Below are 57,185 nucleotides of genomic sequence, written 5' to 3' on the forward strand. Positions count from 1 at the left end.
GACCGATTACATTCAACCTTGAATTACGTCAGTCCAATGCAGTTTGAAAGAAATTGGCTAGCCAGTCAGTCCCGGCAGGCAGCATAATGTGCCCGGCTAAGGGATACGTTAGTTAGGGGCAAGCTCATAAAGCCCAACAGGAAACTCAAGGAATATTCCACCTCTCAAGGCTTCAGGCTCTAATCCATCACTGCTCACTTCTTCGGCAGCACCAAAAAACACTCGTCCAGAACTGAACTTCAAATTTACGCATGCATCTGGCGCATCTACAGCATCGATGATAGAGACAGAGTATTTCCCATCATTTCCTAAATTTATAAAAGCCGCGTTGCCCTTATTCACTTCCCGAATTTCAGCACTTGGAATACTCCACCAATCCGCATCTTCTTCAAGGCGATGTTTTAAACATGCCAAGTCAAATACGCACATGGTCGCGGTGTCCGTCACAAATTCAAAAGTATTCATAGAAAGTTCTTCAACTCAGTTTTTTTTGACAGTCCACTAGCCGGGATATATACAAATTCTAGCGCAGTAATCAGTTGACCAAATAATTATCACACCTAACACAAGCCCCCTCCCCCACTATTCCCCCAAACCCATATCCAATATTACCCTCAACCCTCTGAAAAAATACAATTTCCCTCCAAGATAAAACCTCATGCTGACCCCGAAGCCAGCAGTAAAAATACCCGGAGGACGACCATGCAAACCCACATCCGCAATAACAAAATCATTAGAGCAGCACTACTGATCATGAGCCTCATGATCAGCATGACAAGCAATACAGCCCACGCCGCAGAAGCACAAAAAATCTTCTACGTACGCCCAGTCCCCGACAACGATGACCCTTACCTGCAACAAGGCAGCGATGGCATCAAACAGGCAGCGCAGATGTACCAGATGCAGGCAACTACCCTGGCCAGCCAGGCCGACCGTGCAGGCAGACAAAAGCAGCTGGAAAATGCCATCAGGCTGGGGGCAAATATTATTGTGATGATAGGGTATGAATTCAGGGAATTGCTCGATACCATGCCGCGCGCTGCGCCCCATGTGCGTTTCGTGATGCTGGAACAATGCATACCTAATCCACCACCGAATCTGCTTTGCATCAGCTTTCGCGAAAGCGAAGCCAGCTATCTGGCAGGCATGGAAGCGGCACTGGTATCAGCCAGCGGCAAGATAGGTGTCATAGGTGCAGTGAAAACGCCATTGAAACAAAAACCTGTCGATGTCTTCATCGCCGGTGCGAAGTCAATCAGGCCGGATGCTGACCTGAACCATGTTGTCTGGATAGAAGGCAGCCAGCCCTTCAATGACACAGTGCGTGCCGAGATGCTGGCGAAGAGCATGCTGGCTGATGGTGTGGATATGATCTATGCCATTGCTGGCAGCAGCAATAATGGGGTGTTCAAAGCACTTGCTGGCAGCAACAAGGCGCGGGCCATAGGTAGTTATGTCAACCAGTGCCCGAAGACTGCGGGCAAGGTTATCGACAATATGCAGGTGCATGGCGATACGGCCATCAGCCTGGCAGTTGCGGCCATTTTGGGCGGATCAACTGCGACCAGAATTGAATATGGTTTGAAAGAAGGCGCAGTATCTTTGACCGGTATCAGCACCGATGCAGCATATTCCGATTGCGATATCCTGCGCCAGCGGCCTGTGCTGCAAAAACTGCGTGAAGCCAGTCAGGCCATTATCAAGGGCAAGCTGAAAGTTGAATGAGACGTTTATTTTCAACTTTCTCTGGCTTTACTTTAGCCTTTAGTTTTCTCTGACCACAACACACCACCAGTCGCCCAGTTATCACGGCTGATATCTTGCAAAATGATGCTGACGCTTTCGGGCGCTGCGCCCAGTGTCTGACAGGTTGCTTCGGTGAGTGCTTTGACAAAAGCGCGTTTTTGTTCCGGTGTACGGCCTTCAAACATCTGTACCTGAATAGTTGGCATATGGCTTCCTTAGAATAAGTGATTGGTGGTCTGCTGCAAGAACAAATCAGACCATCATCATATGCCAGTCCGCATTTATTTTCAGGTTACGCGCTGATGCACAAGACATCCAGCAGCATACGTTGCCGCCACCGTTCTGTCATCCCCCAGCATCGCCAGTGCAAACAGCAATTCATCGAGGCTCTCAGTATGCCCGGTACGGCGTGCCAGCAAAGGCGTGGCTTGCGGGTCGAGCACGATGAAATCGGCTTCGGCATCCTTGACGAAATTGCCTATCGTGCCTTCAAGCTGCATGCTGCGTGCACCACCCAGCGTCGCCAGGTAAAACATGCGCAATGCTGGCAGGTAAGTGCCACCAAGGCGTGCCATTTTGTAGGCTTCATTCATGGTGCGCAACATAGAGAATGAAGTGCCGCCACCAACATCGGTAGCCAGTGACAGGCTGACTTGCTGGGCGTCGGCACGTTCAAAATTGAACAGGCCGCTGCCGAGGAAGAGATTGGACGTCGGGCACATCGCCACTGCTGATTGCGTTTCTGCCATGCGCGCACGGTCGGCATCATCAAGCCATATGCAATGGCCGTACATGGCACGCGGGCGCAGCATGCCGTACTGGTCATACACATCGAGATAACTGCGTGCCTTGGGATACAGTGATTTGACCCAGGCCACTTCGTCGGTATTTTCTGCGACATGGGTCTGCAGGAAGGTATCGGGATAAGCCTGCGCCAGTTCACCCGCCAGCTGCATTTGTGCGTCGCTGGAGGTAGGTGCAAAGCGCGGTGTTATGGCATATGACTGGCGGCCACGCTTATGCCATTTCTTGATCAGGGTTTCGCTGTCGCGTATGCCTCCCTCGGCAGTATCGCGTAGGAATTCAGGGCAATTCCTGTCCATCAGGACCTTGCCGGCCACCATGCGCAGATTGCGTGCTTCACTCTCGGCAAAAAAAGCTTCGACGGATTCAGGATGGACGGTGCAATACACCATCGCTGTCGTCGTGCCTGAACGCAGCAACTCATCAATGAAAAAATGCGCAACCTGGGCACTGTGGTTGATATCTGCAAACTGGCGTTCAGTCGGGAAGGTATAAGTCTCCAGCCAGGGCAGCAAACCGGGCGCTGGCGAGGCGATCATGTCAGTCTGGGGGTAATGGATGTGGGTGTCGATAAAACCCGGCACAATGAGTTTGCCGCGGTAATCGATGACTTCTGTCCCTTCGGGCAGGCCCGCATGCAATTGCGCATACTCGCCGGCGGCGACGATCTTGCCACCATCAACGATCAACAGGCCATCTTCATGCCAGGCGTAAGCCTGCGCATGAAAAGCCGGGTCTTGCTGGAAATGCAGCACACTGGCGCGGTAGGCTTGCAGCGTGTTTTTACTTGAAATATTGCTCATCGTGGTCTTTCTGAATTCTGTCTTGCAGGCGCAATCAAGCCAGACCACGACTTGTTCATCAAGTCTGCCGGTCTGGCATCACATTCGCATTGATCTGGTGGGTGCTAAGCGCTAACAGCGAGAGTTTAACGCTTAGCCAGCGAGTGACACTCATATAGTGAACTGTAATAGTAAAAAACAGAGTGCCTTCCACTTGCGCGACTATCATGGCTGCGTTGCAAATGCTCGCGATAGTTCACTATCGCTGTGCTTTGCGCCTTGCCCTGATCGCCGGGCAAGCGTCTTTCACTTCCGTTTTTACTATTACAGTCCACTGGCCTGTCTTTCTGTATTTGACTTGGAAACATCAGCACCTATGCGCGCAAGCACGCGGCTGAGTTCTTTTTGCTGGTGAATTTCACGCTCTTCCCAGACCTGCAAAAGCTGAGCAACGACAGAGGCGGCAATCACTGCCGGTTGTTTGCCGTGTATGCCGGGCAAACCTATGGGGCAGACCATGTCATTGAGACGGGTAGCCGGTATGCCACGTTCACGCAGGCGGCGTTCAAACTGCACGCGCTTGGTTTGCGAGCCTATGAGGCCAAACCAGCCCACATCTGGCAGGCGCAGGATATGTTCAGACAGTTTCTGGTCCAGTGCATGGCTATGCGTGAGCACCAGGAAGGATGTACCAGGAGCAGCTTTAGCTATCAAAGCTTCTGGTGTATCAGTCGCTTCTACCGTGACATTGGCTGCTAGTCTGGTCGGAAACATGTCTTCGCGTTCATCGACCCAGGTGATACGGCAAGGCAGGTCAGCCATGGCACGCACGATGGCGGCACCGACATGGCCTGCGCCAAACAGCATCAGGTGGGCACGGTAAGCAAGGCAGGAATCCAGCAGCCAGCGCTGGCCTGCTGCATCAGTCAAGACCTGACAAGGATTGCTGGTATCGATTTGCACTGGCAAACCCGTGGGCCAGGCCGGACCTGTCAAGTGGGTGCCATTGGCATCGCACAGGCTTTGTTCTTGCGCACTGTCCAGCGCCAGCAAGCGCCAGCTATCCTGCCCCAGACGCCAGCGCTGGTTCAGGCAATTCAAGTAGGCCAGGCTGTCAGCCTGCACACGTTCAAAGGCCAGGTGTACGACACCGCCGCAGCATTGACCCAGGCTGGGGCCTAGCGGGAAACGTTCAAAGCGGCGCTGGGCGGCAAGCTGGCTTTCTGACATGGCCAGCATGCTGCGGGCAATTTCTGTTGCCTTCATTTCCAGATGACCGCCACCTATGGTGTCGAATAATTCATCGGCCGTGACCAGCATCTTGGCACCCGGTTCACGCGGGCCAGAACCCAATACCGTAGCAACCGTCACCAATATCTTGGGTGCGGATTGTGTGGCAATTGCATTTAACCATAGCTTCATGATGAGCTCGCCTTTTTAGCTGGCAGCAGCCATGGCTTCTACGCCATTGATGGCCGACAAGATCGCTTCACTGGTCGCCGGTGCATTCAGTGGCGGGTTGTAGCGGTAATCTGCCACGCTGGCGATCGCATCACGTATTGCAAAGAAAACAGAAAACGGCAACAGCAGAGGTGGCTCACCCACAGCCTTGGATCTGTGTATGCTGTCTTGCACATTGCGGTTCTTGTAGAGACAGACGCGGAAGTCTTCAGGACAATCAGAAATCGCCGGTATCTTGTAAGTCGAAGGCGCATGCGTCATCAGCTTGCCGCCCTTGTTCCACCACAATTCTTCTGTCGTCAGCCAGCCCATGCCTTGTATGAAGGCACCTTCTACCTGGCCGATATCGATAGCGGGGTTCAAAGAATTACCGGCATCGTAGAGCGCATCGGCACGCAAGAGTTTCCATTCACCGGTCAGGGTATCGACGATGACTTCGGATACCGAAGCACCGTAAGCATAGTAAGAGAAAGGATTGCCGCTCATGGTCTTGGGGTCCCAGTGCAAACCCGGTGTCGCATAAAAACCGTCAGACCACAATTGCACGCGCGCCAGATAGGCTTTTTGCACCAGGGCTTCAAACGGGATATCCAGGCCATTGACACTGACCAGGCCTGCCGCAAAGCGGATGTCTGCCGGTTCGCCGCCGTAAGTCTTCACTGCAAATTCAGCGAGGCGCTGGCGCAGGGTATGCGCGGCATTTTGCGCGGCCTTGCCGTTCAGGTCAGCCCCAGTCGAAGCGGCAGTGGCCGAGGTATTGGCAACCTTGCTGGTGTCGGTGGCGGTAGCGCGTACCTTATCCAGGTTAAGGCCCAGCTCATGCGCGACGACCTGGCAGACCTTGGTATTGACGCCCTGCCCCATTTCACAACCACCGTGATTGACCAGTACCGAGCCATCGGTATAGATGTGCACCAAAGCACCAGCCTGATTCAGATGAGTGACGTTAAAGGCGATACCAAATTTAACTGGCGTCAGTGCCAGGCCTTTTTTGAGCACAGGGCTGCTGGCATTGAATGCCTTGATATCAGCACGGCGTTGTTGATATTCACTACTGGTTTCGAGTTCTGCCACCAGTTCATGGATGACGTTATCAACAACCTTCTGGCCATACTGGGTAACGTTGCGTCCCTCTTCGTCATTGCGGCCATAGAAATTGATCTTGCGTATCTCCAGCGCATCCTTGTTCAGGTCGCGGGCGATGTTATCGACAATGTATTCAATCGCAATCGCCCCTTGCGGGCCACCAAAGCCACGGAAGGCCGTATTCGACTGGGTATTGGTTTTACCACACATGGCACGGATATCGACATCGCCAAGATAGTAAGTATTATCAAAATGGCAGACGGCGCGGGTTGCCACCGGTGCTGACAAATCGGCAGAGAAACCGGCACGCGAGACCATCTCAACCCTGGCGGCAATGATGCGGCCTTCATCGTCATAACCGACTTCATAATCATAATGGAAGCAATGGCGTTTGCCTGTCACCATCATGTCGTCATCACGATCAGCACGCAGCTTGACTGGGCGTTTCAGGTGGACGGCAGAAATTGCTGCCGCTGCTGCCCACAAGGCAGATTGCGATTCCTTGCCACCAAAGCCACCACCCATACGGCGGCATTCAACCACGATGTTGTGGCTGTGCACACCGAGCGCGTGGGCGACCACATGCTGCATTTCGCTGGGGTGCTGGGTCGAGCACAAGACCAGCATGCCGCGGTCTTCTTTAGGGATGGCGTAAGAAATCTGGCCTTCGAGGTAGAACTGTTCTTGCCCGCCTACATACAATTCACCCTTGACGCGGCGAGGTGAGCGCTCGAATGCGGCCTGCGCATCGCCGCGCTGCAAGCGCATGGGTGGCAAGACAAAGGACTGGGCTTTTTTAGCTTCTTGCGGTGTCAGTATCGCGGGTAATTCTTCATAGACAATCTCGGCCTTGCGCACGGCACGGCGCGCATTGTCATGCGTATCAGCGACGACGATGAAGATGGGCTGGCCTACATATTCAACCAGGCCTTCTGACAGGATGGGGTCATCATGGATGATGGGGCCGCAATCATTGGTGCCGGGAATATCCTTGGCGGTATACACCGCCACGACGCCACGTGCGCTTTTGACTGCATCAAAATTCATGGACACAATATTTGCATGCGCCTTGGACGACAAGCCAAGTGCTGCATGCAAGGTGCCCTGTACTTCGGGGATATCGTCGGTATAACGCGCCTCACCCAGCACATGCAGCACTGCTGATTCATGCGGATGGGATTTGCCTACCTCTGCCCAGTCTGCATTATCTTTGGCAAGGTTTTTGTCGGTCAGGAAAGCGTCAGTTTGGGTATTCATGTTTTCTCCTGAGCTTGATTAAGCAGTGACTGTAGCTGTGGCAAAGACATTGATGGCTTGCAGTTTCAGCGGCGCATCAGTACGTGTCTCCAGCCAGAAACGGCGCAAGAGATTTTGTGCTGTCTGCATGCGGTACGTATTGCTGGCACGCATATCGGTCAGTGGTGTGTAATCCTGTGCCAGCAAGGCCATGGCATTTTTCACTGTCGCTTCATTCCATGGCTGGCCGTTCAAGGCTGCTTCTGCCAGAGGTGCGCGGCGTGAAGTAGCGGCCATGCCACCAAAAGCGATATACGCATCACGCACGATGTCTCCATCCAGGTTAATTGCAAAAGCGGCGCAGACGGCAGAGATGTCCTGGTCATAACGCTTCGCCAATTTATAAGTGCGGAATTGTTGCCCGGCTTTGGGCAGGGGTATGCGCACGGCGGCGACAAATTCGCCGGGCTGCATATCCTTTTTCATATAGTCGAGGTAAAAACTCTCCAGCAATAGCACGCGCTGGCCGCGCACGCTATGCAAAACTATCTCCGCACCCAGAGCGATCATCCACGGTGCCGAATCACCAATCGGTGAACCATTGGCGACACTGCCCCCGAGCGTGCCGGTATTGCGTATAGGTTGCGAAGCAAAGCGCTGCCACATCTCGGTCAGTTCATCCGGGTAATGCTGGCAGACTGCACCATAAGCATCATTCAATGACACGGCTGCACCTATTTCCAGCATGCCATTCACAGTCTTGATATGTTTTAGCTCATCGACTTCACGCACATAAATGATATTGCCCAGGTCACGCATTTGCTTGGTGACCCACAGGCCAACATCGGTAGAACCTGCCAGTATGGTGGCCTTTGGATGGTCTTCACGCACCTGCGCCAGTTGCTGCAAAGTGCGCGGCGCATAAAATGTCTGGTTATCTGCCGTATAGCTGAACATCTCGCCACGCTGCAAACCTTGCAAGCCACTGATGACAGCTGTGCGGTCAAACTCAGCCGCAGGCAATTCACCCATGCGCTTTGCGGCATCAATGATGGGGCGGTAACCTGTGCAACGGCAGAGGTTGCCGGACAGGGTTTCGTCTATCTCTTTGCGGCACGGAGGAACGGAATCCCCTTCTTTTTTCAGGTACAGACTCCACAGGGACATGGCAAACCCCGGCGTGCAAAAGCCGCATTGCGAACCATGGCATTCCACCAGTGCCTGTTGCACAGGATGCAATTCACCATTCTTTTGTTGCAAATCTTCTACCGTAAACACCGCCTTGCCATCCAGGGTGGGCAGGAACTGTATGCAGGAATTAACTGACTGCAATTCCAGCTGACCATGTTTCATTTCACCAACGACGACCGTACATGCCCCGCAATCGCCCTCTGCACAACCCTCCTTGGTGCCGGTGCAATGCAGGTCTTCACGCAGATGCTGCAACAGCGTGCGCGTAGGCGCAGCATTGCTGACTTGCTGGATTTGGCCTTGGTAATAGAAACGTATAGGGTCAGACATGAATGCTCCGGTATGAAATTCTTATGGGGCGAGGTTAGCATCCACGGCGCTGACATCTATATACATAAAATGATGTAGCTTATCTGCGGCTCAAAATATAAAACACCAGACAAACACCCTCGCAGGCTGGAAAGCCTTGTCAGCATTCAGTATAGACAGTACAGCGGAAAACGCAGGCCAGGGTGTAAATGGGGAATATCACGGTTTTTATATACCGGCTTGAGCAAACAATATGCTTTGCTCTGCGCTTAAGTTCCGACGTCTGGCATAGGCCCCAGCCTTACCCGGAGCCAAGGTCAATATCCAGACTATGATCAACCATGAATTAAAAAGCTCAAAAAAGCTACAAATTTATGTATGATTTGCAACTCATTTAATCAGCCGGGCTTGCACATGTACACCTCTACGTTCACTTTCAAGAAAAAACAGTACGACGATGTTTTTTATGCGCTGGATGAACAAATTGCCTCTCTGGCGAAAGCCACGCCCGGTTATCTCGGTGAAGAGACTTGGGAAAATGCGGCTACGGGCCAGATTTCCAATGTGTATTACTGGGACAGCCTGGAAGCCTTGCAGGTCCTGATTGCCAATCCGATACACCAGCAGGCCAAGGCAGCCCAGGCCAACTGGCTGGATGGTTACCAGGTCGTCGTGGCAGAAGTCTTGCGTACCTATGGTGATGGCAAGCTGGAACATCCCTGTGTTTCCGTGCATGCTGGCTAATGAATAAACCCGCCTGCCTGATCTTTGATTGCGATGGCACCTTGGTGGATAGTGAGGGTCTGTGCAACCTGGGCTTGCAGATAGAGTTGCAGCGTTATGGAGTAGAAGAAGATCTCGCTGAACTGACGCAGCGTTTTCGTGGCGGCAAACTGGCAGATATCTGCAAGGCCTTGTCGCTGCAGCATGGCTTGCATCTGGATGAGAATTTTATCCACAGCTACCGGCGCACGGTGGATAAGCTGTTCGACGAATCCCTGCAGGCTTTTCCTGGTGTCATCGAAGTTTTGCAGCAACTGGATTTACCCATTTGCATTGCATCCGCCGGGCCACAGCAAAAAATCAGGAGAGCATTAGGTCTGACCGGATTGAGCAAGTTTTTTGGTGAACACATTTTCAGCTCATATGACATTTCTTCATGGAAGCCAGAGCCAGATTTGTTTTTACACGTTGCCAGGCAAATGGGTGTTGCACCAGCAGACTGTATCGTGATTGAAGACAGCGAGGTGGGCATACAGGCTGCCATCGCGGCAGGCATGCAAGCCTGCTGGTTTGGCGATGCGGGACAAGTGGCGACTTATCCACAGGTGCCACGATTTTCCAACATGAATGAGTTACCATTCTTATTGTCGAATCTGCAAACCTACCTCTGAAAGCTGCAAATATGAAAACCGGTCTCAGCATAGTTCTGGTTGTCGCGTTATTGAGCAATGCACCAATGGGCAAGGCAAGCAGCCAGGATGAACAGGCATTGATGGCTGGCGTGCAGGGTTTTTATGGCTGGGTGCTGAAAAATGGCAAGCAGGTTTCAGCCCTGCAACCACAAATCAAGGATATTGCGGGCAGCAAAAATTTCCAGCTTGATACCAAAAACCTCAAGGCTTTCAGTGGCAAGTTCATGGCTTCCGGCTATTTTGCACCAGACTTTCCGGCAGCGCTGGAACGTTACTATGGCAAGTACCAGCAGCAATTCAAGGCTTATACCGATGCCGAGTTTGCCCAGATGGCCAAGGATGGCCGTGGGCCGCTGATGGAAACAGAAGACATGGACATCTTCTTTTGTGCCCAGGAATATGAGTACAAGACGTCTTTCATCAAGAAAATCAAGGCCAAGACCATCAAGATCGATGGTGACAAAGCCAGTGTTACAGTGGTCTCGCCTTATCAGTGGGAAGAAGAATTCAAGTTCGTCAAAGTCGATCAGCGCTGGTTGATTGCTGGCTATTGCGTGTTCCAGTAAGCCAATAAGCCAGTAAGGCACCCGCATGAGTCTGTGGCCTATGGCTGGGGTCTTCTTGTGCATGCTATATTATGTTTTCTTGCAACTACCTGAACAGGGCTTATGAGCGGTCCTACCACCGTTTTGACCAGAGCCGATGCGATGCGGGTTTTGCTGTCGGCAGCAGGCATACGTGCTGCCATGGCTGTCAAGCAGGCGCATCAGGATGCCGGGCTCTTGCGCACGCAACAGAATGAGCAGCAAGCCATTCTGCAAGAACGCCTGCGTGCTGCAACTGGCTTGAGTCAACAGGCTTTGCAGCAGCAATTGCAAACGACAGAGCAAGACTATGCCGATTTATTGCTATTGGCTGAAAAAATAGGCTGCAGTGATCAAGTACAGGCTATTCGTCCGCCGTCTCCACCAGGAGTGGATGAGCAGGAAATCATTACTTACCTGCGTCACTTGCAGGCACTGGTGTATGAGCTCAGACCTGTGCTTTTGCAAGAGTCTGCCAGACGGGCCGATGCCCTCTTTGATCAGACAGATTTTGATGTAGCAACGGCCAGCAGTGCAACTCTGCCGCAAGACCGGCTGGCGCGCCTGCTGAAACGCGTTTCCCACCTGCCACAATTACCAGAAGATATCGCAGGGCTGGCAAGAGAGCTGGAAATATCCCTGCCCGGCGAGCGGGCTGATCTGCTTGCCAGCGATTTGCGCCTGCACATCCAGAACCTGCTGGAAGCCGAGAAAAAACGCCAGGTAGATGAAGCCCAGGCCCTGATACTAGAGCAGACTTTGAAAGACCTTGGTTACCAGGTCGAAGAAATATCCCATACCCTGTTTGTAGAAGGTGGCATAGTTCATTTTCGCCGCAACAGCTGGGACAAGTACATGGTGCGCATGCGCATGGATGCCAAGACTGGACAAGCCAATTTCAATGTCATCCGTGCCGTCAAACAGGGTGAAAATGAACGCAGCGTGCTTGACCATCTGGCAGAAGACCGATGGTGCAGTGAGTTCCCGACTCTGATGGCAGCACTGGAAGCGCGTGGCATACACGTGCAGGTGACACGGCTATTGCAGGCAGGTGAACTGCCAGTGCAACTGGTCGTGGAAGACAAACTGCCGCGATTTGCAGAAGAAGAGCAAATCGAAAGCCACACACAACAACGTAGCAATAAATTGCCATGAATGTACCTGACATACGCTGGCTGCAAGACTTGCAGCGCCTGCTGCCTATACGATCTCAATATGTAGTTTCTGGCAGCATACGCGACAGTTTTCTATTGCAGCTTGATGCTGCTTCTGGCAGTGCCACCCTGGTACCTTTCAACCGTGCCTTGTGGGAGTTTTTAAAAAACCAGGACTACAGCCTTTTACTTGCGTATGACCCGGTTGATGGCTTGCGCGTCTATCCTGACGAAGCAGCGCAGCGTGATCTGGCCGCCCGCCTGTTCGATGTGAAGCTGGCAGATGGTTGTCAGCAAATGAGCCTCGAAAGCCTGAGCAAGCTGATGAAAAAAATCAGTGCTGAACGCGAAGTACGTTGCGCTCTGGCGCTGGACTTTGCCTCACGCATCAGCCGCAAACCTGAGCAGTTGAATGAGGCTGAACACCGCTTCTTTGTCGCCGCAGAAAAAATCTCGCTGAATGCCTCTGCCATAGTCCCGCGTCAGAATGGTGGACCACCGCTATACAATCCCATACTGTGGCTGGTGAACCGGGCGCAGGATTTACCATCCTGGTTCACGCTTGATAGCGAGCGGATTGCGACCCTGCATATCGGCAAACCCGACTTTGAAATGCGCCAGGCTGCGGCACAACAACTGGCACCCTTGTTTGCCGGGTTTGCTGATGCGAAAGCCAATGTCCGCACCCAATTCGTCAAAGCTTTTACTGAAGGAACGGATGGCATGTCCCTGTCTGCCCTGGCAGATATCACCGAACTGGCGGACCGGCAAAAACTCGCTATCAGTGATATAGATGATGCAGTACGCTGCTATAAAGTTGGGGTGCTGGATAATCCCTGGCGCAAGGAATACCTGCGCGACAAGATACGCGATGCTGAAAATTTTATCGAAGACCGTGTCAAGGGCCAACGCCCTGCGGTCATCAAGACCCTCGATATTCTGAAGCGTTCAGTCATGAGTTTAACTGGGGCGCAGACACGCTCGGTCGGTAGCCGGCCACGCGGGGTGCTGTTTTTTGCTGGCCCTACCGGTGTCGGTAAGACCGAACTGGCCAAGACCCTGACAAAACTGGTGTTTGGCGATGAAGCGGCTTATTCACGTTTTGACATGAGTGAATTTGCAGAAGAGCATACCAGCGCCAGGTTGCTCGGTGCCCAGCTGGGTTTCGTCGATTCTGAAGCTGGTGGCGAACTCACCAACGCCGTCAGGCAAAAACCTTTTTCTGTCGTGCTGTTTGATGAAATTGAAAAAGCCCATCCGCGCATACTCGATAAATTCTTGCAAATACTGGAAGATGGCCGCCTGACCGATGGCCGTGGTGACACTGCGTATTTTTCTGAAACCATTTTGATCTTCACTTCCAACCTCGGTATCTATGTAGAAGACAGCCATGGGCAACGTCATGAAAATGTCAAACCAGGTGACAGCTATGAAACCGTGGAATTCAAGGTGCGTGCAGCCATAGGTAATTATTTCAAATTCAATTTATCACGGCCAGAATTATTGAACCGCATCGGTGACAATATCGTGGTTTTTGATTTTATTTCTGCTGAAGTCGCCGCCAAGATTTTTGATGGCATGCTACGCAATGTGGCACGCCGTTTGCAGGAAGAACTCAAGCTGCAACTGGCCATGCCAGCGGCAGTGCGCGATGAATTGCTGGCACGTTGCATACGTGACCTCAGTAATGGTGGCCGTGGCATAGGCAACCAGCTCGAATCGAATTTCATCAACCCTCTGTCGCGCGCTCTGTTTGAGCAAGAGCTGGAAGGCAAGCAACGTCTCACCGTAACGGCAATTACCGAAACCGATAAAGTCATCAGCCTGAGCCTGCAATTAGCATGAAGATAGCGATCAATAAAGCGCATTTCCCGGTCACTGTACTCGGGCCGGGGAGGCGCATAGGTATATGGGTACAGGGTTGCAGCATAGCTTGCAAGGGCTGTGTCTCGCAAGATACCTGGGCCAGGGATGGCAGCAAGGAAATGACAGTGGCGGGTTTAGTGAGCTGGTGCCGCGAAGTCAGCGCCGGGGAATTTGATGGCATCACCATTTCAGGTGGTGAACCATTCGAGCAACCCAAGGCACTGCATGCCCTGCTCGATGGTTTGCATTACTGGCGCAATAGTGCAGGTATGGATTTCGACATCCTTTGCTATAGCGGTTATCCACTCGCAACTCTGCAAAAAAAGCATGCAGGTTTGCTGCAAAAACTTGATGCCCTGATCCCCGAACCTTTTATCGCCAGCAAGCCCTTGACCCAGGCCTGGCGCGGCTCAGCCAATCAACCGCTGGTACTCCTGTCAGACCGCGCCAGGACGCGTATGCAGGCTTATGTTGATGCTCCTATAGATGAACAGGACAAGCGCATACAAACCATGATAGACGGCCAGCGTGTCTGGTATGTAGGCATACCGGCGCGTGGTGACATGCAGGCACTCGAGCAATTATGTGCCAGTCGTGGTCTGAGCTTTGATAGCGTCAGCTGGAGACCCTGAGTGAGTCAGATTTACATACGCCGCTGCCCCGCCTGTGAAACCGACAACGCGCCAGAAGTCATGCGTTGTGTTTGCGGCACCTTGCTGTCCGGTGTGGACTTGATGGAAAAGCGCGAACAGACAGAACCATCCAATGAGATAACGCAGCCAGCAAGCACGGTCACAGCAACAGAATTAATTTGCAGTTATGAGGATTGCGAACAAAGTAATCCGCCAGGTAGTGAACTATGTGTGTATTGCAATCGCCCACTGAGCAAGGAACCAACAACTCAAGATGGCAGCCAGATTCATAGCCTGTTATCGTTGCCGCAAGCCCTGCGTGATCGCTACAAAATACTACATCACCTGCCAACCCTGGGAGCAGAGGCCGAACTGTTACTGGTAGAGGAAAATACCTCTGCTATACAACGTGTCGCCAAGATTTATCGACATGGCATACATGGCAAATCTGAAGTCAGTGAAAGGCTGCAAGCGGTACCAGCCGAGCACCGCGTCGTCGTGCTGGAAGCTGGTGTGTCTGACGGCCATGCCTATGAGCTCATGGAATACTGTGAGCTTGGCTCATTAAAAAAAGTCGTACAAGATAAGCGGCCAGATCCTGCCATGCTGGAAAGCATAGTACGTGAACTGGTAACGGCCATCGCCAGTGTGCATAAAGCCGGACTTATCCACCGCGACCTGAAGCCCGAGAATATTCTGGTGCGCACACTGCAGCCACTGGATTTGATACTCACTGATTTTGGCATTTCATCTGTGCTGGATGCCACGCAAAGGCTGACTGGCACAGCGCGCACCTTGCCGTATGCCTCACCGGAAAGCCTGTCTGGCGTCATCGATGCCAAGGCAGATTATTGGGCGCTGGGCATGATCATGCTGGAACTGACTTTGGGCCAGCATCCATTTGCCGGTTTGTCAGAAGCGGTCATCCTGCACCACCTGACCACGCGCGAGCTGGAACTCAATGCCGTGCCGGATGCCTATATGCGCAAACTGCTGCGTGGCCTGCTCTTGCGGGATCCTAAAAAACGCTGGTGTGAGGAACAGATCATGCGCTGGCTGGCGCGCGATGCCAGCTTGCCAGATGCCGTTGAAACCATGGCCATGGGCGGTTTTCGCGAGCCCTATCATATAGGTCAATATCTGTGCCACACCCGCGAACAACTGGCAGTGGCACTGGCCCGCAACTGGGATGATGGCGTCAGGGATATCTCGAATGCGCAATTGCTGGCCTGGTTTCGCGATGTACAAAAAGATCAGAATGCGGTGCGGGTCTTGCTCGATATGCGCCAGGATAAAAAGCTCTCGGTCGATGTACAGCTATTGCGACTGATATTGCATCTGGCACCCGGCATACCACCGGTATGGCGTGGCGAAACCATAGAATTGCCTGCCATACTTGGCTATGCCAACCGATCATTAAAAGATGATGAAGCCGCCAGCAACTGGCTGAAGCAGTTGTACAACTATGGCGTGCTGGAAGCCTATGCCGATGCGGGCAACAAAGAGGTCGCCAGCATAGTGCAAAAATGGCAGGCTTGTTGCAAACAAATCGAGCAGGCCTGGCAAGAAGCTTTTGGCCTGGTGAAGGACTATGCCAGCAAGCAGTTGCCGGGAGAACACAGCAATATCGACAAACTCATGTACGGCCTTGAGACAGATGGCAGCGCACCGCTGCATAGATTGCATGCACGGGTGCTGGCGCTGGTCTATGATGAACGCTGGCCTGAGCGCCTGCGCAAGCGCCTGCAGGTCGCCTATGCCGGCCTGCGAGCTTATTGCCCCTGGTTATCTGCATTGGGTGAGATAGAAAAAATGCCGGTCGCCTCGCTGCTGGTGCTTGAAGCCCTGTTGCCGGAGGCGCAAAAAGCAGTTGAACGCCAGCAAAAAGCCGATGCCTGGCAGCGTAGCACAGAGCAGGATGCCGCCGCAGCAATAAAGCAGGAAGTCTTGCAAAGTATCAAAAGCTTGCGCACGGCTGCCACTGACAGTCTCTTGCCTGACAGCGCAGTAGAAGACTTGCAAAAGGCACTGGAAGAGTATTATGTATTGCTGGAAAAACTGCGCGCCTCAGCCAGCACGGAAGCAGCGTGGCAGGAAGCAAAGAAGAGTGCATCGCGGGTAGAACATATTGCCGCAGGAATATCCCGCGAGCTCAATCAACTGCTGGCAAGACGCACAGAAAACCAGGGCTGGGCGGGGCAGGAAATGCAGGTTTTTCTGGCCATTGCCATCATCGTGATACTTATCTTTTTCAGAAAGAGTAATTTTTACTGGATATTGCTGCTGGTCTCAGGCTTTGCCGCCTGGCGCTTCTTGCCTAATTTTTTGAGCATGCGCAAAATCCGCGAGTTGGGTGAGCAACTATAAATTCTGGAGTATCCATGTCTGCCATTTTTAATAAAATGAATTTGAAAGATCAGAGTGAAATACTGGTCTTGCATGCACCCGCATCATTTGAGCCCGAAATCGCGGCCTTGACCAAGGTCAAGGTACACAAGAAATTGTCTGGCATCAAAAAACTAAATTTTGCTTTGATATTCGTCAGCAAGCAGCAAGAGCTTGATGAAATCTCACTGGCCCTGAGCAAGCTGGTAGAGGGAGATGCCCTGCTGTGGTTTGCTTATCCCAAGGGAAGTTCGAAAAAATATCAATGTGAATTCAACCGCGATACTGGCTGGGATGTGATCAAGGCGGCGGGATTTGATACGGTGAGGATGGTGGCGATTGATGAAGACTGGTCAGCATTACGGTTCAGGCATGGCGACTTTATCAAAAATTCTAGCAGGAAAGCTGCTGGCTGAAGGCCTGATTATTTTACAGATAAAAATACTGACTCAATCCAGTCGGCCCTGAGCTGGATTGAGCGGGTTTGAGCTTTAAGGCAACCTGGCAAGGTAAGAATCAAACTTGTCCACTGCCAAACCAGCCCTTCATCTTATCCCTGGCACTCTCCTTCACATCGTCAGTAATATAAAAACTGACCGTCACCAGCGCACCCGCGATCACGCCGAGATCATCACTGTAACCAACCACTGGCAACATATCCGGCACTGCATCCAGCGGAAAAATAAAGTAACCCAATGCGCCAAAGATGACAGTCTTGGCCCAGGCCGGTGTCTCTGGCCTTTGCGCTGCATAGTACAGGCACAGCACTTTTTCTATGACTTCGCTACCTGCCGCTTGTGCATATTTCTTGAGCTTGTCCCAAAAACCTTTTTCACTATACGCTTTGCTATGTGACATGTTCTTGCTCCTCAATCATTGGCTTTTTTCACGGTGGCCAGCAAACCCGCCGCTGCCACGAATACGCCGCCAGAAAACTGGTTGAACATTTTTGCCTTGCCTTTGGACCGCAGCCAGGGGCCCATGCGTTCGGCAAAAACCGCATACAGCATCAGCACACTGAATTCAAAAAATACAAAGGTGCTACACAAGACCAAAAATTGCGGCAGCTTGGCAGCGGCCGGATTGATGAATTGCGGGAAGAAGGCGGTAAAGAACAGCAAGGCCTTGGGGTTGCTGGCTCCAACCAGCATGCCTTTAACGTACAGGCGCAAGCGGGTGCCGCGCAACTCGGTTTCTGTTGGCAAAACAAAATCACTGCTCTTGGCACGCAAGCTGCTGATGCCGAGATACAAGAGATAAGCCACACCGAGGTATTTGATGATGGTAAATACCAGTGCAGAGGTCGCCAGAATCGCACCTATGCCTATTGCCGAACAAGTCATGATGGCAATCAGGGAAGTGATATTCCCCAGTGCAGGGAACAAGGTCATGCGCGCACCGAAATTGATGCTGTTGGTGATGCACATCAAAACGGCGGGGCCGGGCGTAATGGTTAATACCAGAACGGCAAGGACATACAGCAACCAGGTTTCTATGGACATGCGGGCTCCCTGAAGTAATTTGAATAATCTCTCAGGGATATCTTAGTCGATTTCAGGGCAGGACACCTGCTGAAACTCAAGAAGCTTTGGCTACCTTGCGCGTTGCGGGCACCGATGGTGCAGATGGCGCAGGTGGCATATAAGCAGCCCACTCAGGTTTTTGCTCTTTACCGCTATCGATGATGACCATATAGCGCCCAGCCCAGGGATTGTCCTGGCGGTTTTTGTCGAGCACCCAAAATTTCTTGCCCTCTGCCACGCCTTGCATATAGTCCGCATCCAGCACCGAGTAGCGGTCCAGCAAAAGATTCAAAGTACCTGGTATCCGTACACAGCCCTTGGATTGCACTGTGCCCAGACGTGATTCGAGTACGCCAGGGTCAGTCGCATGCATTTGCAGACGCATGTCGGCGATAATTTTATCGCCCCAGCCTTTTTTGGCCTTTTGCCAGCCAAAATCAAAGACGCGCCGGCCTTTGATGCCATAACCGCGTATGCCCTTGCTGTTTTTGCTACCCTCGGCACGGTAATCCGGATTGGCCAGGCTATGGGCATACACCCCGACAGGGGTTTCAAAATGCTCAAAACCAGGAGAGCGCCCTGTAGAAACAGGTGAAGCACCAATGAACTGGTATTGCCCTTCCTGGTCTAACCAAAACAACATGGCAACCTGGACCTTGGGATTGCGATCGACCAGCATAATATATTGAGAAGGCAGGCTGGTGATGCTGTTAGTGCTAAGGGCGGTAGCCATCTGCTCTATATAGGATTGCAAGTCTTCTGGCGGTGGTTGCACCTGCTGCACTACGGTACTGGCATAGATGTCCTTGAGACTAAGGGCAGACTCCAGTGCTTGCGAGGGTGCGGCAAAGGCAAGTGCCACCGTGATGGCTATGGCAGGTTTAAGCAGGGATGAAAGCATCTTGAATGAGAAAAAGGAATCTGTAGTCTATGCAATGAGGCCCCGGGGCCTGTCCCTTTCAATATGCCGCAGTTTGATGGTCACAGACAAGTATAAACATCATGCTGGTATGCAAGGTGTTGCAACTTTGACTCATCGCAAACACCTTCATGTCACAAATACTATATTGCATGTTTTACACAGGAGGACTCAGCCGTGAAATATATGAAATTAACTGCGCTATTACCCTTGTCATTTTTTCTCTGTCTAAACATGCCTGCATTGGCAACGGGCAGCAATTGTTCAAACAAGGACATTGCCTGCGTCACCGGTGGTATAGGTGCTACGGAAAGGGAAGAATTGCAACAGCAGGCCGGGCAATACAATCTGTGGCTGCGCACTGCTGCCAATAAATCCGGCGCTTATCTGGCGGATATCAAAGTTATTGTGAGAGACGACAAAACCAAAGCCGTGCTGCTGACAACGACGCTGGATGGTCCCTGGATATTCCTGAATCTGCCCGAAGGCCGCTATGAAGTGGAGGCGCAATACCATGACAAGGCTAAACGATCTGATCAGATCGTCAAGAAAAATACCGAGATCAAAAAAGGCAACCAGCGCCAGATGATGATGTATTTCGAAGCCAGCAATGTCGGTGAACTGAATTACCAGCCTGCTCAATAAAACGCCGGGGCGTCAGTCCAGGTAAATCCTGGGCTTGTACACTTCCATGAAATTGTCTGGTTTGCTCAGTGGCGTGAAACCAAACTTTTCATACAGGCCAGCGGCGGTGCTGGTCGATAGCGTAAAGCGGCGCAGCTTGCTGACTACCGGGTGAGCCATGACTTCTTCCATCAGTAATCTGGAAATGCCCTTGCCGCGCATGTCGGTCACGACAAACACATCGACGAGGTTACCAAAGGTCGCCATGTCGGTGATGATGCGGCAAAAGCCCACCATGCGCTGTTGCTGGAAGATACTGAAACACAGGGAATTGCGCAGAGATTCCTCTACCACAGGTCGTGAAATGCCGGTGGCCCAACCACTTTCGGTCGTCAAGAATTGATGGACCAGGTCGATATCGATCTTGTCCTTGTCTGTCGTGATCCAGTATTCGCCAGCCGGTGTTGCGTTCATGCCGTTCTGTCCTTGTGCTTAGGTGCTTAGGTGCTTAGGTGATTAGGTGCTTAGGTGCTTAGGTGATTAGGTGATTAGGTGATTAGGTGATTAGGTGATTAGGTGATTAGGTGATTAGGTGATTAGGTGATTAGGTGATTAGGTGATTAGGTGCCTGGTTGCTTGGGAAGCTTTCAAAAATGCAATGCCAGGTTCAGACCACAAAGTAGTTTTCAAGTTCATTCAGATGGCTGGGCTACAACGCTGGCCAGGTAATTATTCTTGATACGAACATAGTGCTCTGCCGAGTATTTGAAATAGCTGATTTCTTCTGCCGTCAGGGCGCGGACTTTGACTGCCGGGCGGCCTACATATAAATATCCGCTTTCCAGTACCTTGCCCGGTGGCACCAGGCTGCCTGCGCCGAGCATGACATGCTTGTGGATAATGACATCATCCATGACGATGCTGCCCATGCCTATCAGGCATTCATCACCAATATTACAGCCATGCAGGATGACGGAATGGGCGATCGTCACATAATCACCAATAATCAAAGGCGAACCGGCAGGCTTGCTGGCATTCTTGTGTGAAACATGGCCCATGGCCAGATCCTGAAAATTGCTGCTATGGCCTATGCGTATGTGATTGACGTCGCCACGCAAGACGGCATTGCACCAGACTGAGCTATCCGGGCCGATTTGTACATCACCGATGATCTGGGCACTGGGGTGGATATAGCAATTTTTAGATATTTCAGGAAAGGTGGTCAGGTAGGGACTGAGTGGCATGGTGCAATCTTTGTGTTCATTGGAAGGTTTGAGCACTGATTTTAACTGATCGACATCATCAAGCCCATGTGGACAAATACTTAGATATCCACAGGATCAATTTCCACCGACCACCTGACACGGCTTTTCATCGCGCGCAAATCTGCTATCCAGGCTTTGACAAAGGCTTGCAGCGCCGGACGTGAGACTGACTCGACCAGCAATTGCGCTCTATCGACGTTAGCCACCCGGGTCATGGTCATGGGGATGGGGTCATTGATCATAATGCCCTGATGCTCGGTACAGAGCGCAGCTTCTTTCAAAAAAGCAATGGCAGTTTCCAGCTCTTTGGCTTCTGCCCGTAATAAAGCCTGGTACATGAAAGGTGGCATATGGGCTTGCTGGCGTTCATCCAGCAAGTCTTTGGCAAAGTCGGGGTAATTGTGTGACATCAGCGCATGGTAGAGCGGATGATCGGGGTAGCGGGTTTGTACCAGTACCTCGGATGCATTGCCGCCTTCTTTTTGCGCGGCCCGCCCAGCCCGACCAGCGACCTGCATGAGTTGGGCAAACAGGCGTTCACTGGCGCGGTAGTCTTGCGAGAACAGAGCAGCGTCCGGGTTCAGCGCTGCCACCAGGGTCAGGCGTTTGAAGTCATGCCCCTTGGCCACCATTTGGGTGCCAATCAGGATATCGACTTCACCGGCATGCACACGTTCAAAAGCAGCGGCAGCACTGCCTTTGAGACGGGTGGAGTCGGCATCAATGCGGAAAACCCTGGCCTCCGGGAAAAGCAGGGCCAGGCTTTCTTCCATGCGCTGGGTGCCGCGACCCAGCGGTTGCAGGTCTATATTGCCGCAAGTGGGGCATGAGCGCGGTATGCGTTGTTCCAGGCCGCAGTGATGACAACGCAATCTATGGTCACCTTTATGCAAGACCAGATGGGCAGTGCAGCGGGTGCAATTACTGATCCAGCCACAGGCATCACAGGCCAGTACCGGCGCATAACCGCGCCGATTGAGAAACAGGAGTGATTGCTCACCCTTCTCAAGACGTAGCTTGATCGCACCTATCAGTCTTTGTGTCAGGCCTTCGCTGGGTTTTTCTCTTTCCAGGTTGATGATACGTATGATGGGCAAGACGGCATGCTGGACTGCGCGCTCACGCAATTCCAGCAAACGGTAACGGCCAGTCTGCGCACCCTGCCAGCTTTCCAGCGAGGGTGTGGCTGAACCCAGCAAGATGGGTATCGAGAGCTGCCTAGCCCGCCACACAGCGAGGTCACGTGCAGAATAACGCAGGCCTTCCTGTTGCTTGTAGGAAGGGTCATGCTCTTCATCGATGATGATCAGCTTCAACCTGGGCAGGGATGCCAGCATGGCCAGGCGTGTACCGAGCACGATGCGGGCACGACCGGTATGCGCAGCCAGCCAGTGCAACATGCGTTCACCTTCTGCCATGCCACTGTGCAGGGTAGATAGCATCAGGCCAGGGAAACGGGCGCGGATATGCGATTCAAGCTGTGGCGTCAGGTTAATTTCTGGCACCAGGATCAGGATCTGGGCATCCGGCGTCTTTGCCAGTATTTTGGCGGCAGTCTGCAAATACACTTCCGTCTTCCCGCTGCCGGTCACACCAAACAAGAGATGCGGCGCATAGCCCTCGGCGTTGGCAACTGCATCCACCGCAGCTTGTTGCTCGGGATTTAATTGCGGTTCGCGTACCGGGCTGACATCAGCCTGCTCAGGCAATTTGGCCAGCTTCTTGATGGCGCGCTGCAGGGATACTGTCTTGATGGCTTTGAGGTTCTTGGGCAAGGCGGGTACAGCCACCTCACCTATGGGGCGCTGATAATACTCGGCGGCAAACTGGCATAGCGCCAGCCATTCTTTGTTCATGGCTGGCAGCTCATGCCTGACAGCAATGGCGTCGCGCAGCTTGGCAGGCGGGACATCCGTCTCGCTCACCACGTCCATGATCAGGCCGACGACTTCCTGGCGGCCAAAGGGCACAGCAGCCAGTTGCCCGGACTGGGGCAAGTCGGCAATTGCTCCGCCCTCTTCTTGCGCTGCCCACCGATAATCGAAGGTGCTGTCAAGAGGGGTATCGAGGGCCATGCGTAAATAAACTTGTTTCACGATCTAAGCCTGAACATGAAAATCGGCGCTAACTATTGATTTCATAAGGCTTTTTGACATATCCACAGTTTCTGTGGATAACTTTGTGGAGAAAGGTCTATTGACATCGGTTTTCGCTAGCGTTTACGGGGGTTTCCACAAAATGCCCTGTCTCAGAGCCAAGAATTTAGTCGTTTAAAATCAATGGCTTATAAAAAATGCTGGAAGACAAAAAAATATTTTTGAAAATATTTTTTGCCGCCCCGATTTTGTGCATAAGTGATAGAAAATGTGCATAGAAATGCAAAATTTTTCTGCCGCCAATCCATTGGTTTCCCACAGCTTTCAGGCTGGAAAAGTACGCCAGTACTATGTTTTGCAGAGCAACATGACGCAAAGACAAGCGTCTCAGCCACTTGTTGTTTTGCCAGTGCCTGAATATACAGACTTTGCCAGCGGCCTGACCAGAAACACTGGCTGGACCAGCCACTTTGTTACAGGAAATGGCGAAAACCATGCATATTTTATAAACAAATACCGCTACCTGCTACGCCTGACGCTGTTGACGACTATATTCATGCACCGTTTCGACCAGCACGGTGACCGATTCAACCGGTGTAAATTGCGAAATACCATGACCCAGGTTAAATACATGGCCATGCCCCGCCGCAGGTTTGCCATAACTATCCAGCGCAGCAATGACTTGCTTGCGGATTTGTTCAAGCTCGGCAAACAGTACTGCCGGATCAAGATTACCCTGCAAGGCGACCTTGTCACCCACTTTGGCGCGTGCCTGACCCAAATTCATGGTCCAGTCCAGTCCCAGGGCATCCGCACCGATATCGGCCAGTTGTTCCAGCCACAGACCACCGCCCTTGGTAAAGACAATGGCAGGAATACGCTTGCCATCTTTTTCTTTTTGCAGTTGGCTGACGATATCGCGCATATAAGACAGCGAAAACTCTTGATAAGCGCCATCTGCCAGCGCCCCACCCCAGCTGTCAAAAATCATCACGGCCTGGGCACCGGCATCGATTTGCGCATTCAGATAAGTAGCCACGGCATCGGCATTCGTGCGCAGGATATGGTGCATGAGGTCCGGACGTTTGTACATCATGCTCTTGACGGTATGAAAGTCGCGCGAGCCCTGGCCTTCCACCATATAACAAGCCAGTGTCCATGGGCTGCCGGAAAAACCGATCAGCGGTACGCGGCCATCCAGAGCGGTGCGGATTTGCGTTACAGCATCAAAGACATATTGCAGGCTGCCTGCTTCTGGCACTTTGAGCGCCATGACGTCTTTTTCATCTTTTAACGGGCGCTCAAACTTCGGGCCTTCGCCTTCTTCAAAGTACAGACCCAGGCCCATCGCATCCGGCACAGTCAGGATGTCGGAGAACAAGATGGCCGCATCCAGGCCATAACGGTCTATAGGCTGCAAGGTTACTTCAGTCGCGAAACCAGGGTTCTTGGCCAGGCTCAGGAAAGAACCCGCACCTTTTCGGGTAGCGCGGTATTCTGGCAAATAACGGCCAGCCTGGCGCATCAGCCATAAAGGTGTGTAATCAGTTTCCTGGCGCAACAAGGCTCTGAGGAAGGTGTCGTTTTTGAGTGGGGCAAAATTCATGGCCATAAGTGCTTTCGGTGACGCTGCGTGCATCTGCTTATCTACTGACATGGTCAAACTACGCAGACTATTGCTGTATAAGCGACATTATCGCCTATGCGCGCAGGATAGGCATCTGATCTGCGACAAGTGGCGCAATTTTCAGCAAAATTTCCGGCAATAAACTGTGGATAACTTTGTGGATAGAAATGACAGAATGCCAGTTTACTGATTTATTTTAAATTCGGTTAACAGGATTATTCTGTAAGTCATTGATTTTATTGGGAAGGAATACCAGTTTATGAAAAATTCCCGTTTTTTAGCATAAATCGCGTGCAAACGAAATTGTGCATAAGTACCAAAGCTTTATTATTTTTCTTGACGATTTTGCAGAAATGTTTTCGCTAATTCTTCTGCCCAAATACTGACGCCAAGTGCTGACGGATGGTAGCCATCTTCGGCCATCTGGCGCGCATCTTGAAGATTTGCGGTAAACGGCAAATGCAAAACCTGCTGCCGGGACAGTGCCATCTCGCGGTTTATTTGATCCAGCGCACGCGCCTTCATGCCCAAAACCTGGCGCAAAGGAGCTGGCAAAGCGGGGAAAACCTGCATCGGTGGCACGCCCGCCAATACGATAAGACCACTTGATTTTAGCAACATTTGCAATTCATCCAGCAGACTTTGCAGCTCGGCCCGATAGCTATTAACCGCGCAAAAGCTGGTTGTATCATTGACTCCAAAAGCGACCAGAATGAGATCCCACGCTGGCGATGCATGGCCTTGTGCCTGACGAAATGCTGGCAAGGCTTGCCTGGCCCAGGACAAGCGTGCGCCATTTCGCCCCAGAGCCTGCCATTCCACAGCAGTATCCAGCTTGTCAGCCAGGGCTTTTGCCATTTGTGCGGTAATGGCTTCTTGATAATTCGCCACGCCCACACCCGCAACCGGTGACTCGCCTATACCCAACACCCTTAAGTTATCCACAGGCCGACTCGCATGAGTCCACAGCCCATGTGCCTGGTCACTGGCTTCGGGCAGGCGTGGTGTGGCTGCGCGGGTACGCCTCCCCTGCCATGCCAGCAAGGGATACAGCGGTGCTGCCAGCAGCTCAGGCCAGTAGCTAAATTTCATTTACTGAACTTCATGCATTGAGTTTGATGAACTGAGCTTCACTCTACCTTGAGCTTGCTGTAATCAGGATTACCCGGTGGATATGTGAGCTTCAGGCTCAGCAGCTTTTCTTGAACGATGCTGGCTATCACGAGATTGCGCTGGGTCTTGGAGTCTGATGGCACGGCATACCATGGCGCGTGATCGGCATCTGTTGCCTGCAAGGCATCTTCATAGGCTTCTTGATATGCGTCCCAGTATTTACGTTCGACCAAATCCTGGGGATCAAACTTCCAGTGTTTTTCAGGATCAGCCAGACGCTCTTCCAGCCTGACTTTTTGCTCGGCCTTGGAAATATGCAGGAAAAATTTCAGGATCACCGTACCAGTCTCGGCCAGCATGCGTTCGAAATCGCGTATCTGCGCATAACGGCGCTTGCATTCAGCCTGGTCTATCCAGTCGTGTACGCGGGTAATCAGGACATCTTCATAATGGCTGCGGTTGAAGATGGTAATTTCACCCTTGCCCGGTAATTCTTTATGGATGCGCCACAGGTAATCATGATTTTTTTCATCGGTACTGGGGGCTTTGAAAGCCACCGTGCGGGCACCCAGAGGATTGATTTGTCCAAATACACCTTTGACCGTACCGTCTTTACCAGAGGTATCCATGCCCTGCAGGATAATCAATAGCTTGCGGTCATGAGCAGCATACAAAACATTTTGTAAATCAGAAATTTCTTCTGCCAATTTCAAGGTTGCCAGTTTGTCGGCGGCCTTGTCTGCATTTTTTTCAGTGGCGGCCGTACCTACCAGTTTTTTATTGGCATTGGCATCCTTGACCTGAAAACCTTTACCTACCCGAAACAAGTCCGCAACTGTCATTCAAGTCTCCAATCAATATTGTTTAGCTTACAAAAAATAGATCTCAAAATTAGAGATAATGTTTTGATGATAATATGAAAAGTGCCGCATACCCTAGCAAGACTACAAATGCTTTCAACAGGCTGACACTGTTTGTGTGGCATACATCGCCAACTCATTGCACATGATACGAAAGAAAACTTATTATCTGGCCGCATTGTTATTGCCCATATTGCTGACCTTACTCAGTGTCGCATGTGCGCAATTCGGCGTGTTGCGCGAATTATCGCGCTTTCTGGTTGGGTCTCTGTTCATTGGTGGCATACCGTATTTACTGACGCTGCTGGTGTTCAGTATTGCTTTTTTTCGTCTGGATGAAAACAAGTTTGTTTTCTACTGCCATTTTGCACCGTTCGTCATGGCGTTGGCATTTGGTGTTAGTGCTGCGGTCATTATGATGATCAACGAAAGGCGCATCTACATCGCTGACCTGTTCCATCTGTTTATGATAGGCGGCTTATACAGCCTGCTGGTAGGGTATTTCTATGTATTGCTGGCGGCGATCATTTTCAAACTGCTCAAGTCGATAAAATTGATCTACGTGGAGCCACACCGGGCTTTTTATGAATAATCACCTTACCCTGAACATGACTGATTTTTTTATTCCAAATCAAATAATGAGTGTCCGCAAATGGATAGCTGCTTTTGCCCTGGTGGCGGCCTTGCCTGCTTGCGCTACGGCTGAAGACAAGATTATTACGATTACCACCCATACCAATTTAGTGGCAGACAGTGCCAAGGGGGTGGAGTTCTCAGCTGCATCAAAAGCATTGAATCTGCTGATCAAGGAGCGCAAATTTGAAGAGGCCGACAGAAAAGCGAAAGAAAATTGCCGGTCTTATGAATCCATTTTTGACAGCAGCAAAAAGCAATTCTCTTTCCAGACGACTCAAGAATTTGAGGAATTCAGCAAAGCCAGCAAACTGGATTTTGAATGGATAGAATGGGGTTATAAAAACTGCCTGCAAGTCCAGGCCTTTGTTGCGGTTGAAAGAAGGGATTTGCAACAGGCTTTGTCCATGCTCAGGAGAGTTGAATATCTGGCCCCGGTTTCTGCTGGCACCTCGGTAGAAATTGGCTATGTCTTGAATCAGCTGGCCAAGCCAACGGAAGCCTTGCAAACCTATCGTCATGCTCATGAATTGAGCAAACAATATTCCTCACAACGCCCTTATCTGGCGATGTCCCTGCGCGGCATAGGATTTTCTTTGATAGAGCTTAAGCAGCTTGATGAGGCAGAAAAAGCTTTTCAGGAATCCTTGCAAATCGAACCTGAGAATAAACTGGCGCAAAACGAACTTACGTACATACAGCAATTGCGCTCAGCAAAGCAAACTCAGACACGGTAAAGATGTTCTATCTTGATGCACCTGTCCATCACTACTTTGATACCTGCTGCCTCTGCCCTGGCGGCAGCTTCTGTATTTACGATGCCTGATTGCATCCACAGATAAGGCGCAGCTATATGTATTGCCTCTTCCACAATCGGCGGAATATCAGCCGCATTGCGAAAGCAATCGACGATATCGATACGGTGTTCTGCTGCGGCAGTGATCAGATCAGGATAGCAATGCTCGCCCAATATGATGTTTCCTGCCTCACGCGGATTGACAGGGATGATGCGATAGCCATGTGCCTGCATATAGGCAGACACGCCATAACTGGGGCGGGAAATTTTTGAGGACAGGCCGACGACGGCGATGGTTTTACTTTTGCTCAGTATTTCGGCAATCAATTCTTGTTCCACAGGCATGGGCAGTTCCAGTATTGATCCAGTTTGACGGCATGGAAAAACAAAAAGGCAGCCTGAGCTGCCTTTCCATTGTACTGCTTTCGTCGCGAAAAATTTTCGCAGCGAAATTAACGCTTTTGACGCAATCTTTGTATCGCTGCCAATTGGGCGATCGCGGATGCCAGTTCTGCCTGTGCTTGCGCATAGTCAATCTTGGAATCACGATTAACCAAAGCTTGTTCTGCCAGTCTCTTGGCTTCGCTGGCTTTGGCTTCGTCCAGATCGTGACCGCGAATCGCTGTATCGGCCAAAACTGTCACTGCATTCGGTTGCACTTCAAGCAGGCCACCGGCGACGAATACGAACTCGTCTTCGGCTTTGCCCGGAACCTTGATGCGCACCGCGCCCGGCTTGATGCGGGTAATCAGTGGTGTATGTTTCGGATAGATACCCAATTCACCAGCCTCACCCGGCAACGCGACGAATTCGGCTTCACCGGAGAAGATCAGCTCTTCTGCGGAAACCACGTCAACGTGAATAGTGTGTGCCATGTTGGACCCTTATTATTCGCTCAAAAAAGCTATGGTGCAGTCAATCTCAACTGCACCGCCAGTGCGCTTAATTAATTAAGCAGCAGCCAGTTTTTTCGCTTTTTCGATTGCTTCGTCGATAGTACCTACCATGTAGAACGCTTGTTCTGGCAGGTGATCGAGTTCGCCGGAAGCGATCATTTTGAAACCACGGATCGTTTCTTTCAAGGAAACGTATTTACCTGGAGCACCGGTAAACACTTCAGCAACGTGGAAAGGCTGAGACAGGAAACGCTGCATCTTACGTGCACGTGCGACCAGCAGTTTGTCTTCAGGAGCCAATTCATCCATACCCAGAATCGCGATAATGTCGCGCAATTCTTTGTAGCGCTGCAAAGTACCTTGAACAGCGCGGGCTGTTTCATAGTGCTCTACACCAACCACTTGTGGGTCCAGCTGACGGGATGTTGAATCCAGTGGATCAACCGCAGGGTAGATACCCAGGGAAGCGATGTCACGGGACAGAACAACGGTGGAATCCAAGTGAGCAAATGTGGTTGCTGGAGATGGATCGGTCAAGTCATCCGCTGGAACATATACGGCTTGGATGGACGTAATGGAACCAGTTTTAGTGGAAGTAATACGCTCTTGCAGACGGCCCATTTCTTCAGCCAGTGTAGGTTGATAACCCACGGCGGAAGGCATACGACCCAGCAAAGCGGATACTTCAGTACCTGCCAGTGTGTAACGGTAGATATTATCCACGAAGAACAAAACGTCTTTGCCTTCGTCACGGAAACCTTCAGCGATCGTCAAACCTGTCAGAGCAACGCGCAGACGGTTACCTGGTGGTTCATTCATCTGACCATATACCATCGCAACTTTGGAGTTTTCTGGATTTTCCAGATCAACCACTTTTGCGTCAGCCATTTCGTGGTAGAAGTCATTACCCTCACGAGTACGCTCACCCACACCGGCAAACACGGACAAACCGCTGTGTGCCTTGGCGATGTTGTTGATCAGTTCCATCATGTTGACGGTCTTACCTACACCCGCACCACCGAACAGACCGACCTTACCACCTTTAGCGAATGGGCAAACCAGATCAATAACTTTGATACCGGTTTCCAGCAATTCCTGGGATGGGGACAGTTCGTCGTATGCAGGGGCTTTACGGTGGATGGATGCTGTCTGCTCGTGGCTGACAGGACCGCATTCATCGATAGGGTTGCCCAGTACGTCCATGATGCGACCCAGCGTTGCTTTGCCGGTTGGTACCATGATAGGGTTGCCAGTGTTGGAAATAGTCATGCCGCGACGCAGACCATCAGAAGTACCCAGAGCAATCGTACGGACTATGCCGTCACCCAATTGCTGCTGAACTTCCAATGTCAGCTCGGAGCCTTCCATTTTCAAGGCGTCATAAATCTTAGGCATCGCGTCGCGTGGAAATTCAACGTCCACAACAGCGCCGATACACTGAACGATTTTGCCATTAGCCATGTTCGTTCCTTCTTAATATTTAAATTCAGTTTAGACCGCTGCCGCGCCGGCGACGATCTCGGAGAGCTCTTTGGTAATGGCGGCTTGACGGGTTTTGTTATAAACCAGTTTCAGTTCGCCAATCACGTTACCTGCGTTATCAGTTGCTGATTTCATCGCCACCATACGGGCCGATTGTTCAGATGCCATGTTTTCCGCTACGGCCTGGAAAATCAGTGCTTCTACATAACGTATCAACAATTCATCAATGACCGTTGCAGCATCTGGCTCATACAGATAATCCCAGGTATGGGCATTCTTCTCTGTCGCCAGCTTGTCCGCTGTCAGGGGCAACAACTGCTCCATCACCGGCTCTTGCTTCATGGTGTTGATAAATTTTGTATAACTCAGGTAAACCGCGTCCAGCTTGCCTTCCTGATACGCGTCCAGCAAAACTTTGACTGGACCTATCAGTTTGTCGAGGTGAGGAGTGTCGCCCAATTGTGTGACATGGGAAACCACTTGCGCACCTACGCGATTCAGGAAGCCGAGACCTTTATTACCAATTGCGACCGCTTCTATCTTTGAACCCTTACCTTCGAGTTCACGCATTTTGCTGGTGACAAGACGCAACACGTTCGTGTTGAGACCGCCACACAAACCTTTATCTGTCGTTACAACAATCACGCCAACTTTCTTGGACAGATCTTGTTGCACCATAAAAGGATGCGTGTACTCTGGGTTGGCCTGTGACAAGTTAGCCGTAATCGTACGAATCTTTTCACTGTACGGGCGAGCCGCACGCATCCGGTCCTGCGCTTTACGCATTTTGGATGCGGCGACCATTTCCATCGCCTTCGTGATCTTCTTCGTATTTTCTACGCTTTTGATCTTGCCACGTATCTCTTTGCCTGCAGCCATGAGTATTGACTCCTTCTAGCTACAGTAAATTAATAGGCGCCGGATTTTTTGAAATCAGCAATTGCGGCAGCCATGGCAGCTTCGCCATCTTTGTCCAGTTGCTTGGTTTCTTCGATCTTCTGCAGCAATGCTGCATGGCTCGTTTTCATGAAATTATGCACGCCTGCTTCGAACGCCAGCACTTGCTTGACCGGTACATCATCCAGGAAGCCTTTGTTCACGGAGAACAGAGTAACGGCCATCAGGGAGATAGACAGTGGAGCATATTGAGCTTGCTTCAACAATTCAGTAACGCGGGCACCACGATCAAGCTGCTTGCGTGTCACTTCATCGAGGTCAGAAGCGAACTGAGCAAACGCTGCCAATTCACGGTACTGTGCCAAGTCATTACGGATACCGCCGGACAAGTTTTTGATAACTTTAGTCTGCGCAGCACCACCAACGCGGGAAACCGAGATACCAGCGTTGATCGCTGGACGGATACCTGCATTGAACAGAGATGTTTCCAGGAAGATCTGACCGTCAGTAATCGAAATTACGTTGGTAGGAACGAAAGCGGAAACGTCACCAGCCTGAGTTTCAATGATAGGCAATGCTGTCAAAGAACCTGTTTTACCTTTAACTTCACCTTTGGTGAAAGCTTCAACGTAGTCTGGGTTAACGCGTGCTGCACGTTCCAGCAAACGGCTGTGCAAATAGAATACGTCACCTGGGTAAGCTTCGCGGCCTGGTGGGCGGCGCAGCAACAGGGAAACCTGACGGTAAGCAACAGCTTGTTTGGACAGATCATCATAAATGATCAGTGCATCTTGACCGCGGTCACGGAAGTATTCACCCATCGCGCAACCGGAGTAGGCGGATACGTATTGCATCGCTGCAGATTCAGCAGCAGTAGCAGCAACAACGATGGTGTATTCCATGGCGCCGTGGGCTTCGAGAGCGCGCACAACGTTTTTAACGGAAGAAGCTTTTTGACCAATCGCTACATAGATACATGTAACGTTTTGACCTTTTTGATTGATCACGGCATCGATCGCAACAGCTGTTTTACCAGTTTGACGATCGCCAATGATCAATTCGCGCTGACCACGACCAACCGGTACCATGGAGTCGATAGACTTCAGGCCAGTTTGCATAGGTTCAGAAACGGATTGACGTGCAATAACGCCTGGCGCAATCTTTTCGATAGGCGCGGACAGTTTTGCATTGATAGGACCTTTGCCGTCGATAGGCTGACCCAGCGCGTTAACGACACGACCACGCAGTTCAGGACCGATAGGCACTTCCAGAATACGGCCGGTACATTTAACTGTATCGCCTTCGGAGATGTGTTCGTAGTCACCCAGGATAACGGCACCAACGGAATCACGTTCCAGGTTCAGCGCCAGACCAAATGTGTTGCCTGGGAATTCCAGCATCTCGCCTTGCATCGCGTCAGACAGACCGTGAATGCGGCAGATACCGTCGGTAACGGAGATAACCGTACCTTGATTGCGAATCTCAGCTGTGTCGCCAAGGCCTTGAATCCGGCTCTTGATCAACTCGCTGATTTCAGATGGGTTGAGTTGCATACTAACTCCTAATATTTATTACGTTCTTACGCGGTCAGGGCGCCGTGCATTTTCTGCAGTTTCGCGCGTACCGACGTGTCGAGCACCTGATCACCAACCACGATGCGTACACCACCGATCAAAGAGGAATCCACTTTGACTGTAGGGTGCAACTTGCGGCCAAATTTCTTTTCCAAGAGCACTGAGAGCTCGCTCAACTGAGCTGCCGAGATTTCAAATGCGCTAGTCACTTCAGCATCTGCAGCGCCTTCGAGGGCGTTTTTCAGAGCATGAAACTGGAAAGCGATTTCCGGCAACAAAGTCAGACGGTCATAGTCAGCGAGTGTGTTGATGAAGTTTTTCGCTTCAGCAGTCACTGGAGATTTGATCGCAGACAAGAAAATCTCAGCTTTTTGATCAGCCGAGACTTTGGGGTTGTGTGCAAGAGCTTGTACATCGGGATGCGCACCTACCTGTGCCATCTCGGTAACCAGTTCCGACCAGGCGGACAGGTTACCGGTTTGGGCAACACGAAACAGCGCTTCTGCGTAAGGACGAGCGATCGTTGCGATTTCGGCCATGATTACAGCTCGGTTTTCAGTTGGGTCAACAGATCAGCGTGAGCAGATGCGTTAACTTCACGTTTCAGAATTTGTTCTGCGCCTTTGACTGCCAGAGTGGCAACCTGGTCGCGCAATTCTTCGCGTGCTTTAGTCACTTGATTTTCAGCATCCGCTTTTGCTGCAGCAATAATGCGGGCAGCTTCAGCAGCAGCAATGTTGCGAGCTTCTTCAACGATCAGAGCAGCGCGTTTTTCTGCGTTGATGATGTGTGTTTTGCTCTCTTCACCAGCAGCAGCCAATTGAGCCTGCACGCGCTTTTCAGCAGCTTGCATTTCCAACTTGCCTTTATCAGCAGCAGCCAAACCGTCTGCAATGCGCTTCATGCGCTCATCGATCGCACCAATCACTGGTGGCCAGATGAATTTTGCAGTCACCAAAGCCAGGATGAAAAACACCCCAGCCTGATACCACATAGATAGATTCAGATTCACTTTAGTTTCCTTATCAAATTAATCGTTCCGCAGGCCAGAGACCTGCGGTAGAAAAAGGAAAGCTATTAGCCTTTGAATGGGTTTGCAGTTGCGAAGAACATGGCGATACCAACACCGATAATGAACGCAGCATCGATCAGACCAGCCAACAACAACATTTTACCTTGCAGTTTGTCCATCAATTCTGGTTGACGAGCAGACGCTTCCAGATATTTACCACCCATCATAGCGATACCGATACAAGCACCCAAAGCGCCCAAACCGATGATCAAACCACAAGCCAATGCAACGAAAGCGACGTTAGTCATGAGAAAACTCCTAGAAAGTTAAAATTAAAATACCAAAATCAAAAAACTAAAACCAAAACCAAAACTAAAACCAAAAACCTAAAACTTCAAAACTTAATTAATGCGCTTCGTGAGCCTGACCCATATATACCAGAGTCAACATCATGAAAATAAACGCTTGCAGAGGTACGATCAGGATGTGGAAGATGGACCAGGCAGAACCCAGTACCAAATGACCAATACCGCCGAAGATGGAATCGGAAGCACCCAGCAAAGCTGCAATCAACAGGAACAACAATTCGCCAGCAAACATGTTGCCGAACAACCGCATACCGAGCGAGAAAGTTTTCGCTGCGTATTCAACCAGATTCAATGCCAGATTGAAAGGGAAGAGCATAGGACCAAACGGTGCGCTGAACAATTCCTTGATGAAACCGCCTACGCCTTTGATCTTGAAGCTGTAATACATCATCAGGCAGAAAATACCGATGGAAATACCGAGAGTACCGTTCAAGTCAGCAGTAGGAACCACGCGGTGAGGCATTTCATGATCCAGGCCAAACAAAGGGAACAGCCATTGAGAGAACAGATCAACTGGCAGGAAATCCAGGGAGTTCATCAATACCACCCAGACAAATACCGACAATGCCATAGGAGCGATAAAGCTTGTGTTGCCGTGAACGATGCTTTTTGCATTGTTATCGACCATTTCGATGAGCATCTCAACTGCGCACTGGAAACGGCCAGGTACGCCGGAAGTTGCCTTGCGTGCTGCCATGTACATAATGATAGTACCCAGCAAGCCGCAAACGACTGACCAGATAACCGTATCAATATTGACATACGACATGTCCCACAGGGACGTTTGTGCCTGATGGCCGTGGTTTGTCAAATGCCCAAGGTGATGGGCTATATATTCTGACGGAGTGACTTGTTCAGCTGAGCTCATGATCAGTGCCTAAAGAGTAAAATGAAATAGCTTTTCAGTACGACGATGAAGGCGATCAAAAAGGCCGGCCAGTTGACATCGGGGTACCAGAAGACAACCGCTGCCATCAGCGCGACTGTCGATATAACTTTGAAAAATTCACCGATGAAAAAACTCATCGGATTTGCTCCTCCAGGCCTCCGGGCGCTCATAGTCAGGCGCAACGCGAACAAGGCATTTGGGATCGCACAAGACAATCCACCGAACAGGGCAGACAATCCGTAAGAAATATTGCCGAAAATTCCAGCAAGCAAGCCCGCAACCAGCGCTGCTACCAGTTGCAGCAGTATGATGCGTGCCATGCTTCCCTCATTTATCCAGGACTTGCGCAAAATAGCAGCAATGGATCAAGCTCATCGCCAGCCCCATTATCCAGTTTTGCACTGTGTTCATCAGGGGGCTTTGCTGGACTATCTTGCGTAAGTCCTACAATTTTATAAATATGACAGTTGAATTTGATTGGCTTGCCACGATATAACCGGGCAGCGCAAATCCTCGCCAATCAAAACCACGGAATTATACGTGGTAGTGCGTAATAACGTCAAACGTTTGATGCATAAGGCTAAATGTTTGGTGCATTGCCTGAAAACCTGCCATTAATGCGCCATTTTGGTGCTTTTTTTATTATTGTACTGGTTTTCCCATTTTTGCTGTTTTTGCAATCAACGCGCTCAACCAGTCCTGGCCTTGCTTCCAGCTACCCAGACCAGACTCGCCATTGATATGGCCTTTTGCACCGATCAGGTGCAGCTCGGCTCCCCAGTTTTTTGCCCAGGCTTGTGCAATTGACACATCGCACCAAGGATCGTCACTAGATGCTACCACGGCGACCGGAAAGGGAAACCTGGTCAGGGGCATGGGATTGAAAGTGGGGGCAGGAAAATTTTCCCGCCCGACATTCGGCGGCGCCACCAGAAACGCTGCTTTGACTTTGCTTTTATCTGCGACGTCCGGCATGCCGGACGCCAGCCACCAGGCAGTCAGCGCACAACCCATGCTGTGCGCGACCAGTACCACTTCGTCATCAACCGCATTCACGGCAGCTGACAAAGTGGCAACCCACACATCCTTGACCGGATGATCCCAGTCTTGTTGCTCTACTCTTTTTATATTGACTAATTCGGCTTCCCAGCGTGTTTGCCAGTGGCCGGGGCCGGAGCTATACAGGCCGGGTAAAGTCAGTATCTGCATGGGTCAAATCTTTTTACTGTCCACGTATCTTTAAAATGATGCCATCCAGACTATCAAGGTCGGCAAAATCGATCAGCATCTGCCCCCTGCCCTTGCTGCCTAATTTAAGGGCAACCTGGGTCGCCAGCAAATCGGATAACTCTTCTTCCAGGCGGGTGATGTCACGGGATTTTTCCGCTTTGTCGCGCGGCTTGCCATTCGCGCTCATCTCAGCCGTGGTCTTGGCAACCAGCTTTTCTGCTTCACGGACAGACATGCGCTTGGCGACGATCTGGTTGGCCAGTTGTATCTGTGTGGCGGCGTCGGTTACCAGTAATGAGCGGGCATGGCCCATGTCGATGTCACCTGCCATCAGCATCGTTTGCACGGGTTTGGCCAAGTTCAGCAGACGCAACAGGTTCGATACAGCGCTGCGGGAGCGCCCTACTGCATTGGCTGCCTGCTCGTGGGTGAAAGAAAAGTCGGTGATCAACCTGTGTATACCTTGGGCTTCTTCCAGAGGATTCAAGTCTTCACGCTGCATGTTCTCGATGAGAGCCATGGCGGCGGCGGCCTGGTCATCCACATCCTTGACCAGTACCGGCACTTCTTCCATCCCCGCCATTTGCGAAGCGCGGAAACGGCGTTCACCGGCAATGATTTCGTAACGGGTTACGCCATTGTTTTGTCCTATCGGGCGAACCAGGATGGGTTGCATCAAACCCTGAGCCTTGATGGAGGCCGCCAGCTCGGCCAGCGCGCCCTCGTCCATGCGGGTGCGGGGTTGGTACTTACCTGCTTGCATTTGTGCCACGTTCAGGCTGGTAGGGGCACCAGTGACGGTAGGTACGGCTTCGGCAAAGTCGGCGGCACCGCCGAGCAAGGCGTCCAGACCACGGCCCAGACCTTTTTGTTTTTTGATCGACATACTTATTTTTCCAGTTGTTTAATTCTTTCCACCATCTCTGCACCAAAGGCGATATAGGCTTGCGCCCCTTTGGATGCAGGATCAAACACCACGCCGGGGATACCGTAAGATGGTGCTTCTGCCAGACGGACATTGCGCGGGATCAGGGTCTTGAAAACCTTGTCGCCAAAATGCTGTTCGAGCTGGTCAGAGACTTGTTGCGATAGTGTCATGCGCGGGTCAAACATCACGCGCAGTAGGCCGACTATCTTCAAGTCAGGATTCAGATTGGCTGAGACTTTCTTGATAGTATTGGCCAGGTCGGACAAACCTTCCAGCGCATAGTATTCACACTGCATGGGGATGATTACGCCATGCGCGGCACACAGGCCATTCAAAGTCAGCAGCGACAAGGCTGGCGGACAGTCGATGAGGATAAAGTCATATTCAGCATCGACCTTGGCCAGGGCTTCGCGCAGGCGTTTGTCACGGTTGTCCAGCGAGACCATTTCCACTTCAGCACCAGCCAGCTCACGGTTGGCCGGCAAGACATCGAAACGGCCAGATTCAGAACGCAGTTTGGCGGTTGTCACATCAGACATACCGAGCAAGACTTCATAAATGGAAGCGGTCAGCTTTGCCTTATTGATACCTGCTCCCATGGTGGCATTACCCTGGGGGTCGAGATCAACCAGTAAGACGCGTTGATCGAGTTTCGCCAGGCCTGCGGCGAGATTGACGGTAGTTGTGGTTTTACCCACACCACCTTTTTGGTTTGCTACACAAAAGATTTTTGCCATAGAGGTTTCCGTGAAATCAGGCCTGGGTTTTCTTGATAAAGACGAGGTGACGTTCTGCCTGCAAACCAGGCACCGTCAAGGCTTGCAACTTATCCACATGCCAGCCAGCGGGCAGGCTGTCTATTTCCTGTTTCGGTTCCACGCCTTTCATGGCGATGAACTGGCCACCTTCGGCCAGCAGATGACCAGACCAATTGACGAAATTGGCCAGCTCAGAAAATGCGCGTGAAGTGATGACGTCAAATGCTTCCTTGACCTGCAAGGCTTCTACCCTGCCGGTATGGACGGTAACATTCTTCAAACCCAGCTCAGTCTTGGCCTGGGTCAGAAAGGCAGTCTTTTTACTGACCGTATCTATCATGGACACTTTGGCCTGTGGATAAGTAATGGCCAGCATCATACCGGGCAAACCGCCACCGGCACCTACATCCAGTATATTTTTTGCATCCTTGAATGCCGGAGCGGCAGAAAGCGAATCCAGCAAATGTTGCCTGACCATGTCTTTTGGGTCACGGATAGCCGTCAGGTTATAAACAGAGTTCCATTTTGACAATAATGACAAATAAGCAATCATGTTATCAATTTGATCATTATTTAGATCCAGAGCCAATTCCTCAACACCGCTCTGTAACATCGATCTTAACTGTGCTTGTTCCACGTGAATCATACGGCCCTGCCCTCGATTAGCTTCTTGTTTTTCATTTCAGTTTTATTTTTCGTTTTAATTTCTTGTGCTTGGCAGGCATGCTCATGCCAAAGCGCTTGCAAAAACATGCCTGCAATCTGATGTTCCACGTGAATCAATCTACTGGGGTGTCAGCAACCGTCTCAGCCACTGCATCTGCATTCGCCATGAACTCTTTAAAACCACGCTTCTTCAGATGTACCAAAAGCAGGGAAATCGCTGCAGGCGTCACGCCAGAAATACGGCCACACTGGCCCAGGCTTTCAGGCTGATGCTTGTTGAGTTTTTGCCTGACTTCAATGGATAGCCCATTCACTTCCATATAATCAAAACCCACTGGCATTTTGAGATTCTCAAAATGCGCATGGCGCTCAACCTCTTTGGCCTGCCTGTCTATATAACCGGCATATTTAACCTGTATCTCTACCTGCTCACGCACATGTGGATCAAGCACTCCTGGCCCGGCCAGCTCCTGCCCTTCCACACCTTGCAAACTCATGAGGCTTTCATACGTCACTTGTGGGCGACGCAATAAATCAGCCAGGGAATATTCACGCTCCAGAGCCTTGCCAACGACACGCTCAGCTTCCACATCTGCGAGGATGCGCGGGTTGACCCAGGTCGAGCGCAGCCTTTCCATTTCACGTGAAACACTTTCACGCTTTTCTTCAAACTGCTGCCATTGCGCATCGCTGACGCAACCCAGTTGGCGGCCTATCTCAGTCAGGCGCATATCGGCATTATCTTCACGCAGGCTCAGACGGAATTCAGCACGGCTGGTGAACATGCGGTAAGGTTCTTGCACGCCCTTGGTAATCAGGTCATCCACCAGCACACCGAGATAGGCTTCATCACGGCGCGGCACCCAGGCTTCTTTACCCTGGGTTTTCAATGCAGCATTCAAGCCTGCCAACATACCTTGGGCTGCTGCTTCTTCGTAACCTGTCGTGCCGTTAATCTGCCCGGCAAAGAACAAGCCCTCAATTTGGCGAGTCTCCAGCGACGATTTCAAACCACGCGGGTCAAAATAATCATACTCAATCGCATAGCCAGGACGCAGGATGTAAGCGTTTTCCATACCGCGCATGGAACGCACGAGGTCCAGCTGCACATCAAAAGGCAGGCTGGTAGAGATACCATTAGGGTAAAACTCATTGGTCGTCAGGCCTTCAGGCTCCAGGAAAATCTGGTGCGATTCCTTGCTGGCGAAGCGGTGTATCTTGTCTTCTATCGACGGGCAATAGCGCGGCCCCACCCCTTCGATAACACCCGTGTACATGGGGCTGCGGTCCAGACCGGCCCGGATAATGTCATGGGTTTTTTCATTGGTATGGGTAATCCAGCATGGCAGCTGCCTTGGATGCATGCTGGTATTACCCATATAGGAGAATACTGGCACGGGATCAAGGTCACCAGGCTGCTCTTGCATCAGTGAAAAATCGATGCTGCGACCATCTATACGTGGTGGCGTACCCGTCTTCAAACGACCTTGTGGCAGCGCCAGTTCTTTCAAACGAGCAGACAAAGATATCGCTGGCGGGTCACCGGCACGGCCTGCCGAGTAGTTATTCAAGCCCACGTGAATCTTCCCATCAAGGAAAGTACCTGCTGTCAGCACGACGGCGCGGGCGCGGAACCTGATGCCAACCTGGGTCACGGCACCGACAACACGGTTACCTTCGACCAGCAAATCATCGACAGCCTGCTGGAACAGCCACAGATTAGGCTGATTTTCCAGGCGACTACGTATCGCCTGCTTGTACAAAATACGGTCCGCCTGGGCACGGGTGGCACGCACGGCTGGGCCTTTGGATGAATTCAGGATACGGAATTGTATGCCTGCCTCATCAGTGGCAATCGCCATGGCACCGCCCATGGCATCGACCTCTTTCACCAGATGGCCCTTGCCTATCCCACCTATGGATGGGTTGCAAGACATCTGACCCAGGGTCTCGATATTATGGGTCAACAACAGTGTAGATTGCCCCATTCGAGCAGAGGCAAGTGCAGCTTCGGTACCGGCGTGACCGCCGCCGACGACGATAACATCGAATTCTTTTGGATAAAACATGGTGGATTTCTGAGAAACTTGGGACGGGAGGCACGATTATAGTTTGTTTTGCGCGTAAACTTTTGTAGAACTAAAGATTCTCTTTTTATTTAGAACTATGTTTCACGTGAAACATGAGCATCTGGACATAAAAAATGGGACCGAAGTCCCATTATCACTAACTGATTGTTTCACGTGAAACACTACTATTTGAGAAAGCCATCGTAAGTCGTCTTACATATCAGCGCCACAACCACACCAAGGAACATCTTGCGAACAAACGAGGTACCATGTTTAATTGCCAAATGACTACCTAAAATAGAGCCTCCAACACCGCATACGGCCATCGTCAAACCCAGCATCCAGAGTACGTGGCCGCTATAACCAAACCAGATAAGTGCCGCAGTATTGCAGGCAACATTCAATACCTTGGCTGCAGCAGAGGCACGCAGGAAGTCATAACCAAAGATACGCACGAACAAAAACATGAAGAAACTGCCTGTACCCGGCCCAAAGAAACCATCGTAAAACCCTATGCCTGCGCCCACCAACATTGCCATATAGGTTTCTTTGGAACCCGAGAACACAGGTTTATTGTCAGCACCAAACTCCTTCTTCTTGAAGGTATAGATAGCCACAGCCACCAGGATAAAGGGCAAAGCCTTGCGCAAATAGGTGGGCGGGATATGTGTCACGAGGAAAGCCCCGGCAAAAGAGAAGGCAAACGCCATGAATGCAGCTGGTGCCACCATGCTCCAGCGCACGCTGACTGTCTTCATATAACGTGTCGCTGCGACTGTCGTTCCCCAGATACCTGCCATCTTATTGGTACCCAGCAAGGTAGCAGGAGCCGTCCCGGGCATGAAAGAAAACAGAGCGGGAACCTGTATCAAGCCACCGCCACCGACGATGGAGTCAACAAAACCAGCAAAGAAGGCCGCCAAAGCCAAAAGAAAAATATCCATATTGAGCGCGTTTGATTTGTAATGGGAGGTCATCATGTTGCCTCAAGAAAACACCTCAAGTAGCAAACATGGCACAGATAACTTATACAGAAGCAAGCTGTGAGCAACAAGGTACAGGCCGTGCCATAACAGTTGCGGCACTAGCTTGTCTGTTTGACTGGCTGCGACAAATCAGACAAGATGCAAATCCGGTGTAATCAATCTGCCGCTATTTGTCTTTCACAAGGATCAACGCAATGAAGATATCCCTGTCTCTGATGTTTGCAGCATGCATCTTGTTCAGCACCGGCAGTAAGGCGCAAGCTGAAATCGAGCTCCCCTTATGGCAAAACGGCGCGCCCGGTCTGCAACATCAGCGGGCAGAAGCAGCAGAAGACAGGCATGAAACTGGCCGCCTCGACAGATACCTCAGCTACGTCAGCAAACCTACGCTGACCATTTATCCGGCCCCGGCCGACAAGGCAACTGGCACAGCAGTGCTGGTCGTACCAGGGGGTGGCTTTCGCTATGTCTGCATAGACAAGGAAGGCATAGAAGCCGCGCACTGGCTGAATGCCCAGGGCATTACTGCAGCCGTACTCAAATACCGCACTCTAGCACTGGATACCGAGCGCAACTGGAAAGCAATACAGCCCCTGACAGCAGACACTAGCCGCGCCATGCGGGTTCTGCGGCAACATGCAGCAGACTGGAAAATCGACAGCAAGAAGATAGGCGTACTCGGTTTCTCTGCTGGCGGCGTCATGGCCTTGCAAATGTTGATGGATCAGGATGAAGGCGACTCAGGCGCTGCGGACGCCACAGAAAAATTGGGCAACCGCGCAGACTTTATCGCCCTGGTATATACCGGTGTCCCCGGTGGAAAAATCCCAAAGGCTGGCAAGAACACCCCGCCCGTATTCATAGTCCATGCCTCGGACGATCCCAAAGCCCCACCGGTAGTCGCCGCAAAAATCTATCAACAATTACTGGAAGGCGGTGGCCAGGCAGAACTGCATGCCTTCCGCCGTGGCGACCATGGCTTTGGCATGACACCTGCCAGCGGCAGCTTGCGCAACTGGACCAGCCTGTATGCCGACTGGATGCGCGACCTCAGGCTGTTGGACAAATAACATTGCTCGCGAAGTCCTTAAGGCCAGCATGTGCTAAGGTAGATATCCCTACAACGAGCTAAATGAAAATGAGATAAAGATGAACGACTTTGAATTCAGAACCGTCCCCAGCCTGATCAGCCAAACCGGTGCAGCAACGCGCCTGGGCAAAATCATACGCCAGGAATTTCCAGCGATTAGCCATGTACTGCTGGTGACCGATGCCGGTTTCCTGCGTACCGGCCTGGTCCAACCTGCCATTGACAGCCTGGAAACGGAACAACTCAAAGTCAGCATTTTCTCCGATGTGATTGCCGATCCACCAGAGTCCATCGTCTTGCAGGCAGTAGCCAATGCCCGTGACCTGCAAGTCGAACTGGTGGTCGGTCTGGGTGGTGGCAGCTCCATGGACGTGGCCAAACTCATCGCCATCCTGGCTGGCAACGATCAAAGCCTGTCCACCATGTATGGCATAGGTAATGTCAAAGGCAAGCGTTTGCCGCTGATACAAATCCCGACCACGGCTGGTACAGGGTCTGAAGTCACCCCTATCTCCATCGTCACCACCGGTGCCACCACCAAGATGGGTGTGGTCGCGCCACAACTGTATGCCGACATCGCCATCCTCGATGCGCACCTAACGACAGGCTTGCCAGCCAAGGTCACCGCTGCCACCGGCATTGATGCCATGGTGCATGCGATTGAAGCCTACACGACCAAGCACAAAAAGAACCCGCTGTCCGACATGCTGGCGGTACAGGCATTGAAATTACTCTGGAACAACATCGATGAAGCCTGCACCAATGGCGGCAACCTGGCGGCAAGGCAGGCCATGTTGCTGGGTGCTATGCTGGCCGGGCAGTCCTTTGCCAATGCGCCCTGCGCCGCAGTGCATGCGCTGGCCTATCCGGTAGGCGGCATCTTCCATGTGCCACATGGATTGTCGAACTCCCTGGTCTTGCCACACGTGCTGCGTTTCAATGCGAGCCACGCGGCTGAACTGTACGCAGAGCTGGCCGCCATCATCGCACCAGCAGCCACAGGCACGGCAGAGCAGCGTTGCCACGCCATGATCAAGGCCATGGAAGACCTCGCAGTGCGGGTAGGCATAGAAACCCGCCTGAGCCAGGTAGGCATCACAGAGAAAGACCTGGACCAGCTCGCCAGCGACGCCATGTTGCAAACACGTCTGCTGGGTAATAATCCACGTGAAGTAACGAAGGAAGATGCCAGGGCAATTTACGCAGCGGCTTTGTAAGTAGAAGGATAAGTAGTTGAGGACGGCGCATGGAGCGGTAGCTATGCACCGTCCTTGCAAGCCTTGGCACATCACATCTCCCCCGCATCACGCACCTCCTGAGTAGCCTGAAGGACGATTCCAGACATGGTGAACTTTGCGCATGAAGTCTCCGGTAATTCCATACTGCCCATCATCATGGCTTGTGCGGCAACCCGCAATGCCGATGACTTCAGCCTGATCGCCCAGGGGATTTTGCGCGAAGTCTTGCCGCATGAAATGATGGTCTGCGGCATAGGCGGCGTGAGCCCGCAGGGCAACTATGTACATAAGCTGCTGCAGTTCAACTGCCCGGTTGAAACATATCAATACTATCAATCCCTGCTAGACAGCAAAGGCCGGGCCAATAGCCCCCTGATGCAAAAATGGCGCGAAACCCAGGAACCGGTTTTCTTCCAGGCCGGACGTGATGATCATGCAGTTCCTGCTGACTGGCTGGCTTCATTCAGGAAGCAGAAAATGCATAACACCGTCGCCCACGGCATGCTGGACCTGAACGGGCATTTCTCCAGTTATTTCATCTTTACAAATCTACCCTTTGAAGTCAGCCATCAACACGCATATCTGCTGAGCCTGTTGACACCTCATCTGCACCTGGCACTTGCCCATGCCCTGACAAACGTAGAAGAATTTCCCGTCAAGCCAGGTATCAGCAACAAGACCCTCAGTGAACGGCAAAGAGAAATCCTGCACTGGCTGCATGAAGGCAAAACCAACTGGGAAATCGCCACCATCCTCGAGCTCACCGAAGTCAACGTCAAATACCACATAGACCAGATCTTCGCCAAGCTGGATGTACGCAGCCGCGTGCATGCCGTCGCCAAAGCCTATGAACTGGGCTTGCTGTTACCAAACCATAAAAACTGACATACACCTCAACTACTATCTGAATGGATAGTGGTGCTCCTGCCGACTTGCTCCTACCCTGTTTTTTCCCGCGTACCAAAGCGCGGGATTACATAAAAAAACCACTGGAGACAACACCATGCAACATCGCACACTCGTCCGGGTGCTCATTGCCATGAGCCTCAGCTTTATCGCCTGCGTCAGCCAGGCCGCCTGCCTCGACAATGTGGTACTGGTACACGGCAATGCCGGTTCACCGTCGGACTGGAATGCCACCGTCAGCACCCTCAAAAGCCAGGGGTATACCGATGCCCAGTTGTACCGCCCCAACTGGGGTTCCAAGACCAACCCCTCCATCAATGACCATAGTGCCGCCAACACCAATCCCGTCAAAACATCCATGCAGGCAGCCAAGGCTGCATCATGCACTGGCAGGATCGACGTCATCAGTCATTCCATGGGCGTGACGCTGGCGATGAAAGCCATCAATGAGCTGGCCTACTCTACGTCCGTGAATTCCTTCATCGGCATCGCCGGTGCCCAGCATGGGCTGGAGTCTTGCGGCGTTTATCCCTTCAATATCTGGACACCAACCTGCGGCAGTAATGGCCTGTCCATAGACAGCCCGCTGATACTCTCAGTCAAGAACAAGCGCTACGGTAGCAAGATGTATTCGATCAAAAGTTATATCGATGAAGTGGTCTGTTACGGCAGTTGCTATGTGTATGGTTCGCACACCAGCAATATCGATGGCCAGAATGCGACATATGATTTTGCCCTTGGCCATTTTGGTTTGAAGGACTATACGACGAATACCCAGGCCAGCCTGGTATTCCAGTGAATAGTATCCTTGAATGAAACGCATGACTCTTGCTCATTGACTCGCGGCCAATACAGCGCCGCCTGTCAATGGGCAGGCTTTAACCGGATTAAGACCGTGAAAAAATCCCTGTACTTGCTTGCCCTGCCCCTGCTGGTTTTACTGGCTATCGCACTCATGTCACCCGGCCAGAACTCTACGGGTGTATCAAGCACACAAAGTGCAGACCCTGCACAAACTCCGGCAGCAAAACCCGTTAGCAATAGCCTGGCCCAGTTCACCAGCCTGTGGAGCAATGCAGCTAGCCCCGGCAATGAGGCAACAGATACTTTCGACCAGTTATGGGCACGCCTGATCTCGCCTGCGGACCAGAACAGTGCAGGTGACGACACTCAGGACCAGTTAAGAAAACTCATGCAAGAGCAGCCCTACTATCTGAAACGTATCATCAGCTTGTATCAGAAAGAACCATCGCCTCAGATCAGAGAAACCATCAGGAACCTGCTGTCCGGCATACGCAGCCCCGAAGTATTTGCCCTGTCCAGACAACTCGTCAGCAGCACTGAGAGCGAGCAAAGAATCGCAGGCCTGATCATGCTGCGCGACCTGGATATCTACCCGCAAGAAGAGCGTGAATTGATACGCCTGTCACTCAATAATGAACAACAAGCCGCCGTCATCCTGCAGGCACTGACGGCTCTGAAGCCGCCGACGCCGGAAGCAGCGGATATTCCCACAGATAACGGTATCGATATCCAGACCAGGAAAGACATCATCAACCAGTTGCAAAACCTGACGCATAACACTGACCCGGCCGTCAGAAGCCAGAGCGTATTACAACTGGCGCAATGGGATAAAAATGACAGTAGCCTCAGTTACTTTTCTGCCGCATTGAACGATCCGGTAGCCAGTGTGCGCCAGACCGCCATCTTCGCTCTAGCTCAGTCAGGCACAAATGCAGATACTGTGAAACAGTTATTGAACAAACTTATCAACAATGCTGGTGAAACTACGCAGCTTAAAGCCAGCGCACAGCAAGTGATGGACGCGCTGAAAGCAGACAGAGAGAAAATTCCAAGTACTTAAAACCACTCAGATTAAGCTTCATTGCGATTCAAAACTGTGCCTTATGCTCTACAGTTTCTGCATTGAAGCCAGCAGTATCAGGGATAGACATCATGCACAAAACTCAGACCCAGTCCGGCACACCGCAGCATCCATTGTGGGCTCAGTTCCAGCGCATAGTTACGCTTGCCAAAAGAACTGGCTTTCAAATACAAACGTGCCCCCTGTTCTCTCAGCATCAGTAAAAATTGCGTATGTGGCGTCAGCACATCGAATACCTCTGCCACGGCATCTTCCAGCAAATCATCTGTGGAAAGATATTCACCACGCTCAAATGGATCAGCGACCCAATAGCTTTCCCGATAAACACCCTCCAATAATCGGCCTTTAGGTGTACGACGCTGCGTACCAAACATGTTGGCATGCTCAGGTTTCATACCCAGGCGCTTAGTGATAAATGAGGGGTCAATGTTGGGATGCCAGATTTGTAGCGAAAGAAAATAGGAATAATTTTGCAATACAGGCTCTCTTTGAAAATGACTAAAACTCTCATCATTATTACAAAAAAGCGACGAAAAATTCAGAAGTGACAGAACAACGCAAAACTCAAGACTGAACCTATACCTAGCAGAAAAAAGTAGCGCAGATGTGTCTTGATATCGTTCGCGGGAAGATTGCCATTGCCATCGCTTATGACGAACAGCATTCCCCATAAGACATAGAACAGGCACAAAAACGCTTCAACAATGACATTCCCAAAGAAAAAGCCCATGCAGGCAAAGACTGCCGATGTGTAGGGTATCAGCGTCAAATGGGCTTTGTGGGCAAAGCCAAACATCAACAGGCAGATAATGGCTGCATAGGCCGCGCCGGTGAGACCACCAAGCATTGCAAAAGCGATCCTGTCCCACAAGCTGGAATCAGCATCCGGCATGGCGGGTGTACGTGGCGTTTTGGGTTTCATGCAGGCATGGCAAAAAACAAGAATTGTGCAATATTAAACAAATAGCGGACATAAAAAAACCCCGCAAGTTGCGGGGTTCTCTCATAGGAGGCCTAAACAAAGATCAGGCAGACTGTGCAGATCAAAAAGATCAGCCCGCCCTGGCCTTGCCGTTACGTTCAACATATGCCATCAGCTCACCGACAATACCGCGCCTGAAAGCCAGCACGCAGACGATGAAGATCAAGCCCGTAACGATGGTGACGGAGTCACCTATGGTGCGGAACCATTCTATCGTCGTGATGTTCGCCAGCAGGTTGCCAAGGTCGCCGAGTTTGTTTTCCAGCGCGATGATGATGATGGCACCAACTATCGGGCCCACCAGAGTGCCCAAACCGCCCACCAGGGTCATCAGGACAACCAGGCCAGACATGGACCAGTGTACGTCCGTCAGCGTCTCAAAACCCAGTACCAGGGTTTTGGTGGCACCAGCCAGGCCAGCCAGGGCAGCTGACAAGACGAAGGCCATGAGCTTGTAGCGATCTACGTCATAACCGAGTGAGATCGCGCGTGGCTCGTTTTCCTTGACGGCTTTCAAGACCTGGCCAAAAGGCGAATGCACGGTACGCATGACGATGGCAAATCCGGCAATCGCCACCACCAGCACAAAGTAATACAGCGTCAGGTCAGAACTCAGGTCCACCATGCCCAGCAGTTTGCCGCGTGGCACACCTTGCAGACCATCTTCACCACCGGTGAACTTGGCCTGCAGGAAAACGAAGTAGAGCATTTGCGCCAGCGCCAGCGTAATCATGGTGAAGTAAATACCCTGGCGGCGTATTGCCAGCGCCCCCATCACCAGGCCTATCAGGGCGGCTGCTCCTACTCCCAGCAAAATACCCAGCTCAGTCGGCAAACCGGCATCACGCAAGGCCCAGCCTGCGATATAACCGGCGGCGCCAAAAAAGGCAGCATGGCCAAAGGACAGCAAGCCGGTAAAGCCGATAAGCAAATTAAAGGCACAGGCAAACAGGGCGAAGCACAAGAGCTTCATCAGGAACACTGGATAGATAATAAACGGTGCCGCCAGTAACAGGGCAAAAGCAATGCCGTAACTGATTTTCTTATTCATGGTGGCTCCGTTCATTTTTCTTTACCGAACAAACCGGCAGGGCGGATCATCAGGACGATGGCCATGACGATGAACACGACAGTCGCCGACAGCTCAGGATAAAACACCCGCGTCAGGCCTTCGATAATACCCAGGCCCAGACCTGTCAAAATCGAACCAAGGATAGAGCCCATACCACCAATCACCACTACCGCAAACACCGTGATAATCAGGTTGGAACCCATCAAAGGCGACACCTGTATGACAGGTGCTGCCAGCACACCGGCAAAGGCGGCCAATGCTACACCGAAGCCGTAAGTCAGGGTCACCATCAGCGGCACGTTGACACCAAAAGCTTCGACCAGTTTGGGGTTTTCAGTACCGGCACGCAGGTAGGCACCGAGCTTGGTTTTTTCGATGACGAACCAGGTGGCAAAGCACACCACCAGTGAAGCTACCACTACCCATGCACGGTAATTAGGCAGGATCATGAAGCCAAGATTGGTCGCCCCTGTCAGTGCTTCCGGCACCTGATAAGGCTGGCCGGATACGCCATAGATGGAACGGAACACCCCTTCCAGCATCAGCGTGATACCAAAGGTCAGCAGCAGGCCATACAGATGATCGAGCTTGTACAGCCAGCGCAGCATGGTCTTTTCTATGATGATGCCAAACAGCCCTACCAGCAAAGGCGCAGCAAGCAACATGACCCAATAATTGATACCAAAATAATTCATGCCCATCCATGCGAGGAAGGCACCCATCATATACAGGGCACCATGGGCAAAATTGATTACATTGAGCAAGCCAAAAATCACAGCCAGCCCGAGAGACAGCATCGCGTAAAACGAGCCGTTGACCAAGCCCAGCAACAGCTGGCTCAGCATCGCTTGCAGCGGAATACCAAATATTTCCATGGCACGCTAAATAAAAATGGATGGAAAGGCGAAGACCTCTCAACACAGAGGCACGGAGACACAGAGAAAGTCAAAGAGAAAATCAACGTGACTACATTGATCTTCTATTCCAATTTCAAATATCCGTGATTAAGAGGTTCTCGATTCATACAAAACTGAAGCACCTCTTTTACCAAGCGGTGCTTCGTCGTCGATCAACAGCAATTTTGAAATTCAATTATCGGGATGCAGAGCAAGGCGCAAAACACAGCAATACGAAAGTATTGCGAGGCTTTGCAACGCCGCTATGCGCCCGAGAATTGGATTTCAATCATTTCCAGAGGGCGCACTTGGATTCGGATTTCGTCGTAAATGCTTGCTCACCCGGAATAGTCTGCGCCACCTTGTAATAATCCCAAGGTTCTTTCGACTCAGCACTGGTCTTTACCTGCATGAGGTACATGTCATGGATCATGCTGCCATCGCCGCGGATGTAACCGTTTTTCGCGTAGATGTCATTGATCTTGGATGCCTTCAGTTTTTCCATGACCTTGGTCATGTCATCCGTACCGGCGGCCTTGACGGCATTCAGGTAAGTCAGGGTCGCAGAGTAATCAGCTGCTTGCAGGCTGGAAGGCATTTTCTTCATTTTTTCGAAATAGCGGCGTGACCATTTACGCGCTTCTTCATTCTGGTTCCAGTACCAGCTATCAGTCAGGTACATACCTTGCGTGGCATTCAGACCCAGTGAGTGGATGTCATTGATAAACATCAGCAAGCCAGCCAGTTTCATGGTCTTGGTAATGCCAAATTCATTCGCCGCTTTTACGGCATTGATGGTATCGCCACCAGCATTTGCCAGGCCCAGGATTTGCGCCTTGGAAGCCTGTGCCTGCAACAGGAAAGAAGAAAAGTCAGATGCTGACAAAGGATGTTTGACCGAGCCCGCCACCGTACCGCCATTGGCTTTGACAACATTAGCAGTGTCGCTTTCCAGTGAAGCACCAAAGGCATAATCGGCAGTCAGGAAATACCAGCTCTTGCCACCCTGTTTGACAACAGCAGAACCCGTGCCCTTGGCCAGTGCCACGGTGTCGTAGGCATAATGGATGGTATTGGCAGTACATTCTTCATTCGTCAGGCGGGCTGTGCCGGCGCCGATGGAAATGAAGATACGTTTCTTTTCAGCAGCCACTTTGGACATGGACAAAGAAGTACCGGAATTGGTACCGCCTATCAGCATATCGACGCCATCGCGGTCAAACCATTCACGGGCACGGCTGGCTGCAATATCGGCCTTGTTTTGATGGTCGGCTGTGACCAGTTCGATTTTCTTGCCCAGTACTGTGCCGCCAAAATCGGCAATCGCCATCTTGATGGCTTCTGCACCGCCCTGACCATCGATATCAGAATACAGACCGGAAATATCGGTGATGAAACCTATCTTGACCGTGTCACCAGACACTTGCGCATTTGCATTCAGCGCCAGGCCAGCCAGTGCAGCGGAAACAGCGAGACTTGCTACTTTTAATTTCGTGAATGTTGCTTTCATGCGTCTTCTCCAATCATATTTTTATTCAAACCTGCTTCACCAAGACAGCGAGGCAGTTACTTAACCATGCCAACCAAACACACTTACATTACACGCCCAATAATTCATTCAGAACAGGCATTTTTTCCTGCAATTGCGCAGATGCAAAACTCTCCACGATCTGCCCGTGCTCCATGACATAAAACCTGTCCGCCAGCGGAGCAGCAAAGCGGAAATTCTGTTCAACCATGACGATGGTATAACCCTTGGATTTGAGCATCGTGATCATGCGCGCCAAAGCCTGCACGATAACAGGTGCCAGGCCTTCGGAAATTTCATCGAGCAGCAACAAACGCGCACCTGTGCGCAAGATGCGCGCCACTGCCAGCATCTGTTGTTCACCACCAGACAGGCGTGTGCCCTGGCTGTTTTTACGTTCTGCCAGATTGGGGAACATCTCGTAAATCTCGGCAACCGACATACCCTGGTCATCTTTCGATACCGAGGGTGGCAGCATCAGATTTTCTTCTGTGGATAAGGATGAAAATATCCCCCGCTCTTCAGGGCAATAACCTACGCCCAGATGAGCAACCTTATAAGTTGGCAGGTGGATAGCCTCTTGTCCATTGATCTTGATCGAACCTTTGCGTGCACCAGTCAGGCCCATGATGGCGCGCATGGTCGTGGTACGCCCGGCACCGTTACGACCGAGTATGGTCACGACTTCGCCCTGGTTCACTTTCAGGTTCACGTCATGCAGGATATGCGATTCACCATACCAGGCTTGCAGGCCGGTAATTTCCAGTGCCGGATTTGTACTTGTAGCACTCATGCATGCGCCCCTTCCAGCTCGCCGCTGGTACTGCCCATATAGGCTTCCATGACTTTGGGATTGGTGGATACTTCCTTGTACGTGCCTTCAGCCAGCATGGCACCGCGCTGCAAGACCGAGATCTTGTCGCAAATACCTGACACCACATTCATATTATGTTCCACCATGAGGATGGTGCGGCCCGCCGACACCTTCTTGATCAGCTCGGTCACGCGATGCACATCTTCATGGCCCATGCCTTGCGTGGGTTCATCGAGCAACATCATTTCTGGTTCCATCGCCAGGGTGGTGGCTATTTCCAGCGCACGCTTGCGGCCATAGGGCAGATCGACGGTGACCGTGTCAGCGAACGAAGTCAGATCGACTTCGGCCAGCAATTCCATGGCACGTGCATTGAGTTGGTTCAGCGATTGTTCGCTTTTCCAGAAATGAAAGGATGTGCCGAGTTTTCTTTGCAAGCCTATGCGTACGTTTTCCATGACAGTCAGGTGCGGGAACACTGCTGAAATCTGGAATGAACGTATGATGCCCTGGCGCGCAATCTGGGCCGGTTTGGCCGAGGTGATGTCGCGGCCATTGAACAGGATTTGTCCCGAAGTCGGAACAAGAAATTTGGTCAGCAAATTAAAACAGGTCGTCTTGCCGGCACCGTTAGGGCCGATCAGGGCGTGGATATGCCCACGCTGCACCTGCAAATTCACATCGCTTACAGCTGTGAAGCCCTTGAACTCTTTGGTCAAGCGCTTTGTCTCCAGGATGACGTCGGTCATCTCTTCTCCTTATTGTCTGGCTTATGGTTATTACTCCAACGCGACAACACTTCCTTTATTTTTTGGAAGTTTTTTATATTAGCTTTTTATAATACCCAGCAAACCGATTTCTAAACAATACGGTATAACTACCATAAGTAGTACCACGCAAGATTTGGAAGTTTTTATTTTCCCAATATACTCCTTGCCGCCTTCTCTGCAATCATCACAGTAGGTGAGTTGGTATTACCTGAGGTTATAGTCGGCATAATAGAAGCATCAGCCACGCGCAGGCCATTTATGCCTATGACGCGCAAGTTGCTATCGACTACCGCCTGGGCATCGTCTGCACGCCCCATCTTGCAGGTACCTACCGGGTGGAAGATTGTTGTACCTATATCCCCTGCTGCTCTGGCCAGTTCTTCTTCCGTCTGGAACTGTACACCAGGCTTCATTTCCTCTGGCTGGTATTTTTGCAGAGAGGGCGCTGCGATGATCTTGCGCGTCAGCTTCAGCGAGTCGGCAGCGATCTTGCGGTCTTCAGGTGTCGTCAGGTAGTTGGGCACTATCTTCGGTGCTGCTGAAGCATCGTTGCTGGCGATGCGCACATGGCCACGCGAAGTAGGGCGCAAGTTACAGACGCTGGCCGTGAACGCCGGGAAATCATGCAGGGGGTCACCAAATTTCTCCAGCGACAAGGGCTGTACATGGTATTGCAGATTGGGTGTCGCCTGGCTGGCATCCGAGCGGGTAAATGCACCCAGTTGCGATGGTGCCATCGACATAGGGCCACTCTGGAACATCGCATATTCCAGCCCTATGCGTGCCTTGCCTATGAGGCTGTTGGCCATCTTGTTGAGTGTTTTGGCACCGGTAATCTTGAATGCAGAACGTATCTGCAAATGGTCTTGCAAGTTGCTGCCAACGCCAGGCAATTCATGCACAACATCAACTCCAGCCTGTTGCAAATGTGCTGCATCACCTATGCCTGATAATTGCAAAATCTGTGGAGAACCTATCGCTCCTGCGGCCAGCACAGTTTCTTTCATGGACTCGGCAAACCAGCTGCGGCCACCACCTATGAATTCCACGCCTGTGCAACGCTTGCCTTGCTCATCATTCTTGATGACCAGCTTTTGCACCTGGCAACCGGTCATGATGGTCAGATTGCCTCGCTCAGCCGCCGGTTTCAAAAAAGCCTTGGCAGCGTTCCAGCGCACACCGCGTTTCTGGTTCACATCAAAATAGCCGCAGCCTTCATTATTGCCACGGTTAAAGTCATCACTTTTGGGAATACCCACTTCGGCTGCTGCATTGCGGAAAGCATCAAGGATTTCCCATGACAGTCTTTGTTTTTCCACCCGCCATTCGCCGCCCTTGCCATGGAATTCTGCATCACCGCCGTGGTGGTCTTCGCTCTTCTTGAACAGTGGCAAGACATGCTCCCAGCGCCAGCTATCGTCACCTGTCAGCTCTGCCCACTGCTGGTAATCCCTTTCCTGGCCACGCATATAAATCATGCCATTGATGGATGAGCTGCCGCCCAGCACCTTGCCACGTGGATAAATCAGGCTGCGGCCATTCAGGCCCGCTTCTGCCTCGGTACGGAACATCCAGTCTGTGCGCGGATTGTTGATGCAGTATAAATAACCAACGGGGATGTGTATCCACACATAATCATCCTTGCCACCTGCTTCTATCAGCAAAACCCGGTTGTCGGGATTCTTGCTGAGGCGGTTTGCCAGCACACAACCTGCAGTACCGGCACCAACTACGATGTAATCAAACTGTCCTGCTGCTTCCATACCGATTCCTTGTTGTTTATTAAGCCTGCATTTCTGCAATTAATGCAGCCATCAGCTCTGCCACACTCAAATCTCTCACTGCAGCCATGCCCTGCCCGGCCCACATCGACATCAGTTCAGTATTAGCAGCCTTGCCTGCCGCAGCGCGTATGGATCCCGTCAGTGCATTCTGTATCGGGTAAGCAGGCACTTTGTCAGCCACGGCATCCATGGTTTGCATGAAATGATTGTCAAGACCACGTGCAATACGGCCAGAAAAAGCACGGGTCTGGCGTGTCGTATCGCTACTACTGCCCAGCAAACGTTGCTTGTAAGCTGGGTGTATCGCCGATTCTTTTGCCGTCAGGAAGGCCGTACCCATCTGCACCATCTGCGCGCCCGCCTGCAGCATTTGTTTGATCTGTCTGCCATCCATGATGCCGCCAGCGGCAATGATGGGCACCTGCATATGCGGCTTGCAGGTCTCCAGCAAGGCAGACAGGCCCAGGTTCGACTCTTTTTGCGCGCCGATGAAAGTCCCACGGTGACCACCCGCTTCTACCCCTTGCAGGCAGACAGCATCCGCCCCTATGGCTTGCCAGACGATGGCTTCCTGCAAGTTGGTGGCAGTACCCACCACTTTTATTCCCGCGTCATGCAGGCGTTGCAACTGGCTGCCGTGCAGCACATCAAAGGTAAAACTGGCGACCGCAGGGCGGGCTGTGATCAAAGCATCAAGCTGGGCCTCAAAGTCTTCACACCAGCGGGTTGGGGTAGGCAAGTTGTCCCAGCCCAGTTCTGCACATACTGGCTGCAGCAAGAGCTTGGCGGCTTCGAGGGCGGCGAAATCGACTTGTGGGCGAGTTTGTACGAACAGGTTGATGGCGAAGGGTTTGTCCGTCAGTCTTCTGATGTGTTCAGCCTGCTCTATGATGGCGAGCGGAGTCAGTAAGGGAGCTGCCAGTGAGCCCAGGCCGCCTGCATTGGACACTGCGGCCACCAGTTCCGGGGTGGTGGCGCCACCGGCCATGGGGGCCTGGATGATGGGGTGGGGGCAGAGGGTTGGCAAGCCAGACATATTGGGGCTCCAGTCAAAAAGTTTTTTAAGTGAATCGCTAGAAATAAGGAAATCAAACTTTCTTAAATTTTCGTGCTTGTACGCTAACTCATTTACTTACTTCTGTCACTGTATTGCGATTGCAGGTCGGGGGTAGCCCGACAGCTACATTCTTTTCTTGTCTCGCCAAGAAAAGAACGCAAAAGAAGGCGACCGAGGCATCGCTGCCCCCTAAAGGGGGTTCCCTTTGCTGCAAGTCAAAAAATGGGAAATGTCCGAAACTCGCTTCGCTCAAACAGCGGCCATTTCTTTTTCCATTTTCTGCCTCGCATCAAAGGCGTCGACACATCGGAACAGCGAAATTCAAAAACAACGGCAACCCCAAAACACGGGTTAATTGACCATGCTCAACGACATATGCATAACGGTCGCATTGACGTTGGTTTTGCAGTTGTTTTTGATCTTCAACCGCTTGGGACGATGTAATTTGTGCTTCACGGAAAATGGATCAGAAAGCTTCGTTGTTTGAGCGGAGCGAGTTTCGAAGCTTTCCCATTTTTTGTGACGCACAAATTATGCTGGAGCGTAGCGTAAGCACCCGAAGGGCGAGTCTGCGGTCGCCTTTCTTTGAATACTTTCTTTGGCGAAGCAAAGAAAGTATTTCGGTCGCCGGGCCGAGACCCGGCTTGTGTCTACGAAGGGCAATCTCTTTAATAAAGACTCAAGCATGCAACGAACGTCATTGAACTTCAGCAAAAATAACAAATACGTACTTGAAAAGCCCAGTGTTGGGCTGATAAAGCGTAGCCCAACCTACGCGACGACAATATGATTACCGCTTATCGACAACTCGCAGTACCAATTTTCTCCTTGAAGGAGAAGGAGCAACCACGCAGCCGCTACTTCGCCACCGGCATCGTAAACTCCGCCCCTTTATCTATGCTATCCGGCCACCTCTGCATGATGGATTTATAACGCGTATAAAAACGTATCCCCTCTTCACCATAGGCATGCACATCACCAAATAAAGAGCGTTTCCAGCCGCCAAAAGAATGCCAGGCCATAGGCACAGGAATAGGCACGTTGATGCCCACCATGCCGACTTGTATGCGGCGCGAAAATTCGCGCGCGGTATTGCCGTCCGAGGTAAACAAAGACACGCCGTTGCCAAATTCATGGCGGTTGATCAGTTCAACAGCAGAGGCAAAATCAGGGACGCGAACTACGCACAGGACCGGGCCAAAGATTTCTTCGCGGTGTATTTTCATACCCTCTTTGACATGGTCAAACAAACAGCCGCCAAGGAAGAAACCGGACTCATGGCCAGGCACTTTGAGGCCACG

The 57,185-nt window shown here is 51.5% G+C and carries 59 protein-coding genes (1 of these 59 running past the window's edge); 17 read left to right on the top strand and 42 right to left on the bottom strand.

Annotated features, from left to right (window positions below):
- Positions 1-108: 108 nt before the first annotated feature.
- Positions 109-465, bottom strand: coding sequence for a DUF6386 family protein (locus tag ACO0LN_RS26940; protein WP_422979266.1), 357 nt, complete (start codon positions 463-465; stop codon positions 109-111).
- Positions 466-702: 237 nt separating this feature from the next.
- On the opposite strand from ACO0LN_RS26940, the gene ACO0LN_RS26945 reads away from it, so the two are divergent.
- Positions 703-1,725 (top strand): BMP family ABC transporter substrate-binding protein, encoded by a 1,023-nt coding sequence (locus tag ACO0LN_RS26945; RefSeq protein ID WP_422979268.1) that lies wholly within the window; start codon positions 703-705, stop codon positions 1,723-1,725.
- Between the two features lie 32 nt (positions 1,726-1,757).
- Here the strand turns inward: ACO0LN_RS26945 and ACO0LN_RS26950 are convergent, their stop codons facing one another.
- The 5 genes from ACO0LN_RS26950 to xdhA form a co-directional block, all read right to left on the bottom strand.
- Positions 1,758-1,952 carry a 4-oxalocrotonate tautomerase gene (locus ACO0LN_RS26950; protein ID WP_422979270.1) on the bottom strand — a complete coding sequence of 65 codons (195 nt, stop codon included), beginning with the start codon at positions 1,950-1,952 and terminating at the stop codon, positions 1,758-1,760.
- Between the two features lie 81 nt (positions 1,953-2,033).
- Positions 2,034-3,353: a guanine deaminase gene (gene guaD, locus ACO0LN_RS26955; protein WP_422979272.1), complete on the bottom strand. Its 1,320-nt coding sequence runs from the start codon at positions 3,351-3,353 to the stop codon at positions 2,034-2,036.
- A 303-nt stretch (positions 3,354-3,656) separates the two neighbouring features.
- Positions 3,657-4,754, bottom strand: a complete 1,098-nt coding sequence (xdhC, locus tag ACO0LN_RS26960) for a xanthine dehydrogenase accessory protein XdhC (protein WP_422979274.1) — start codon at positions 4,752-4,754, stop codon at positions 3,657-3,659.
- 15 nt (positions 4,755-4,769) lie between these two features.
- On the bottom strand, positions 4,770-7,136 hold the full coding sequence (gene xdhB, locus ACO0LN_RS26965) for a xanthine dehydrogenase molybdopterin binding subunit (RefSeq protein ID WP_422979276.1): 2,367 nt from the start codon (positions 7,134-7,136) through the stop codon (positions 4,770-4,772).
- 18 nt (positions 7,137-7,154) lie between these two features.
- The gene (gene xdhA, locus ACO0LN_RS26970) at positions 7,155-8,636 is read right to left on the bottom strand and encodes a xanthine dehydrogenase small subunit (protein WP_422979278.1); all 1,482 of its coding nucleotides are present in this window, start codon (positions 8,634-8,636) and stop codon (positions 7,155-7,157) included.
- A gap of 393 nt (positions 8,637-9,029) precedes the next feature.
- Between xdhA and ACO0LN_RS26975 the strand changes: the two genes are divergently transcribed.
- The 8 genes from ACO0LN_RS26975 (at position 9,030) to ACO0LN_RS27010 (ending at position 17,067) form a co-directional block, all read left to right on the top strand.
- The gene (locus tag ACO0LN_RS26975; RefSeq protein WP_422979279.1) at positions 9,030-9,359 is read left to right on the top strand and encodes an antibiotic biosynthesis monooxygenase family protein; all 330 of its coding nucleotides are present in this window, start codon (positions 9,030-9,032) and stop codon (positions 9,357-9,359) included.
- On the top strand, positions 9,359-10,009 hold the full coding sequence (locus ACO0LN_RS26980; RefSeq protein ID WP_422979281.1) for an HAD-IA family hydrolase: 651 nt from the start codon (positions 9,359-9,361) through the stop codon (positions 10,007-10,009). Before ACO0LN_RS26975 ends, ACO0LN_RS26980 begins: the two co-directional genes overlap by 1 nt.
- Before the next feature lie 11 nt (positions 10,010-10,020).
- Positions 10,021-10,596, top strand: a complete 576-nt coding sequence (locus tag ACO0LN_RS26985; protein WP_422979283.1) for a hypothetical protein — start codon at positions 10,021-10,023, stop codon at positions 10,594-10,596.
- A 102-nt stretch (positions 10,597-10,698) separates the two neighbouring features.
- The gene (locus ACO0LN_RS26990; RefSeq protein WP_422979285.1) at positions 10,699-11,769 is read left to right on the top strand and encodes a hypothetical protein; all 1,071 of its coding nucleotides are present in this window, start codon (positions 10,699-10,701) and stop codon (positions 11,767-11,769) included.
- Positions 11,766-13,613: an AAA family ATPase gene (locus ACO0LN_RS26995; protein WP_422979287.1), complete on the top strand. Its 1,848-nt coding sequence runs from the start codon at positions 11,766-11,768 to the stop codon at positions 13,611-13,613. The genes ACO0LN_RS26990 and ACO0LN_RS26995 overlap by 4 nt, the downstream gene beginning before the upstream one ends.
- Positions 13,610-14,266 (top strand): 4Fe-4S single cluster domain-containing protein, encoded by a 657-nt coding sequence (locus ACO0LN_RS27000; RefSeq protein ID WP_422979289.1) that lies wholly within the window; start codon positions 13,610-13,612, stop codon positions 14,264-14,266. The genes ACO0LN_RS26995 and ACO0LN_RS27000 overlap by 4 nt, the downstream gene beginning before the upstream one ends.
- Entirely contained in the window at positions 14,267-16,633 is a 2,367-nt protein-coding gene (locus ACO0LN_RS27005) for a protein kinase domain-containing protein (protein ID WP_422979291.1), read from the top strand.
- Between the two features lie 14 nt (positions 16,634-16,647).
- Positions 16,648-17,067, top strand: coding sequence for a hypothetical protein (locus ACO0LN_RS27010; protein ID WP_422979293.1), 420 nt, complete (start codon positions 16,648-16,650; stop codon positions 17,065-17,067).
- Positions 17,068-17,167: 100 nt separating this feature from the next.
- Here the strand turns inward: ACO0LN_RS27010 and ACO0LN_RS27015 are convergent, their stop codons facing one another.
- From ACO0LN_RS27015 to ACO0LN_RS27025, 3 genes are all read right to left on the bottom strand, one after another.
- On the bottom strand, positions 17,168-17,509 hold the full coding sequence (locus tag ACO0LN_RS27015; protein WP_422979295.1) for a YkvA family protein: 342 nt from the start codon (positions 17,507-17,509) through the stop codon (positions 17,168-17,170).
- An 11-nt stretch (positions 17,510-17,520) separates the two neighbouring features.
- A complete protein-coding gene (locus ACO0LN_RS27020; RefSeq protein ID WP_422951655.1) occupies positions 17,521-18,153 on the bottom strand; it encodes a LysE family translocator in 633 nt (210 codons plus the stop codon).
- A gap of 76 nt (positions 18,154-18,229) precedes the next feature.
- Positions 18,230-19,075: a L,D-transpeptidase gene (locus tag ACO0LN_RS27025; RefSeq protein ID WP_422979297.1), complete on the bottom strand. Its 846-nt coding sequence runs from the start codon at positions 19,073-19,075 to the stop codon at positions 18,230-18,232.
- Between the two features lie 252 nt (positions 19,076-19,327).
- Between ACO0LN_RS27025 and ACO0LN_RS27030 the strand changes: the two genes are divergently transcribed.
- On the top strand, positions 19,328-19,738 hold the full coding sequence (locus tag ACO0LN_RS27030; RefSeq protein ID WP_422979299.1) for a hypothetical protein: 411 nt from the start codon (positions 19,328-19,330) through the stop codon (positions 19,736-19,738).
- 12 nt (positions 19,739-19,750) lie between these two features.
- Here ACO0LN_RS27030 and ACO0LN_RS27035 read toward each other — a convergent pair whose 3' ends face one another.
- The 7 genes from ACO0LN_RS27035 to ACO0LN_RS27065 form a co-directional block, all read right to left on the bottom strand.
- Entirely contained in the window at positions 19,751-20,191 is a 441-nt protein-coding gene (locus ACO0LN_RS27035) for a GNAT family N-acetyltransferase (RefSeq protein ID WP_422979301.1), read from the bottom strand.
- Positions 20,192-20,409: 218 nt separating this feature from the next.
- Complete coding sequence (locus ACO0LN_RS27040; protein WP_422979303.1) at positions 20,410-20,961, bottom strand: gamma carbonic anhydrase family protein; 552 nt, start codon at positions 20,959-20,961, stop codon at positions 20,410-20,412.
- A gap of 80 nt (positions 20,962-21,041) precedes the next feature.
- The gene (locus tag ACO0LN_RS27045; RefSeq protein ID WP_422979383.1) at positions 21,042-23,057 is read right to left on the bottom strand and encodes a primosomal protein N'; all 2,016 of its coding nucleotides are present in this window, start codon (positions 23,055-23,057) and stop codon (positions 21,042-21,044) included.
- A gap of 187 nt (positions 23,058-23,244) precedes the next feature.
- A complete protein-coding gene (locus ACO0LN_RS27050) occupies positions 23,245-23,574 on the bottom strand; it encodes a hypothetical protein (protein ID WP_422979305.1) in 330 nt (109 codons plus the stop codon).
- 30 nt (positions 23,575-23,604) lie between these two features.
- On the bottom strand, positions 23,605-24,690 hold the full coding sequence (gene hemE / locus ACO0LN_RS27055; RefSeq protein ID WP_422979385.1) for a uroporphyrinogen decarboxylase: 1,086 nt from the start codon (positions 24,688-24,690) through the stop codon (positions 23,605-23,607).
- 342 nt (positions 24,691-25,032) lie between these two features.
- Positions 25,033-25,797 carry an SGNH/GDSL hydrolase family protein gene (locus ACO0LN_RS27060; RefSeq protein ID WP_422979306.1) on the bottom strand — a complete coding sequence of 255 codons (765 nt, stop codon included), beginning with the start codon at positions 25,795-25,797 and terminating at the stop codon, positions 25,033-25,035.
- A 38-nt stretch (positions 25,798-25,835) separates the two neighbouring features.
- Positions 25,836-26,660 carry a PPK2 family polyphosphate kinase gene (locus tag ACO0LN_RS27065; RefSeq protein WP_422979308.1) on the bottom strand — a complete coding sequence of 275 codons (825 nt, stop codon included), beginning with the start codon at positions 26,658-26,660 and terminating at the stop codon, positions 25,836-25,838.
- A 163-nt stretch (positions 26,661-26,823) separates the two neighbouring features.
- Between ACO0LN_RS27065 and ACO0LN_RS27070 the strand changes: the two genes are divergently transcribed.
- Positions 26,824-27,270, top strand: coding sequence for a hypothetical protein (locus tag ACO0LN_RS27070; protein WP_422979310.1), 447 nt, complete (start codon positions 26,824-26,826; stop codon positions 27,268-27,270).
- 46 nt (positions 27,271-27,316) lie between these two features.
- Positions 27,317-28,048, top strand: coding sequence for a tetratricopeptide repeat protein (locus ACO0LN_RS27075; RefSeq protein WP_422979312.1), 732 nt, complete (start codon positions 27,317-27,319; stop codon positions 28,046-28,048).
- Here ACO0LN_RS27075 and ACO0LN_RS27080 read toward each other — a convergent pair.
- The 16 genes from ACO0LN_RS27080 to ACO0LN_RS27155 form a co-directional block, all read right to left on the bottom strand.
- Positions 28,036-28,452, bottom strand: coding sequence for a CoA-binding protein (locus ACO0LN_RS27080; RefSeq protein ID WP_422979314.1), 417 nt, complete (start codon positions 28,450-28,452; stop codon positions 28,036-28,038). The two genes, ACO0LN_RS27075 and ACO0LN_RS27080, sit on opposite strands and share 13 nt — an antisense overlap.
- Before the next feature lie 107 nt (positions 28,453-28,559).
- Positions 28,560-28,982, bottom strand: coding sequence for a F0F1 ATP synthase subunit epsilon (locus ACO0LN_RS27085; RefSeq protein ID WP_422951668.1), 423 nt, complete (start codon positions 28,980-28,982; stop codon positions 28,560-28,562).
- Between the two features lie 75 nt (positions 28,983-29,057).
- Positions 29,058-30,464, bottom strand: coding sequence for a F0F1 ATP synthase subunit beta (gene atpD, locus ACO0LN_RS27090; RefSeq protein WP_186945797.1), 1,407 nt, complete (start codon positions 30,462-30,464; stop codon positions 29,058-29,060).
- 30 nt (positions 30,465-30,494) lie between these two features.
- The gene (atpG, locus tag ACO0LN_RS27095; protein ID WP_186954438.1) at positions 30,495-31,364 is read right to left on the bottom strand and encodes a F0F1 ATP synthase subunit gamma; all 870 of its coding nucleotides are present in this window, start codon (positions 31,362-31,364) and stop codon (positions 30,495-30,497) included.
- 29 nt (positions 31,365-31,393) lie between these two features.
- Complete coding sequence (gene atpA, locus ACO0LN_RS27100; protein ID WP_162044016.1) at positions 31,394-32,935, bottom strand: F0F1 ATP synthase subunit alpha; 1,542 nt, start codon at positions 32,933-32,935, stop codon at positions 31,394-31,396.
- A 26-nt stretch (positions 32,936-32,961) separates the two neighbouring features.
- A complete protein-coding gene (locus ACO0LN_RS27105; RefSeq protein ID WP_422979317.1) occupies positions 32,962-33,495 on the bottom strand; it encodes a F0F1 ATP synthase subunit delta in 534 nt (177 codons plus the stop codon).
- 2 nt (positions 33,496-33,497) lie between these two features.
- Positions 33,498-33,968 (bottom strand): F0F1 ATP synthase subunit B, encoded by a 471-nt coding sequence (locus ACO0LN_RS27110; RefSeq protein WP_422979319.1) that lies wholly within the window; start codon positions 33,966-33,968, stop codon positions 33,498-33,500.
- Positions 33,969-34,033: 65 nt separating this feature from the next.
- A complete protein-coding gene (gene atpE / locus ACO0LN_RS27115) occupies positions 34,034-34,276 on the bottom strand; it encodes a F0F1 ATP synthase subunit C (protein ID WP_186917574.1) in 243 nt (80 codons plus the stop codon).
- Between the two features lie 97 nt (positions 34,277-34,373).
- A complete protein-coding gene (gene atpB, locus ACO0LN_RS27120) occupies positions 34,374-35,204 on the bottom strand; it encodes a F0F1 ATP synthase subunit A (RefSeq protein ID WP_422979321.1) in 831 nt (276 codons plus the stop codon).
- Positions 35,205-35,206: 2 nt separating this feature from the next.
- Positions 35,207-35,545: an ATP synthase subunit I gene (locus ACO0LN_RS27125; RefSeq protein ID WP_162044020.1), complete on the bottom strand. Its 339-nt coding sequence runs from the start codon at positions 35,543-35,545 to the stop codon at positions 35,207-35,209.
- Between the two features lie 322 nt (positions 35,546-35,867).
- Positions 35,868-36,434 carry an RBBP9/YdeN family alpha/beta hydrolase gene (locus ACO0LN_RS27130; protein ID WP_422979323.1) on the bottom strand — a complete coding sequence of 189 codons (567 nt, stop codon included), beginning with the start codon at positions 36,432-36,434 and terminating at the stop codon, positions 35,868-35,870.
- Positions 36,435-36,447: 13 nt separating this feature from the next.
- Positions 36,448-37,341 (bottom strand): ParB/RepB/Spo0J family partition protein, encoded by an 894-nt coding sequence (locus ACO0LN_RS27135; protein WP_422951675.1) that lies wholly within the window; start codon positions 37,339-37,341, stop codon positions 36,448-36,450.
- Between the two features lie 2 nt (positions 37,342-37,343).
- The gene (locus ACO0LN_RS27140; protein ID WP_422979325.1) at positions 37,344-38,120 is read right to left on the bottom strand and encodes a ParA family protein; all 777 of its coding nucleotides are present in this window, start codon (positions 38,118-38,120) and stop codon (positions 37,344-37,346) included.
- A gap of 16 nt (positions 38,121-38,136) precedes the next feature.
- On the bottom strand, positions 38,137-38,787 hold the full coding sequence (rsmG, locus tag ACO0LN_RS27145; protein ID WP_422979327.1) for a 16S rRNA (guanine(527)-N(7))-methyltransferase RsmG: 651 nt from the start codon (positions 38,785-38,787) through the stop codon (positions 38,137-38,139).
- A 133-nt stretch (positions 38,788-38,920) separates the two neighbouring features.
- Positions 38,921-40,876 (bottom strand): tRNA uridine-5-carboxymethylaminomethyl(34) synthesis enzyme MnmG, encoded by a 1,956-nt coding sequence (gene mnmG, locus ACO0LN_RS27150; RefSeq protein ID WP_422979329.1) that lies wholly within the window; start codon positions 40,874-40,876, stop codon positions 38,921-38,923.
- A 185-nt stretch (positions 40,877-41,061) separates the two neighbouring features.
- The gene (locus tag ACO0LN_RS27155; protein ID WP_422979331.1) at positions 41,062-41,853 is read right to left on the bottom strand and encodes a TSUP family transporter; all 792 of its coding nucleotides are present in this window, start codon (positions 41,851-41,853) and stop codon (positions 41,062-41,064) included.
- A 203-nt stretch (positions 41,854-42,056) separates the two neighbouring features.
- Between ACO0LN_RS27155 and ACO0LN_RS27160 the strand changes: the two genes are divergently transcribed.
- From ACO0LN_RS27160 to ACO0LN_RS27180, 5 genes are all read left to right on the top strand, one after another.
- Complete coding sequence (locus ACO0LN_RS27160) at positions 42,057-42,932, top strand: alpha/beta hydrolase (RefSeq protein WP_422979333.1); 876 nt, start codon at positions 42,057-42,059, stop codon at positions 42,930-42,932.
- 79 nt (positions 42,933-43,011) lie between these two features.
- Positions 43,012-44,169 carry an iron-containing alcohol dehydrogenase gene (locus ACO0LN_RS27165; RefSeq protein WP_422979335.1) on the top strand — a complete coding sequence of 386 codons (1,158 nt, stop codon included), beginning with the start codon at positions 43,012-43,014 and terminating at the stop codon, positions 44,167-44,169.
- A gap of 126 nt (positions 44,170-44,295) precedes the next feature.
- Positions 44,296-45,075: an XrtB/PEP-CTERM-associated transcriptional regulator EpsA gene (gene epsA, locus ACO0LN_RS27170; protein WP_422979337.1), complete on the top strand. Its 780-nt coding sequence runs from the start codon at positions 44,296-44,298 to the stop codon at positions 45,073-45,075.
- A gap of 118 nt (positions 45,076-45,193) precedes the next feature.
- A complete protein-coding gene (locus ACO0LN_RS27175) occupies positions 45,194-45,895 on the top strand; it encodes a hypothetical protein (protein WP_422979339.1) in 702 nt (233 codons plus the stop codon).
- A 96-nt stretch (positions 45,896-45,991) separates the two neighbouring features.
- Positions 45,992-46,960 (top strand): HEAT repeat domain-containing protein, encoded by a 969-nt coding sequence (locus ACO0LN_RS27180; RefSeq protein WP_422979341.1) that lies wholly within the window; start codon positions 45,992-45,994, stop codon positions 46,958-46,960.
- 77 nt (positions 46,961-47,037) lie between these two features.
- Here the strand turns inward: ACO0LN_RS27180 and ACO0LN_RS27185 are convergent, their stop codons facing one another.
- From ACO0LN_RS27185 to ACO0LN_RS27230, 10 genes are all read right to left on the bottom strand, one after another.
- The gene (locus ACO0LN_RS27185; RefSeq protein ID WP_422979343.1) at positions 47,038-47,457 is read right to left on the bottom strand and encodes a DUF4279 domain-containing protein; all 420 of its coding nucleotides are present in this window, start codon (positions 47,455-47,457) and stop codon (positions 47,038-47,040) included.
- A gap of 62 nt (positions 47,458-47,519) precedes the next feature.
- Positions 47,520-47,903, bottom strand: coding sequence for a hypothetical protein (locus ACO0LN_RS27190; RefSeq protein WP_422979344.1), 384 nt, complete (start codon positions 47,901-47,903; stop codon positions 47,520-47,522).
- A 130-nt stretch (positions 47,904-48,033) separates the two neighbouring features.
- Positions 48,034-49,014: a branched-chain amino acid ABC transporter permease gene (locus ACO0LN_RS27195; protein WP_422951690.1), complete on the bottom strand. Its 981-nt coding sequence runs from the start codon at positions 49,012-49,014 to the stop codon at positions 48,034-48,036.
- Between the two features lie 11 nt (positions 49,015-49,025).
- Positions 49,026-49,910: a branched-chain amino acid ABC transporter permease gene (locus tag ACO0LN_RS27200; RefSeq protein ID WP_162061402.1), complete on the bottom strand. Its 885-nt coding sequence runs from the start codon at positions 49,908-49,910 to the stop codon at positions 49,026-49,028.
- A gap of 310 nt (positions 49,911-50,220) precedes the next feature.
- Positions 50,221-51,441, bottom strand: coding sequence for an ABC transporter substrate-binding protein (locus ACO0LN_RS27205; RefSeq protein WP_422979347.1), 1,221 nt, complete (start codon positions 51,439-51,441; stop codon positions 50,221-50,223).
- An 88-nt stretch (positions 51,442-51,529) separates the two neighbouring features.
- Positions 51,530-52,252, bottom strand: a complete 723-nt coding sequence (locus ACO0LN_RS27210) for an ABC transporter ATP-binding protein (RefSeq protein WP_422979349.1) — start codon at positions 52,250-52,252, stop codon at positions 51,530-51,532.
- Complete coding sequence (locus tag ACO0LN_RS27215; protein WP_110254387.1) at positions 52,249-53,022, bottom strand: ABC transporter ATP-binding protein; 774 nt, start codon at positions 53,020-53,022, stop codon at positions 52,249-52,251. Before ACO0LN_RS27215 ends, ACO0LN_RS27210 begins: the two co-directional genes overlap by 4 nt.
- A gap of 164 nt (positions 53,023-53,186) precedes the next feature.
- Positions 53,187-54,806: a GMC family oxidoreductase gene (locus ACO0LN_RS27220; RefSeq protein WP_422979351.1), complete on the bottom strand. Its 1,620-nt coding sequence runs from the start codon at positions 54,804-54,806 to the stop codon at positions 53,187-53,189.
- Positions 54,807-54,825: 19 nt separating this feature from the next.
- On the bottom strand, positions 54,826-55,863 hold the full coding sequence (locus ACO0LN_RS27225; protein ID WP_422979353.1) for an NAD(P)H-dependent flavin oxidoreductase: 1,038 nt from the start codon (positions 55,861-55,863) through the stop codon (positions 54,826-54,828).
- Between the two features lie 878 nt (positions 55,864-56,741).
- Positions 56,742-57,185, bottom strand: partial view of a CoA-acylating methylmalonate-semialdehyde dehydrogenase gene (locus ACO0LN_RS27230; protein ID WP_422979355.1) — the 3' portion only. The gene runs 1,053 nt beyond the window's last position; only the last 444 of its 1,497 coding nucleotides appear in the window; its start codon lies off the right edge, out of view — the gene reads right to left on this strand; it ends in the stop codon at positions 56,742-56,744.

The organism is Undibacterium sp. TC9W, from assembly GCF_049339865.1.
GTDB lineage: Bacteria > Pseudomonadota > Gammaproteobacteria > Burkholderiales > Burkholderiaceae_D > Undibacterium.

Coding starts and splice junctions, on each gene's coding strand:
- ACO0LN_RS27040 (WP_422979303.1), bottom strand. CDS start 20,961: ATGCCACTCAGTCCCTACCTGACCACCTTTCCTGAAATATCTAAAAAT.
- ACO0LN_RS27140 (WP_422979325.1), bottom strand. CDS start 38,120: ATGGCAAAAATCTTTTGTGTAGCAAACCAAAAAGGTGGTGTGGGTAAA.
- ACO0LN_RS27225 (WP_422979353.1), bottom strand. CDS start 55,863: ATGTCTGGCTTGCCAACCCTCTGCCCCCACCCCATCATCCAGGCCCCC.
- ACO0LN_RS27065 (WP_422979308.1), bottom strand. CDS start 26,660: ATGACAGTTGCGGACTTGTTTCGGGTAGGTAAAGGTTTTCAGGTCAAG.
- ACO0LN_RS27125 (WP_162044020.1), bottom strand. CDS start 35,545: ATGGCACGCATCATACTGCTGCAACTGGTAGCAGCGCTGGTTGCGGGC.
- ACO0LN_RS27195 (WP_422951690.1), bottom strand. CDS start 49,014: ATGAATAAGAAAATCAGTTACGGCATTGCTTTTGCCCTGTTACTGGCG.
- atpD (WP_186945797.1), bottom strand. CDS start 30,464: ATGGCTAATGGCAAAATCGTTCAGTGTATCGGCGCTGTTGTGGACGTT.
- ACO0LN_RS27155 (WP_422979331.1), bottom strand. CDS start 41,853: ATGACCTCCCATTACAAATCAAACGCGCTCAATATGGATATTTTTCTT.
- ACO0LN_RS27105 (WP_422979317.1), bottom strand. CDS start 33,495: ATGGCCGAAATCGCAACGATCGCTCGTCCTTACGCAGAAGCGCTGTTT.
- ACO0LN_RS27215 (WP_110254387.1), bottom strand. CDS start 53,022: ATGACCGACGTCATCCTGGAGACAAAGCGCTTGACCAAAGAGTTCAAG.
- ACO0LN_RS26945 (WP_422979268.1), top strand. CDS start 703: ATGCAAACCCACATCCGCAATAACAAAATCATTAGAGCAGCACTACTG.
- ACO0LN_RS27050 (WP_422979305.1), bottom strand. CDS start 23,574: ATGGTTTTCGCCATTTCCTGTAACAAAGTGGCTGGTCCAGCCAGTGTT.
- ACO0LN_RS26950 (WP_422979270.1), bottom strand. CDS start 1,952: ATGCCAACTATTCAGGTACAGATGTTTGAAGGCCGTACACCGGAACAA.
- epsA (WP_422979337.1), top strand. CDS start 44,296: ATGGTGAACTTTGCGCATGAAGTCTCCGGTAATTCCATACTGCCCATC.
- ACO0LN_RS27035 (WP_422979301.1), bottom strand. CDS start 20,191: ATGAACGCAACACCGGCTGGCGAATACTGGATCACGACAGACAAGGAC.
- atpG (WP_186954438.1), bottom strand. CDS start 31,364: ATGGCTGCAGGCAAAGAGATACGTGGCAAGATCAAAAGCGTAGAAAAT.
- ACO0LN_RS27085 (WP_422951668.1), bottom strand. CDS start 28,982: ATGGCACACACTATTCACGTTGACGTGGTTTCCGCAGAAGAGCTGATC.
- xdhC (WP_422979274.1), bottom strand. CDS start 4,754: ATGAAGCTATGGTTAAATGCAATTGCCACACAATCCGCACCCAAGATA.
- ACO0LN_RS27200 (WP_162061402.1), bottom strand. CDS start 49,910: ATGGAAATATTTGGTATTCCGCTGCAAGCGATGCTGAGCCAGCTGTTG.
- ACO0LN_RS26980 (WP_422979281.1), top strand. CDS start 9,359: ATGAATAAACCCGCCTGCCTGATCTTTGATTGCGATGGCACCTTGGTG.
- ACO0LN_RS27135 (WP_422951675.1), bottom strand. CDS start 37,341: ATGTCGATCAAAAAACAAAAAGGTCTGGGCCGTGGTCTGGACGCCTTG.
- ACO0LN_RS27070 (WP_422979310.1), top strand. CDS start 26,824: ATGATACGAAAGAAAACTTATTATCTGGCCGCATTGTTATTGCCCATA.
- ACO0LN_RS27045 (WP_422979383.1), bottom strand. CDS start 23,057: ATGGCCCTCGATACCCCTCTTGACAGCACCTTCGATTATCGGTGGGCA.
- ACO0LN_RS27165 (WP_422979335.1), top strand. CDS start 43,012: ATGAACGACTTTGAATTCAGAACCGTCCCCAGCCTGATCAGCCAAACC.
- atpE (WP_186917574.1), bottom strand. CDS start 34,276: ATGACTAACGTCGCTTTCGTTGCATTGGCTTGTGGTTTGATCATCGGT.
- ACO0LN_RS27210 (WP_422979349.1), bottom strand. CDS start 52,252: ATGAGTGCTACAAGTACAAATCCGGCACTGGAAATTACCGGCCTGCAA.
- ACO0LN_RS27015 (WP_422979295.1), bottom strand. CDS start 17,509: ATGTCACATAGCAAAGCGTATAGTGAAAAAGGTTTTTGGGACAAGCTC.
- ACO0LN_RS27000 (WP_422979289.1), top strand. CDS start 13,610: ATGAAGATAGCGATCAATAAAGCGCATTTCCCGGTCACTGTACTCGGG.
- xdhA (WP_422979278.1), bottom strand. CDS start 8,636: ATGTCTGACCCTATACGTTTCTATTACCAAGGCCAAATCCAGCAAGTC.
- ACO0LN_RS27130 (WP_422979323.1), bottom strand. CDS start 36,434: ATGCAGATACTGACTTTACCCGGCCTGTATAGCTCCGGCCCCGGCCAC.
- ACO0LN_RS27030 (WP_422979299.1), top strand. CDS start 19,328: ATGCCTGCATTGGCAACGGGCAGCAATTGTTCAAACAAGGACATTGCC.
- ACO0LN_RS27010 (WP_422979293.1), top strand. CDS start 16,648: ATGTCTGCCATTTTTAATAAAATGAATTTGAAAGATCAGAGTGAAATA.
- ACO0LN_RS27190 (WP_422979344.1), bottom strand. CDS start 47,903: ATGAAACCCAAAACGCCACGTACACCCGCCATGCCGGATGCTGATTCC.
- ACO0LN_RS26940 (WP_422979266.1), bottom strand. CDS start 465: ATGAATACTTTTGAATTTGTGACGGACACCGCGACCATGTGCGTATTT.
- ACO0LN_RS27205 (WP_422979347.1), bottom strand. CDS start 51,441: ATGAAAGCAACATTCACGAAATTAAAAGTAGCAAGTCTCGCTGTTTCC.
- rsmG (WP_422979327.1), bottom strand. CDS start 38,787: ATGATTCACGTGGAACAAGCACAGTTAAGATCGATGTTACAGAGCGGT.
- ACO0LN_RS27160 (WP_422979333.1), top strand. CDS start 42,057: ATGAAGATATCCCTGTCTCTGATGTTTGCAGCATGCATCTTGTTCAGC.
- atpA (WP_162044016.1), bottom strand. CDS start 32,935: ATGCAACTCAACCCATCTGAAATCAGCGAGTTGATCAAGAGCCGGATT.
- ACO0LN_RS26985 (WP_422979283.1), top strand. CDS start 10,021: ATGAAAACCGGTCTCAGCATAGTTCTGGTTGTCGCGTTATTGAGCAAT.
- ACO0LN_RS27060 (WP_422979306.1), bottom strand. CDS start 25,797: ATGAAATTTAGCTACTGGCCTGAGCTGCTGGCAGCACCGCTGTATCCC.
- ACO0LN_RS27025 (WP_422979297.1), bottom strand. CDS start 19,075: ATGCTTTCATCCCTGCTTAAACCTGCCATAGCCATCACGGTGGCACTT.
- ACO0LN_RS27175 (WP_422979339.1), top strand. CDS start 45,194: ATGCAACATCGCACACTCGTCCGGGTGCTCATTGCCATGAGCCTCAGC.
- ACO0LN_RS27080 (WP_422979314.1), bottom strand. CDS start 28,452: ATGCCTGTGGAACAAGAATTGATTGCCGAAATACTGAGCAAAAGTAAA.
- guaD (WP_422979272.1), bottom strand. CDS start 3,353: ATGAGCAATATTTCAAGTAAAAACACGCTGCAAGCCTACCGCGCCAGT.
- xdhB (WP_422979276.1), bottom strand. CDS start 7,136: ATGAATACCCAAACTGACGCTTTCCTGACCGACAAAAACCTTGCCAAA.
- ACO0LN_RS27020 (WP_422951655.1), bottom strand. CDS start 18,153: ATGTCCATAGAAACCTGGTTGCTGTATGTCCTTGCCGTTCTGGTATTA.
- mnmG (WP_422979329.1), bottom strand. CDS start 40,876: ATGTTTTATCCAAAAGAATTCGATGTTATCGTCGTCGGCGGCGGTCAC.
- ACO0LN_RS27220 (WP_422979351.1), bottom strand. CDS start 54,806: ATGGAAGCAGCAGGACAGTTTGATTACATCGTAGTTGGTGCCGGTACT.
- hemE (WP_422979385.1), bottom strand. CDS start 24,690: ATGGCCATGAATTTTGCCCCACTCAAAAACGACACCTTCCTCAGAGCC.
- ACO0LN_RS26975 (WP_422979279.1), top strand. CDS start 9,030: ATGTACACCTCTACGTTCACTTTCAAGAAAAAACAGTACGACGATGTT.
- ACO0LN_RS26990 (WP_422979285.1), top strand. CDS start 10,699: ATGAGCGGTCCTACCACCGTTTTGACCAGAGCCGATGCGATGCGGGTT.
- ACO0LN_RS27075 (WP_422979312.1), top strand. CDS start 27,317: ATGAGTGTCCGCAAATGGATAGCTGCTTTTGCCCTGGTGGCGGCCTTG.
- atpB (WP_422979321.1), bottom strand. CDS start 35,204: ATGAGCTCAGCTGAACAAGTCACTCCGTCAGAATATATAGCCCATCAC.
- ACO0LN_RS26995 (WP_422979287.1), top strand. CDS start 11,766: ATGAATGTACCTGACATACGCTGGCTGCAAGACTTGCAGCGCCTGCTG.